General features: G+C 64.9%; 51 protein-coding genes, 1 tRNA gene and 2 pseudogenes (2 of these 54 only partly in view). 35 read left to right on the forward strand and 19 right to left on the reverse strand.

The window, feature by feature from the left end; translation table 11 throughout:
* Positions 1-360 carry the start of an FtsK/SpoIIIE family DNA translocase gene (locus QGN17_RS16005; protein WP_281045595.1) on the reverse strand. The gene continues 1,992 nt to the left of window position 1, outside the view, so the window shows 360 of its 2,352 coding nt (coding positions 1-360); it begins with the start codon at positions 358-360; its stop codon lies off the left edge, out of view.
* Positions 361-485: 125 nt separating this feature from the next.
* Between QGN17_RS16005 and QGN17_RS16010 the strand changes: the two genes are divergently transcribed.
* A complete protein-coding gene (locus QGN17_RS16010; RefSeq protein ID WP_281045596.1) occupies positions 486-1,706 on the forward strand; it encodes a UbiH/UbiF/VisC/COQ6 family ubiquinone biosynthesis hydroxylase in 1,221 nt (406 codons plus the stop codon).
* A gap of 38 nt (positions 1,707-1,744) precedes the next feature.
* Entirely contained in the window at positions 1,745-2,170 is a 426-nt protein-coding gene (locus QGN17_RS16015; RefSeq protein WP_281045597.1) for an OmpA family protein, read from the forward strand.
* A 78-nt stretch (positions 2,171-2,248) separates the two neighbouring features.
* Here QGN17_RS16015 and QGN17_RS16020 read toward each other — a convergent pair whose 3' ends face one another.
* Genes QGN17_RS16020 through QGN17_RS16030 form a run of 3 tightly spaced genes read right to left on the reverse strand, consistent with a single transcriptional unit; the run spans position 2,249 to position 3,964 of the window.
* Positions 2,249-2,407, reverse strand: coding sequence for a Trm112 family protein (locus tag QGN17_RS16020; RefSeq protein ID WP_281045598.1), 159 nt, complete (start codon positions 2,405-2,407; stop codon positions 2,249-2,251).
* Positions 2,408-2,417: 10 nt separating this feature from the next.
* Positions 2,418-3,101, reverse strand: a complete 684-nt coding sequence (locus QGN17_RS16025) for an LON peptidase substrate-binding domain-containing protein (protein WP_390902706.1) — start codon at positions 3,099-3,101, stop codon at positions 2,418-2,420.
* Positions 3,053-3,964: a tetratricopeptide repeat protein gene (locus tag QGN17_RS16030; RefSeq protein WP_281045599.1), complete on the reverse strand. Its 912-nt coding sequence runs from the start codon at positions 3,962-3,964 to the stop codon at positions 3,053-3,055. The genes QGN17_RS16025 and QGN17_RS16030 overlap by 49 nt, the downstream gene beginning before the upstream one ends.
* A 161-nt stretch (positions 3,965-4,125) precedes the next feature.
* On the opposite strand from QGN17_RS16030, the gene QGN17_RS16035 reads away from it, so the two are divergent.
* The 7 genes from QGN17_RS16035 (at position 4,126) to QGN17_RS16065 (ending at position 13,737) form a co-directional block, all read left to right on the forward strand.
* Positions 4,126-4,200 (forward strand) — tRNA-Gly (locus QGN17_RS16035).
* Between the two features lie 311 nt (positions 4,201-4,511).
* Positions 4,512-5,165 (forward strand): hypothetical protein, encoded by a 654-nt coding sequence (locus QGN17_RS16040; protein ID WP_281045600.1) that lies wholly within the window; start codon positions 4,512-4,514, stop codon positions 5,163-5,165.
* A 1-nt stretch (position 5,166) separates the two neighbouring features.
* Positions 5,167-7,485: a DNA sulfur modification protein DndB gene (locus QGN17_RS16045; RefSeq protein ID WP_281045601.1), complete on the forward strand. Its 2,319-nt coding sequence runs from the start codon at positions 5,167-5,169 to the stop codon at positions 7,483-7,485.
* Entirely contained in the window at positions 7,486-8,661 is a 1,176-nt protein-coding gene (locus QGN17_RS16050) for a cysteine desulfurase family protein (RefSeq protein WP_281045602.1), read from the forward strand.
* A gap of 17 nt (positions 8,662-8,678) precedes the next feature.
* Positions 8,679-9,602 carry a DUF4007 family protein gene (locus QGN17_RS16055; RefSeq protein WP_281045603.1) on the forward strand — a complete coding sequence of 308 codons (924 nt, stop codon included), beginning with the start codon at positions 8,679-8,681 and terminating at the stop codon, positions 9,600-9,602.
* Positions 9,599-12,901 carry a hypothetical protein gene (locus QGN17_RS16060; protein ID WP_281045604.1) on the forward strand — a complete coding sequence of 1,101 codons (3,303 nt, stop codon included), beginning with the start codon at positions 9,599-9,601 and terminating at the stop codon, positions 12,899-12,901. The genes QGN17_RS16055 and QGN17_RS16060 overlap by 4 nt, the downstream gene beginning before the upstream one ends.
* Positions 12,898-13,737 carry a phosphoadenosine phosphosulfate reductase family protein gene (locus tag QGN17_RS16065; protein WP_281045605.1) on the forward strand — a complete coding sequence of 280 codons (840 nt, stop codon included), beginning with the start codon at positions 12,898-12,900 and terminating at the stop codon, positions 13,735-13,737. The genes QGN17_RS16060 and QGN17_RS16065 overlap by 4 nt, the downstream gene beginning before the upstream one ends.
* Here the strand turns inward: QGN17_RS16065 and QGN17_RS16070 are convergent.
* The 4 genes from QGN17_RS16070 to QGN17_RS16085 all read right to left on the reverse strand — a co-directional run bounded on the left by QGN17_RS16070 (position 13,728) and on the right by QGN17_RS16085 (position 20,319).
* Positions 13,728-14,741, reverse strand: a complete 1,014-nt coding sequence (locus tag QGN17_RS16070; RefSeq protein WP_281045606.1) for an HNH endonuclease — start codon at positions 14,739-14,741, stop codon at positions 13,728-13,730. The genes QGN17_RS16065 and QGN17_RS16070 overlap by 10 nt on opposite strands.
* 70 nt (positions 14,742-14,811) lie before the next feature.
* Positions 14,812-18,117, reverse strand: coding sequence for an error-prone DNA polymerase (locus tag QGN17_RS16075; protein WP_281045607.1), 3,306 nt, complete (start codon positions 18,115-18,117; stop codon positions 14,812-14,814).
* The gene (locus QGN17_RS16080) at positions 18,114-19,667 is read right to left on the reverse strand and encodes a Y-family DNA polymerase (protein WP_281045608.1); all 1,554 of its coding nucleotides are present in this window, start codon (positions 19,665-19,667) and stop codon (positions 18,114-18,116) included. The genes QGN17_RS16075 and QGN17_RS16080 overlap by 4 nt, the downstream gene beginning before the upstream one ends.
* The gene (locus tag QGN17_RS16085) at positions 19,588-20,319 is read right to left on the reverse strand and encodes an ImuA family protein (protein WP_281045609.1); all 732 of its coding nucleotides are present in this window, start codon (positions 20,317-20,319) and stop codon (positions 19,588-19,590) included. The genes QGN17_RS16080 and QGN17_RS16085 overlap by 80 nt, the downstream gene beginning before the upstream one ends.
* Positions 20,320-20,466: 147 nt before the next feature.
* Here QGN17_RS16085 and QGN17_RS16090 point away from each other — a divergent pair, with 147 nt between their 5' ends.
* On the forward strand, positions 20,467-21,126 hold the full coding sequence (locus QGN17_RS16090) for an SOS response-associated peptidase family protein (RefSeq protein WP_281045610.1): 660 nt from the start codon (positions 20,467-20,469) through the stop codon (positions 21,124-21,126).
* Here QGN17_RS16090 and QGN17_RS16095 read toward each other — a convergent pair.
* Positions 21,123-21,998: a hypothetical protein gene (locus tag QGN17_RS16095; RefSeq protein WP_281045611.1), complete on the reverse strand. Its 876-nt coding sequence runs from the start codon at positions 21,996-21,998 to the stop codon at positions 21,123-21,125. The genes QGN17_RS16090 and QGN17_RS16095 overlap by 4 nt on opposite strands.
* A gap of 121 nt (positions 21,999-22,119) precedes the next feature.
* Here QGN17_RS16095 and QGN17_RS16100 point away from each other — a divergent pair, with 121 nt between their 5' ends.
* From QGN17_RS16100 to QGN17_RS16115, 4 genes are all read left to right on the forward strand, one after another.
* Positions 22,120-22,770 carry an SOS response-associated peptidase gene (locus QGN17_RS16100; protein ID WP_281045612.1) on the forward strand — a complete coding sequence of 217 codons (651 nt, stop codon included), beginning with the start codon at positions 22,120-22,122 and terminating at the stop codon, positions 22,768-22,770.
* Positions 22,771-22,837: 67 nt separating this feature from the next.
* Positions 22,838-23,545 (forward strand): hypothetical protein, encoded by a 708-nt coding sequence (locus QGN17_RS16105; protein ID WP_281045613.1) that lies wholly within the window; start codon positions 22,838-22,840, stop codon positions 23,543-23,545.
* Positions 23,542-23,733: a DUF6961 family protein gene (locus QGN17_RS16110; protein WP_281045614.1), complete on the forward strand. Its 192-nt coding sequence runs from the start codon at positions 23,542-23,544 to the stop codon at positions 23,731-23,733. The genes QGN17_RS16105 and QGN17_RS16110 overlap by 4 nt, the downstream gene beginning before the upstream one ends.
* A 60-nt stretch (positions 23,734-23,793) precedes the next feature.
* Positions 23,794-23,994, forward strand: coding sequence for a hypothetical protein (locus QGN17_RS16115; RefSeq protein ID WP_281045615.1), 201 nt, complete (start codon positions 23,794-23,796; stop codon positions 23,992-23,994).
* Between the two features lie 30 nt (positions 23,995-24,024).
* Here QGN17_RS16115 and QGN17_RS16120 read toward each other — a convergent pair whose 3' ends face one another.
* Both QGN17_RS16120 and QGN17_RS16125 read right to left on the reverse strand, forming a co-directional pair.
* Positions 24,025-24,330, reverse strand: a complete 306-nt coding sequence (locus tag QGN17_RS16120; protein WP_281045616.1) for a TFIIB-type zinc ribbon-containing protein — start codon at positions 24,328-24,330, stop codon at positions 24,025-24,027.
* Between the two features lie 45 nt (positions 24,331-24,375).
* Entirely contained in the window at positions 24,376-24,891 is a 516-nt protein-coding gene (locus tag QGN17_RS16125; RefSeq protein WP_281045617.1) for a hypothetical protein, read from the reverse strand.
* 66 nt (positions 24,892-24,957) lie between these two features.
* On the opposite strand from QGN17_RS16125, the gene QGN17_RS16130 reads away from it, so the two are divergent.
* The 14 genes and pseudogenes from QGN17_RS16130 to QGN17_RS16195 all read left to right on the forward strand — a co-directional run.
* Positions 24,958-25,362 (forward strand): MerR family transcriptional regulator, encoded by a 405-nt coding sequence (locus QGN17_RS16130; RefSeq protein WP_281045618.1) that lies wholly within the window; start codon positions 24,958-24,960, stop codon positions 25,360-25,362.
* Between the two features lie 67 nt (positions 25,363-25,429).
* The gene (locus QGN17_RS16135) at positions 25,430-26,074 is read left to right on the forward strand and encodes a cation diffusion facilitator family transporter (RefSeq protein WP_281045619.1); all 645 of its coding nucleotides are present in this window, start codon (positions 25,430-25,432) and stop codon (positions 26,072-26,074) included.
* Positions 26,071-26,460: a hypothetical protein gene (locus QGN17_RS16140; RefSeq protein ID WP_281045620.1), complete on the forward strand. Its 390-nt coding sequence runs from the start codon at positions 26,071-26,073 to the stop codon at positions 26,458-26,460. Before QGN17_RS16135 ends, QGN17_RS16140 begins: the two co-directional genes overlap by 4 nt.
* A 62-nt stretch (positions 26,461-26,522) precedes the next feature.
* Positions 26,523-27,794 (forward strand): TolC family protein, encoded by a 1,272-nt coding sequence (locus tag QGN17_RS16145; protein ID WP_281045621.1) that lies wholly within the window; start codon positions 26,523-26,525, stop codon positions 27,792-27,794.
* A 70-nt stretch (positions 27,795-27,864) separates the two neighbouring features.
* A complete protein-coding gene (locus QGN17_RS16150) occupies positions 27,865-29,031 on the forward strand; it encodes an efflux RND transporter periplasmic adaptor subunit (protein ID WP_281045622.1) in 1,167 nt (388 codons plus the stop codon).
* 3 nt (positions 29,032-29,034) lie between these two features.
* Complete coding sequence (locus tag QGN17_RS16155; protein ID WP_281045623.1) at positions 29,035-32,277, forward strand: efflux RND transporter permease subunit; 3,243 nt, start codon at positions 29,035-29,037, stop codon at positions 32,275-32,277.
* A 12-nt stretch (positions 32,278-32,289) separates the two neighbouring features.
* Positions 32,290-32,634, forward strand: coding sequence for a DUF190 domain-containing protein (locus tag QGN17_RS16160; protein WP_281045624.1), 345 nt, complete (start codon positions 32,290-32,292; stop codon positions 32,632-32,634).
* Between the two features lie 69 nt (positions 32,635-32,703).
* Positions 32,704-33,171, forward strand: coding sequence for an SRPBCC family protein (locus QGN17_RS16165; RefSeq protein ID WP_281045625.1), 468 nt, complete (start codon positions 32,704-32,706; stop codon positions 33,169-33,171).
* 159 nt (positions 33,172-33,330) lie between these two features.
* Positions 33,331-34,314: a cation diffusion facilitator family transporter gene (locus QGN17_RS16170; protein WP_281045626.1), complete on the forward strand. Its 984-nt coding sequence runs from the start codon at positions 33,331-33,333 to the stop codon at positions 34,312-34,314.
* A gap of 230 nt (positions 34,315-34,544) precedes the next feature.
* The gene (locus QGN17_RS16175) at positions 34,545-35,231 is read left to right on the forward strand and encodes a ZIP family metal transporter (RefSeq protein WP_281045627.1); all 687 of its coding nucleotides are present in this window, start codon (positions 34,545-34,547) and stop codon (positions 35,229-35,231) included.
* Positions 35,232-35,254: 23 nt separating this feature from the next.
* A complete protein-coding gene (locus QGN17_RS16180; protein WP_281045628.1) occupies positions 35,255-35,632 on the forward strand; it encodes a hypothetical protein in 378 nt (125 codons plus the stop codon).
* Positions 35,629-36,408 (forward strand): hypothetical protein, encoded by a 780-nt coding sequence (locus QGN17_RS16185; RefSeq protein ID WP_281045629.1) that lies wholly within the window; start codon positions 35,629-35,631, stop codon positions 36,406-36,408. Before QGN17_RS16180 ends, QGN17_RS16185 begins: the two co-directional genes overlap by 4 nt.
* 58 nt (positions 36,409-36,466) lie before the next feature.
* Positions 36,467-37,378 carry a cation diffusion facilitator family transporter gene (locus QGN17_RS16190; RefSeq protein WP_281045630.1) on the forward strand — a complete coding sequence of 304 codons (912 nt, stop codon included), beginning with the start codon at positions 36,467-36,469 and terminating at the stop codon, positions 37,376-37,378.
* 489 nt (positions 37,379-37,867) lie between these two features.
* Positions 37,868-38,425: pseudogene (locus QGN17_RS16195) on the forward strand (ArdC family protein); the annotation flags it as partial.
* Here QGN17_RS16195 and QGN17_RS16200 read toward each other — a convergent pair.
* The 3 genes and pseudogenes from QGN17_RS16200 to QGN17_RS16210 form a co-directional block, all read right to left on the reverse strand.
* Positions 38,350-39,090 (reverse strand): annotated as a pseudogene (locus tag QGN17_RS16200) (ATPase, T2SS/T4P/T4SS family); the annotation flags it as partial. The pseudogenes QGN17_RS16195 and QGN17_RS16200 sit on opposite strands and share 76 nt — an antisense overlap.
* Before the next feature lie 211 nt (positions 39,091-39,301).
* Positions 39,302-40,621, reverse strand: coding sequence for a tyrosine-type recombinase/integrase (locus QGN17_RS16205; protein ID WP_281045631.1), 1,320 nt, complete (start codon positions 40,619-40,621; stop codon positions 39,302-39,304).
* 254 nt (positions 40,622-40,875) lie between these two features.
* Positions 40,876-41,706 (reverse strand): helix-turn-helix transcriptional regulator, encoded by an 831-nt coding sequence (locus QGN17_RS16210; RefSeq protein ID WP_281045632.1) that lies wholly within the window; start codon positions 41,704-41,706, stop codon positions 40,876-40,878.
* A 100-nt stretch (positions 41,707-41,806) separates the two neighbouring features.
* On the opposite strand from QGN17_RS16210, the gene QGN17_RS16215 reads away from it, so the two are divergent.
* Entirely contained in the window at positions 41,807-42,697 is an 891-nt protein-coding gene (locus QGN17_RS16215) for an SDR family oxidoreductase (protein ID WP_281045633.1), read from the forward strand.
* A 15-nt stretch (positions 42,698-42,712) separates the two neighbouring features.
* Here the strand turns inward: QGN17_RS16215 and QGN17_RS16220 are convergent, their stop codons facing one another.
* Both QGN17_RS16220 and QGN17_RS16225 read right to left on the reverse strand, forming a co-directional pair.
* Positions 42,713-43,210: a methylated-DNA--[protein]-cysteine S-methyltransferase gene (locus QGN17_RS16220; protein ID WP_281045634.1), complete on the reverse strand. Its 498-nt coding sequence runs from the start codon at positions 43,208-43,210 to the stop codon at positions 42,713-42,715.
* A gap of 69 nt (positions 43,211-43,279) precedes the next feature.
* Complete coding sequence (locus QGN17_RS16225) at positions 43,280-45,064, reverse strand: autotransporter domain-containing protein (RefSeq protein WP_281045635.1); 1,785 nt, start codon at positions 45,062-45,064, stop codon at positions 43,280-43,282.
* Between the two features lie 205 nt (positions 45,065-45,269).
* Here QGN17_RS16225 and QGN17_RS16230 point away from each other — a divergent pair, with 205 nt between their 5' ends.
* From QGN17_RS16230 to nadB, 4 genes are all read left to right on the forward strand, one after another.
* Complete coding sequence (locus QGN17_RS16230) at positions 45,270-46,784, forward strand: S10 family peptidase (RefSeq protein WP_281045636.1); 1,515 nt, start codon at positions 45,270-45,272, stop codon at positions 46,782-46,784.
* On the forward strand, positions 46,666-48,438 hold the full coding sequence (locus tag QGN17_RS16235) for a M28 family metallopeptidase (RefSeq protein ID WP_390902708.1): 1,773 nt from the start codon (positions 46,666-46,668) through the stop codon (positions 48,436-48,438). The genes QGN17_RS16230 and QGN17_RS16235 overlap by 119 nt, the downstream gene beginning before the upstream one ends.
* A gap of 79 nt (positions 48,439-48,517) precedes the next feature.
* The gene (locus QGN17_RS16240) at positions 48,518-49,444 is read left to right on the forward strand and encodes an ABC transporter ATP-binding protein (protein ID WP_281045638.1); all 927 of its coding nucleotides are present in this window, start codon (positions 48,518-48,520) and stop codon (positions 49,442-49,444) included.
* Between the two features lies 1 nt (position 49,445).
* Positions 49,446-51,041 (forward strand): L-aspartate oxidase, encoded by a 1,596-nt coding sequence (gene nadB / locus QGN17_RS16245; RefSeq protein ID WP_281045639.1) that lies wholly within the window; start codon positions 49,446-49,448, stop codon positions 51,039-51,041.
* Positions 51,042-51,075: 34 nt separating this feature from the next.
* Here the strand turns inward: nadB and QGN17_RS16250 are convergent, their stop codons facing one another.
* Both QGN17_RS16250 and sodC read right to left on the reverse strand, forming a co-directional pair.
* Positions 51,076-51,750, reverse strand: coding sequence for a hypothetical protein (locus QGN17_RS16250; protein ID WP_281045640.1), 675 nt, complete (start codon positions 51,748-51,750; stop codon positions 51,076-51,078).
* 13 nt (positions 51,751-51,763) lie between these two features.
* The gene (gene sodC / locus QGN17_RS16255; RefSeq protein ID WP_281045641.1) at positions 51,764-52,294 is read right to left on the reverse strand and encodes a superoxide dismutase[Cu-Zn]; all 531 of its coding nucleotides are present in this window, start codon (positions 52,292-52,294) and stop codon (positions 51,764-51,766) included.
* A gap of 106 nt (positions 52,295-52,400) precedes the next feature.
* On the opposite strand from sodC, the gene polA reads away from it, so the two are divergent.
* Together polA and QGN17_RS16265 are read left to right on the forward strand one after the other, a co-directional pair.
* The gene (polA, locus tag QGN17_RS16260) at positions 52,401-55,217 is read left to right on the forward strand and encodes a DNA polymerase I (protein ID WP_281045642.1); all 2,817 of its coding nucleotides are present in this window, start codon (positions 52,401-52,403) and stop codon (positions 55,215-55,217) included.
* Entirely contained in the window at positions 55,214-56,761 is a 1,548-nt protein-coding gene (locus tag QGN17_RS16265; protein WP_281045643.1) for a lipopolysaccharide biosynthesis protein, read from the forward strand. The genes polA and QGN17_RS16265 overlap by 4 nt, the downstream gene beginning before the upstream one ends.
* A 131-nt stretch (positions 56,762-56,892) precedes the next feature.
* On the opposite strand, the gene purH is transcribed toward QGN17_RS16265, so the two are convergent.
* A protein-coding gene (gene purH / locus QGN17_RS16270) for a bifunctional phosphoribosylaminoimidazolecarboxamide formyltransferase/IMP cyclohydrolase (RefSeq protein ID WP_281045644.1) crosses the window boundary here: on the reverse strand, positions 56,893-57,324 show its 3' end. The gene runs 1,158 nt beyond the window's last position; the window shows 432 of its 1,590 coding nt (coding positions 1,159-1,590); its start codon lies off the right edge, out of view; it ends in the stop codon at positions 56,893-56,895.

Raw genomic sequence — 57,324 nt, forward strand, 5'->3', positions numbered from 1 at the left:
GCAGAACAGCGCGATCAGCGTGACCAAAGCGGCGCGGCCCCAGCGGCCCGTGCCGCGCCCGCGCACCAGCCGAACGCCGGGCACCAGCACGATCGGCACCCACGCGACGGCGAGCGGGCCGAACAGCATCAGCAGCGCGTCGGCCGCCCAGGCGCCGATCGGCCCGATCCAGTTGAGCGTCTGCCCGCCCGACACCGTGTTGATCGCCGAATCGGCGCGGTGATAGGTCGCCAGCGCCACCGCGATCAGCAACGCGGCCGCGATCAGCGCCGCGCCGATCGCGACGCCGCTCGACCGCGCCACCACCTGCGCCACCTTCTCGCGCCAGGGCGCTGCCCGCACCGCCACGCTGCCCGCCATGTCCTTAAGCTCCCCGCTTGGGGCAGACCGTGCCCCAAATGTTCCGCTTAACCCTGTTCTCCCAAATCCTACTAGTCAAGCGCGCCGCCTTCCGCCCCCGATCGATCGTCGCTAGAGCGAGTCCGATGAGCGACACCCTGCACAGCGACGTGATCATCCTCGGCGCCGGCCTCGTCGGCTGCGCATTGGCGACGGCGCTGGCGAAGGGCGGAGTGACCGTCACCATCGTCGACCCCGCCCCCGCCACCCAGATCCGCGAGACCCATTTCGACGGCCGCGCCTCGGCGGTCTCCTCGACGAGCTGGCGGATGATGGAGGCGATCGGCGCCACCGAACGCTTCGCCCAATATGCCAACCCGATCGAGCGGATCGAGGTGGGCGAGCAGGGCGCGCGCGGCCTGCTCAACTTCCAGCCCGATCTGGAGAATGACGGCCCCCTCGGCATGATGGTGGAGAATCGCTACCTCCGCATCGGCCTGCGCGAAGCTGCCGAGGCGTCGGAGGGCGTCACCGTGCTGATGTCGCGGAGTGCGGTTTCGGTGGAGCGCGATGCCGCCGGCGTTCGGGTTGCGCTGGACGACGGGCGCCTGCTCAAGGCGGCGTTGCTGGTCGGCGCCGAGGGCCGCCGCTCGCCGACGCGCGACGCCGCCGGCATCGCGGTGGCGCGCTGGGAATATCACCACGTCGCGATGGTTGGCATGCTCGAGCATGAGGCGGATCACCGCAACGTCGCGCACGAACTGTTCTACCCCGCCGGCCCCTTCGCGCTGCTGCCGATGCAAGGCGGTCATCGCTCGGCTTTGGTGTGGACGGTGTCGGAGGCCGACGCGCCCGCCATGCTCTCGCTGTCCGAGCGCGCCTTCACCGCCGAGGCGCAGAAGCGGATGGGCGGGATGCTCGGCGCGATCAAGCTGGCCGCCCCGCTCGCCAGCTTCCCGCTCGGCTTCCATCATACCGCGCGGATCACCGCCGAGCGGCTGGCTTTGGTGGGAGACGCCGGCCACGGCATCCACCCGATCGCCGGGCAGGGCGTCAATCTCGGCTTCCGCGATGCCGCAGCGCTCGCCGAGGTGCTGATCGAGGGCGTGCGCCTCGGCCTCGATCCGGGCGACCACCAGCTGTTGCAGCGCTACGAGCGCTGGCGCGGGCTCGACACCTTCCTGGTGGCCTCGGCGACCGACGGCCTCACCCGCCTGTTTGGCATCCCCGGCAGGCCCGCAAGCCGCATCCGCCGCTTCGGCATCGGCATGGTGGAGCGCATCGCACCGCTGAAGGATGTCTTCATGGCCGAAGCGCGCGGCGAGAGCGGCACGCTGCCGAAGCTGCTGACGGGGCAGATGGTGTAACGAAGAGGGCAAGCGCCATGCCGGTTGCTCCATTGCTGATGCTCATCGCGACGGGGACGATTCCGCCTCTTCCGGCCGAAATAGCGCAACAGAACTGCTCGATGGTCACGCGGGAATCCGGGCCACCGATTGCCGTCGATCGCATCGCCCGAGTGTTCTTTGCTACTGATAGCCGGGCTATCGATAGGGAAGGAGCCGCCATGCTCGATGCGTTCGCCCAAGCCTATGATGCTCCCGCGAAATGCACGGTGGTTGTCGAAGGCTATTCAGACCGATCCGGCTCTGAACGCCATAATCTTGTCATCGCGAAGCAGCGCGCCGAAGCGGTAGCCCGATATCTCAAGCGCAAAGGTCTCGTCGCGAGACTGTACGTCCGTGGGCTCGGAGAACGCGATCTCTTAGTCCAGACACCAGATAGGACGGCTCAAGCCGAAAATCGCAATGTGGTCGTCTACGTACCCTGATACGAAAGGGTGGCACCGTTTGGCGAACCGCCTCAAAAGAAGCTGGACCCCGGCTCAAGGCCGGGGTGACGATGCGGGCTAAAGCCGCCGCGCCTCTTCCACCAGCAGTACCGGCACGCCCTCGCGGATCGGGTAGGCCAGGCCGGCCTCGTCGGAGATCAGCTCCTCGCCCTCTTGCCGGAGCGGGGTGCGCGTCAGCGGGCAGACCAGCAGGGCCAGCAGTTCCGGGTCGATCACTGCCCAATCCTCACTGCAACGTCGCTCCGCTGTCGTCGCCGTCGCTGTCGTCGAGGCGGAAGAAGCGGAGGAACTGCACCACCAGATCGGCGCGCTCCGCGATGGTCGGCGCTTCCAGCAGCGCCTGCTTGGTGGCGACGTCGAACGGCGTCACCTGCGCCACCCCGTTGACCAGCCCCTCGTCGTCGAGCCGCTCCACCGCCGCCCAGTCGATCGCATAACCCTTGGCGTCGGCATAGCGGCGCGCCTCGCGCTCCAGATCGGCGCGCAGCGCGATGCCAAGCGGATCAGGATCGGTGCCGTCGGCCGCGAACGCCTCGGTATCCGCTTCCACCTGGCGGAAGGGCGTGGTGACGTCGAGCTCGCTGACCAGCCGGAAACGGGTGAGGCCTTCGAGGATCAGGTTGAAGCGGCCGTCGTCCAGCGCCTCCACCTCGGCGATGCGGCCGATGCAGCCGATGTCGAACAAAGCCGGCTTCTGCGCGGTTTCGTCGCGCGGCTGGATCATGCCGATGCGCCGGTCGCGCGCCATGGCGTCGGACACCATCGCTCGATAGCGCGGCTCGAAGATGTGGAGCGGCAGCAGCGCGCGGGGAAAGAGCAACGCGCCCGCCAGCGGAAAGATGGAGAGGCGCGCCACTTGGATCAGCCGAACAGCACGGTGGAAAGCCGCCGCCGCTGCGCCGAGACCCACGGATCTTCCAGCCCGATCGAGGCGAACAGCTTGAGCAGCCGCTCCTTGGCGGCGCCGTCGTTATGCGCGCGATCCTGCGCGATCGAGGCGAGGAGCTGGTCCGCCGCCCCGTCGCGATCGCCCGCCGCCATCAGCCCGCCGGCCAGTTCGTAGCGGGCATCGAGATCCTCGGGGTTGGTCTCCACCGCCTGACGGAGCGGGGTGAGATCGTCGACCGGCGCGGTTTCCTTCGCCAGCGCCACCGCCGCCTTCACCTGCGCGAGCGCCGGATCCTTGGCCTTGTCCTCGGGCAATGCGGCGAGCAGCGCCTCGGCCTCGTCGGCGCGGCCGAGCTTCAGCAGCGCCTGCGCCCGGCCTGCCACGACCGCGGCGTTATCGGGCGCCATCTCGGCGACCTGCTCGAAGATGCCGAGCGCGCGCTCCGCATCGCCATCGGCCAGCACCGCGTCCGCCATCGCGACATATTGCTCGATGTCGGCCGCCTGCGGATCGCCCGGCGCCTCGATCGGCAACTGGGCGAGCAACTGGTCGAGCATCCGCGACAGCTGCGATTCGCTGCGCGCCTGCGTCAGGTCGGCGACCGGCTGGCCCTGGAAGATCGCATAGACGGTCGGGATCGAGCGGATCTGGAACTGGGCGGCGATGAACTTGTCCTTGTCGACGTCGATCTTCACCAGCGTCACGCCCTTGGGCGCATAATCGGCGCAGACCTTCTCGATCACCGGGCCGAGCTGCTTGCAGGGGCCGCACCATTCCGCCCAGAAATCGACGATGACGAGGCCCGTCATCGACGGCTCGACCACGTCGCGCCGGAAGGCCTCGACCGCTTCGCGGTCCGCCGCGCTCATTCCCAGGGTCGCCACGTCGTCACTCCTGCATCACTATTTTCCGGCGCCTTATGTGGCCCCGGAGGGCCGCCTGCCAAGCCCCGCGAAAAAACGCGACGAATCGGCTTGCCGACCCCGGAAGCCTTTGCTAGTGGGCCGGCCTCCCGCGGCGGTCCACACCGTCGCTAAGCGCCAGAGCGGGCGTAGCTCAGGGGTAGAGCACAACCTTGCCAAGGTTGGGGTCGAGGGTTCGAATCCCTTCGCCCGCTCCAGTTTCTCCATATTTATCAAAGCCTTCGGGCGAGGCTCCCGGGCGTACTTCGCGACCGCGAATTTTTGATGTCCACTTGGTGTCCACCGATCAGTCGCACGATCGGGAACGCTCATTCCGCCAACGCAGGTCGGGTGTCCCAACGTCGGATTCTGCGAACAATCGCATCTCGGTGACTGGTTCTATTTTCGTTCCACTAATCCGCTTGGCCGAGACGCAAGGCCCGGATATGGAGCACGGGGCCCTGTCGATCTTGGTTAGAACCAACCTGTCGCACGGCCCCTTTGTGGACCGGGTGGCGCGCAGGTTTGGATGGCAGGCGAAATTCAAAAGCACCTCTGGGCCGATCTCGCGAACGCCCCAGCCGCGCCCGGCATCTATGCTTGGTACTACAGCCCGCAGATCACCGACTTCGATCTCGATCGCGCGATCGAGAACATCGAATCTATCCGTGGGACGGATCGTGGTGAAGCTGAGCGAGCGGCAAGGACGTTGCTCGACGATCGCATATTCCGACAGTTCCGTGAGGAGCCCTACCAGGCGGTGGTCGAGGGGCCGCTCAAGCCGGCCTATCGGGGCGCTCTGGACCACGCCTTTGAAATCTCGTCAGGGTTGGTTTCGCGGGTCGTGGATCATCCCGAGCGGCTCCGATCCTTACGGAACATTCTCAACCGTTCGGCGCCGATGTTCGCGAGCCCGCTTTACATAGGCATGTCCGTCGATCTGCGGAGCCGCTTGGCAACTCATAAGTCTCTAATTGAAAGGTATCGCGTCGCGCGGCTCAAGGAGCGGCCGTCGGCTCGCAATAGCGATGCAGGGTTTGCCTGGCAGATCGCGAAGCGCCAGATATCACCCGACAGACTGATGGTGTTCACATGCGTCACCGGTGACGACGATGAGAGTACCGCAGTTGACATCGAAAACGTGCTCAATCGCCTCTATTATCCGATCTTAGGAAGAAACTGATATGGCCCTCAGCCTCAGCGTCACATCCGCTTTGAACCTCACGCTCGAGGGTTCGACCGGCAGCTTCAGCGTGGGCCGCGAAACGGCGTCGCAACAGACTGTCGAGGTGAAATATTTTCTCACCCATGTCGGTCTCAATCTGCTTTCCGGCGCGAACGAGGAGTTGCTTCGGCACCTCGCGCCGGTTCGGGAAGTGTTTCCTCCTCGCGACCTGGGCTTCGACGAAATCATGCAGCGCGATATCGACGACGCGCGTGTTTCGTCTGAGCTAGTCCCCTATCTGCTGGATCGGAAGTCCCGCGACCTCGTGAAGCTTTTCCCGCCGATCGTGGTCGTCGTGATGCCGGTCGAAACCGACGCCAATCGACCCGCCAATCATTATCCCGCTGTCACATCTGAAGATGGGACTGAGAACGGTCACCCGTGCAAGATCGTGCGAAGCGGCGAAAAAGGGCAGGAAGTCTTTGAGTTCGTGCAACCGTTTGAGGGCGGGAAGTTGTATCAGCACGATCTCGTCCGGCTGAAACTAAATACTAACCGTTGCCGCCTCGTGATTGTCGATGGTCAGCACCGCGCAATGGCGCTGTTGGCACTTTACCGAAACTTGAAGCAGGATTGGGAAGATAAAAACAAAGCGCCATATAAGGACTACTATGAGGAATGGACGCCGAACTACATCAAGTCGTTCGAGCTTGCGAACATAAGCCTGCCAATTATGTTTTGCACCTTTCCGGCGCTCGATGAAAACTTCTCCGGCGAATATAATGTAAAGATGGCCGCAAGGTCGATCTTCCTCACCCTTAACAAAACGGCGCGTCAGGTATCGGCGTCGCGAAATCGCTTGCTCGACGATAACGATATTGTCGCGCTACTTCTTCGCGACACTCTCTCATCGATCAAGGCGTTCGATGACATCCATGCTCCTTCATCGTTGCGCATCCACAATATCGAACTCGACCAGGCTCACGATCGCGTGAAAATTGAGAGCCCGATCGCGATCTCTGGCGTGAACCATTTTTACTACATGATCGAACACATCTTGTTGAATAGGCTTGAAGATGTGAGCGGCGCCAAGCCGCGGGCCGGGAACTACTATCTGCGAAGCGACCTCACGAATTTTGGTGCCATGAGGCGGCTCAATGGTTGGAACCTGCTAGGTGAAGACCTTGCCAACGCAACCAATCGTTTCTTCTACACGACGGGAGCGGGAGAGACCCTCGGAAAGGAATTTCGCGACCGCTTTGGCAAATTCATCGTTGCGACTTTTGAGCGCTTCGTTCCCTACGAAGCCCACACCAGTGCCGTTCTTTGGCTCGATGAGCAGCTGCGGCTCCAGGCCAACACGAAGATCAGGCCGATCCTGTTCGAGGGACAAGGGATCGGCAGAACTTTCGAGAATCACCGGAAGCATCTCGACGAGAAGATTCGCGAGAAGGAGTTTGGTGCGGAGGCCCCGAAGCTTCAGGAGATACTTGGCCGACTAGACGCCACGCGGAAGATGGTTGCGGATTATGAGGTCAAGCTGAAGGCAGAGCGCGCTAATCGTTTTCTCGCCAAAGCTGACAAGAAAGGCTTGCGAGGCGACGACGGTCAGCTTTATCCGAAAGTAGTCGAGTTTATCACTTGGCTTTACGATAATGTTTTAACCACCGTTGCTTTCCAGACAGCGATAATCGGTGGATTCTTCGGAGAGCTTGAGCGTGCAAACATCGCTCGCGAAAAGCTCGGTCAGGAACCGCTTGAGACCCAAGCATCGTTCGACAAGTTCATTGATGACCTAAACGAGTTTTTTGAGGTCGTCCGTCCCAACGATTTCCGTCGTTTGGTCGAAGTTTTCCAAGGAACCTTGGGAGATGAGATCGGCGAGTGGAAGATCACGCCGTCTGCATCGACGTTCAAGCGGGTCGTCTATCGCGGCGAAATGCAGCCTGCGCAGTGGCCAAAATATAAGTATCTTCTTCTCGAGTTGTGGCGCGCGACCGGGACCGACCTTGAGGCATCGATCGCGGGCGAAAGGGACGTCGCCCGTTTCCAGATCTTCAACTCGCTTGAAAAGGAATATCAGAAGGATTTCCTGGAGCGGAATCTCCGTCGCGAGGAGAGCCTCACCACGGCCGAGCGGAACGCGATCCGAACTGAGGCCTACGACGCGTTCTGCAAATTCCTCCGCAATCTCGGTTGGAAGGCGTCGGATGTCCCCACTAAAAAGTCGCTCGTCGAAGCGCCGCAGACCGAGGACGCCAACGCAGCGCCAGAGGTTGCGACGGACGATTGGGACGACGGCGACGCTTCCAGCGTCGTCGAGGAGGGTGAAGCCTAATTGCAGACCGACGCCGCGATCTATCTCGATGGTTTTGCGACGACGCCGCTAGCGCCCGAGGCGCTGGCGGCGATGCAGGCGGCTTGGGCTGACCCAGTCAATGCCGGTTCACCCCATCGAGGCGGTGCGCGCGCCACCGCTCTTTTAGACGCTGCGCGCAAACAAATCGGTGATTTGGTCGGCGCGGACGCACGCGAAATCATTTTCACGTCCGGCGCAACGGAGGCGAATAACCTAGCCATCCGGGGTTTGGCAGGATGGGCGGTTCAGGGAGGCTCACCACGCCGGCGGATCATTGTCTCTGCGGTTGAGCACAAAGCCGTCAGCGAGGCAGCAATTTCGCTCAAGGGTGATGGCTTTGAGGTCGTGGTTGCACCTGTGACACGGGATGGCGTTGTTGATCTCGACAAGCTTCGCTCGCTGATTGATGCCCACACGCTGTTGGTGTCGGTGATGATGGTCAACAACGAGACCGGCGTGATCCAGCCGGTCCAGGAGGTCGCGTCACTGGCGCACCGGGCCGGGGCATTGATGCACTGCGATGCTGCTCAAGCCGTCGGAAAAATCGCGGTCGACGTCAGCGCGCTCGACATAGACTATCTAAGCGTTTCCTCGCACAAGATGTATGGCCCAGTTGGTGTCGGGGCCCTATATGTTGCGTCCGATGTGCCCGAACCTAAGCCCCTGTTTTTTGGAGGCGGCCAGGAACGGGGTATCAGGTCCGGAACAGTTCCAGTGCCGCTCGTCGCCGGTTTCGCATGTGCGGCCCGCCTCGCAGCGTCTTGCACCCGCGCTGACTACGCGAGAATTGCTAAGCTGGAGCGCGAAATGCTCACGGGCCTCGAACGAAAAGGTGTGGCCTTCGAAATTGTGTCGTCAGACGCTGATAGAGTGGCAGGTGCCTTCAATGTTCTTCTAAAAGATGCAGTTGCTGACGATATTGTCGATCGAGTAAGTGCGCAAATTAGTATTTCAACAGGGTCTGCTTGCACGACGGGTCAAGTATTGCCATCTCACGTCTTGATGGCGATGGGGTTAGATGTAGAAACAGCGCGTTCTGCAATTCGGATTGCAATCGGAAGATACAACAGTAGCGAAGACATAACTTTGGCTGTTAGCGTCCTAGCTGATAAGTTGACCTCCGCGCAGCAACCTACTGGACGAGCCCGCCAGTAAGAAGCTATAGGCGAGGCATGAAGCACGCGCTCCACGATCCCGAGGTACGAGGCCAATTTGCGGGCCACGAAACCTTTCCGCTGCGTCTTCTGTGGCTGAAAAAAGCGCACGACGCATGCCTTGGTGGCGCCCCCATAGGAACATTCCACGAACAATCGGCTATCGCACGCTTTGGAGTCGGCCGCAACATGGCTGTTTCCATGCGGTTCTGGGCAATAGCGACGGGCTTTCTTACGGAAGTGGAGCGCGAGCTTGTCCCGACGACGGTGGCAGAGGCGGTCCTGTCTGACGACGGGTTCGACCCCTTCATTGAACGGGCAGCGACGATCTGGTTGGCGCATTGGGCGGTGGCAAGCACGCCAGACCTCACGAGTACGGCCTATTACGCCTTCAATGGCGTGGCGAACCTAGAGTTCGACGCCAGCAGCTTGACCCAAGAGCTGGCTGAAATCGTGAAGGCGCGGGGATGGCGCGCAACGGCAAACACGCTCAAGCGGGATGTCGAGGTATTTCTACGTAGCTACGTTCGCCGCGAGGGTATGGCGAGCGATGATGCGGCCGAGCCCCTTCTCGCCGAACTTGGTCTGATCCGAGAGGCCCGCATTGGCGGCTGGTATGAATTTGTCCGGGGGCCGAAGCCGGCGCTTCCGGATGGCGTATTTGGCTACGCGCTGGAGGATTTCTGGAGGCGCACAGGCGCGGCAACGGCGATCACAGCGGAGCAAGTCTGCTACGCTCCGGGCTCGCCGGGCCGTGTTTTCAAGCTCGACGAGGATAGTGTGATTACGAGGCTAATGCGCCTCGATGCCCTTACAGACGGTGCATGGCGTTGGACCGATACTGCTGGGCTGCGTCAAATTCAGCGGACAGGTTCCGTCGAACCGATGGACCTTATCTCTCAAGCTTATCAGCCAACCGCGGACAAGAGGAAGGCAGCATGACCCGTAGCTTGAGCAACGTGGTCATCAACCGACGGTTCGCGCGTTCCGCCCGTTTGGACGCCGACCTAAAGGGCACACCGCCCTTGGTCGGCTACGTCCTCCAGGCGAGCGTAGAGAAGGCGATCGTGACGATGGCGGCGAGCCATCGTGAATCGGGGCAAGGAGCCTTCACGTGGACCGGCCCTTACGGAGGTGGCAAGTCATCGGCGGCTTTGCTCGTCGCCAATTTGATCGCTGGCGAGCCACAGAACAGAGCGATTGCGAAGGATATCGCAGGCCGTCAGGTGTCGAAGCTTTTTGAGCAGGCATTCCCTAGTAACCGACATGGTTGGGCCATTGTAGCGGTAACCGGAAGCCGGACCGAGCTACGCAAGGCAATTGCCGATGCTGCTGCTGTGAGCCTCAAATGGAGCAAACCCGCATACGCCAAGGCTATCGAGAACGACGCGGCGCTGATCGATTCGCTGGCTCTAGCGGCGGCACGCAGCCGTGACGGTGTGATCGTAATTCTCGACGAGCTGGGTAAACTCCTTGAGCATGAAGCGTCGATCGGGGGCGATATTCACCTCCTCCAGGATTTGGCGGAGCGCAGCGCGCGTAGCGATGGCCGCTTAGTCATCGTAGGAATCTTGCATCAGGCGTTTGAGCAATACGCCGCCAGGGTATCTAGGGAAGCCCGGCAGGAATGGGCGAAAGTCCAAGGACGCTTTCAAGATATCCCATTTCTGGCCGGCGCGGACGAGACGGTTGCGTTGCTGGCCCAGGCGATCACCGTACCGGGCTATCCTGCATCCGCCGAAATTGAGGCGCGTCGGGTGGCAGAGGCCATCGCAAAGCGAAAGCCGACTGACGCCGAGATCTTGACCTCAGCACTTGGGAAAACATGGCCGCTGAACCCGGTCACCGCGCTTCTACTTGGACCAGTTTCGCGACAGCGTTTCGCCCAAAATGAACGAAGCGTCTTCGGTTTCCTTAGCTCTGCTGAACCGCACGGATTTCAGGATTTCGTCAACTCCGCAGATGATGGCTCGACATATGGGCCGGAGCGGCTTTGGGATTACCTAGCATCCAACTTCGGCATGGCGCTCGCCGCAGGCGGTGATGGCAGCCGCTTCAGTCTTGCGTTTGAGGCGATTGAGCGGGCGGGCGCGAAGGGAACTGCACTGCATGTCCGTCTTACTAAGGCGGCAGCCATCATCGAGTTTTTCCGGAATGGCTCTGGATTAGCTCTCGCGGATGATTTCCTTGAGGCCGCCATCCCCGACGTTGACTCCACGGCCGTCAAAGCGGCGTTAGGTGATCTGATCGATTGGGCGGTGCTCATTCGGCAGCCACGACTTGGCGGCTACGCCCTCTTTGCCGGCAGCGATTTCGATCTTGAAGATGCGATCAGCCGGGCTTTGGTACCGCTGTCAGCTGACCAACTCGAAATCATTCCGCAGCGAGCGGGGATCGGCTTTGCCGCAGCGAAGCGTCACTATTTCCGAACAGGCGCATTGCGAACCTTCCAAGTCCTACTCCTGTCGATTGGGGACGAGGATCAAGTCGAGGGTATTGCCACAGCTCTTGCTACGAAAGGCAGGGTCGGGGCTGGAAGTCTCGTGCTTGCTATCAGCGACGGCTCAATATCGGCGAGCGACGTCGATAGCCGCTGCAAAGCTGCTGCAAAGCGGCTGCAGAAGGCGGGGAATGTGGTCGCCCTCGCGGCTGCCGTTGACAGCTTTGCCCTCCGCTCAAGCGCGGCGGAGATGTTCGCAATCGAGCGTGTTATGCGTGACCATCCGCAACTCGAAGGCGACCGGATTGCGCGCCGCGAACTCGCCGCCCGCCAGGCCGGCGCGGCCGATACGCTGAATCGCGAGCTAGAGTTGGCACTCAACAGCGCGCGCTGGTGGCTCGCGCACGCGCCGGCCAAAAGCGTTAAAGGCCCACTTTCTGTCATCGCGAGCGCTGTTGCCGACGTCGCCTATGAGCAAGCGCCAATCTTGCAGAGTGAGCTCCTTCAGCGCGATCGACCGTCATCGAACGCCATGGCTGCGGTCCGAGAGCTTTGCCACGCAATGGTCCGTAGGGGCGCAGAGGAAAATCTCGGTATAGAAGGCTATCCGGCCGAGATGGGTTTGTATCTCACGGTGCTTGCTCCGTTCGGCTTACACCGAGCCGATTCAAAGGGGCGGTTCGGTTTTCATAACCCGAGCGATTTGGGAGTTGGGCCCAGTCTCCAATCCGCCTGGAACCTACTCAGCGACACGTCGGAAGCGAAGCTTTCCGAGATTTACGCAGTTTGGGCACAGCCGCCGTTTGGAATGAAGGCCGGCGTCATGCCGGTCCTTGCCTTAGCGGCGTTGCTTGCCAATCGCGAACGGCTCGCCGTCTACCTTGACGGGGTTTTCCAAACTGATCTCGACGATGTCTTCGTCGACAAGCTTCTTCAGCGGCCGGCTGAAATTAGATTGCGTCGGATCGATCGAGATGTTCGCGAGGCGGCTTTCTTGAGCGAGTTGGCTCAGAGGCTCGGGGTGAGCGAAGCGGGTGCGTCTCTGCCGGTTGCCCAAGCGCTCTACCGGCGCCTTGAGGAATTGACGCCTTATGCGCAGCGCACAGAAACTATCTCGGCGCGTGCTCGATCGATCCGAGGCACGGTGCTGAAAGCTCGAGATCCCGAAGCACTTCTATTTGAGGATCTGCCTGGCGCGCTGGGCGATGAATTGAGCGGATTGGCGGTCGTTGAAGCGGTCGAGGAGGCTGAAACGGCCTACTCTGCCCTGCTTTCTCAGCTACGCGACGCCTTGGCACGGTCTCTCGCCGTCGACCCTCAAACCTTTGCAGGCTTGGGCAGCCGGGCAAGCGTGGTGAAAGGCTTGACGAACGACTATGCGTTCGAGGGATTCGCGATGCGTGCCGCAGCCTTTGAAGCTGGAAACGGCGATATCGAAGGCGTTGCGAGCGTGCTGCTGCATAAGCCTGCACACAATTGGTCAGATCGAGATCGCGAGCAGGCGCTTTCGCAGATGGCTCGTTTCGGTCGGCAGTTTCGAGAACTAGAGGCCCTCGCAGCGGTGCGTGACCGCAGCTCCAACACTGAGGCGCTCGCTCTGGTCGTAGGGGTTGATCCGAATACCCCGCCTTTGTTGAGATCGTTCGTACTGACCGAAGAAGAGCGAGTAAGGGCATCACGCCTTGCGGACAATTTGGTCGCTACGCTGCGTAAGGACAAAAGCATCGATCGCGTTCAACTCGCGGCATTGGCCCGAGCTGTAGCGGCACTAGCCTCCGAACAAGAGTTGGAAGTGGCATGAATGCCGAGCGACACATTCTAGGCTTATCTGGCGGGCGTGATAGCGCGGCGCTAGCCGTTTATATGCGTCTGCACCGGCCAGAGTTGCCCTTGGAGTATTTCTTTACCGACACCGGGAAAGAGTTGCCTGAGGTATATACTTTCCTCGATCGGCTCGAAGGCTTTCTCGGTAAACCGATAAGGCGGCTCAATCCTGATCGTGATTTTGATTTCTGGCTTGCGGAATATGGTAACTTCCTCCCGTCGCCGCGGACACGTTGGTGTACCCGCCAGCTCAAGTTGAGACCGTTGGAGCATTGGACCCGACCCGATCTAGCCGCTGGAACGATCATCAATTCTTATGTCGCGATTCGTGCAGATGAACCGACGCGAGAGGGCTACCAGGCAACCCATGAGAACATGCGCGTGCATTTGCCGTTGCGGGATGCAGGCATCGACAAAGCCGGAGTGATCGACATTCTCCAGCAGGCGGATGTCGGAGAGCCTGCTTATTATGAATGGCGCTCGCGATCGGGCTGCACTTTTTGCTTCTTTCAGCAGAAAATCGAGTGGGTGCGACTTTCCGAACGTCATCCCGACCAGTTTGCGGAAGCGATAGAATACGAAAAGACGGCCCTCAAAGACGGTAGTCCGTTCACTTGGAGCCAAGGTGAAAGTCTGACCGAACTCGCGCGCCCGGAACGGGTGAAGGCGATTCGCGATGACTATGAAAAGCGCCTGGCCCGTCTTCGAGCGCGCCTACCGCGTAACCCTTTGTCTGGCCGGCAAAGCAATAGCGTGGATGACGTTTACGGTGTTGATGAGGCGGAGGGCGGTTGCCTCATCTGTCACAAGTAACCTGCTCCTCCGGTCGACCGCCGAAGGTGGTCGCTGAAATTCACGAAGCTGGTCCATGTCGTGCGTCGACTCTGATGATCGACGGTAGCCAGAGCGCGATTGTGCTCTGCAACGCCTGCCTCAATCAGGTCTGAATCGATTGGGAGCCGCACGCCGGCACTCAGCGGGGCGTGACTGAAGAGTGAAACGATTATCCGGGTGTCCGCGACCATAGGCAGGAGCGCGACGAAATGATCGTCAGGCCCGGCTTGGCCCATAGGAAGTGCCGTCCGAATCTCCGGATCGACCGGAGTGATGATGGCATCGAGGTCTGCTCTAGAACCGGCCCCCCTGGCGATGGCCCGCAATTTTCGGGAGTAAGCGCTGGCGGTCCAGCGCCAGCCCAAAGTGAGATGAGCAAAGCCGAAGGCAATCTTCACGATTTCGCGATGGAGGGAAGTCAGATCGATGCTGAAGTCGACGTTGTACTCGTTATGAAACTCGCGTGGTGATGCGGCCACCGAAGCAGGGATGTCGAGTTCCAGGCCGGTGTCTCGATCGATAACGCGACCGCCTCGCTTCTTCGCTTTCGCCGCCATGCCACTGACAATTTTCGTGACCTGTCCATCATTGCCGACGACCAGCACCTGTTCCCCAAAAGTCTCCTGTTGGCGGATGACGATCGGTTCGTGCTTGAACGTGGCGGCCTTCCCGTGCGGGATCGTCATTGTAGCTGGCTCATTTCCGTTCGCGCTCACCGCTGAAAGCACGAGATCGGGCACGTTTCCGCTCCGGCCGGGTATGCCGAACTTCTGGCGTAGGATCACAATGTAGGGCTGGTTGATGCAATCAGAATCGACGGTTTCGCCGAGTGAACTGTTGCAGCCGACATGGGCATCGGGTGTCGCGAAGTCGTCGCTACCGCCGAGCGAATACGGGATGATGTGCTCCAGTGAGGGGTTCAAAAGGCCGACCGCTACGTCGCGCGGGACTATATCTTTGAGGCAGTAGATGCAGCGACTCATCGTGAGAATGTCGCGTCGCGATCCCGATCGTTCAAGGACCGCCCAGCCAACGGCTCGCGGTCTGCGATCGTTACCGGAAGTCCCTCGGCTTGAGCTTGATACCCTCCGTAGGTTGGCCGGGAATGATGCCCGACCCGATACGGAGATCAGGAATGTAGATGTCGCGCGGGTTTCGGCCGAGCGGCCGTTGGCCCGGATCGCGCGGGTCAGACGCCATCGGGCTTTTCACGACATCGGCGCGCGAGACCGGGTAGAGATTGCGCGTATCGCCCCGCTGGGCAATCGTGCCGAGCAGGGGCGACAGATCGTCGAGCCGCTGCGCGATCACATGGATGACGTCGCCCTCGCGCTGCACCCGACCCCGCACGCCCATCATCATGGCACCGAGCACCACCCGGCGATGCTTCTCGAACAGGTCGGGCCAAACGACGAGATTGGCGACCCCGCTTTCATCCTCCAGCGTGATGAACATGACACCCTTGGCGCTACCGGGCTTCTGGCGGACCAACACCAGGCCGGCGATGTCGATGCCGCGCCCATCCTTCAACTCCCTGATCGCCGAACAGGGGCGAACCTTTCGCCGTGCCAGCTCTTCTCGCAGGAAGGAGACGGGATGCGCGCGCAGCGAGAGGCCGAGGCTGCGATAGTCCTCGACCACTTCGGCCCCCTCGCTCATCGGGGTCAGCGTCACGGTCGGCTCGATCGCCTCGTCACGGAATTGCTGTTCGCGGGCATCGGCCGCAGCGAAGAGCGGCAATGCCGCGTTGGCCAGGCCCTTCACCGACCACAGGCCGGAGCGCCGGCTGTGATCGAGTGATCCGAGTCCATCGGCCTCGCCGATCCTGTTGAGCGCGCCGGCCCCGACGCCGGCACGGCGCTGGACCTCCTCGACGCTGCGATAAGGGATGATCCCTCGCGCCGCGACGATGCGCTCCGCTTCCTCCGTCTCGAGGCCGGTCACTCTGTTCAGCCCGAGACGCACGGCCTGATAGCGCCCGTCCGACCCCTCCAGCGAACATTCCCAATGGCTATGGTTCACATCGACCGACCGGACTTCGACGCCATGCTCGCGCGCATCGCGGACGATCTGGGCGGGCGCGTAGAACCCCATCGGCAGCGAGTTCAGGAGGGCCGCGCAGAACACGTCGGGATGATGGCACTTCATCCAGCTTGACGCATAGGCGATCAGCGCAAATGAGGCGGCGTGGCTTTCCGGAAATCCGTAACTGCCGAAACCCTCAATCTGCTTGAAGGTCTGCTCGGCGAAAGCCTGCTCGTAGCCCCGCGCCACCATGCCGTCGATCAGCTTGTCGCGGAAATGCGAGACTCCGCCCGTCAGCTTGAACGTCGCCATAGCGCGCCGCAACAGGTCGGCCTCCGATGGCGTGAAGCCGGCGCACTCGATTGCGACGCGCATCGCCTGCTCTTGAAAAAGCGGGACGCCGAGCGTCTTCTTGAGCACCCGCTCCAGCTCGGGGCGTGGATAGGAAACAGGCTCCAGCCCGTCACGACGGCGCAAATAGGGATGGACCATGTCGCCCTGGATCGGACCCGGCCGAACGATCGCGACCTGCACCACGAGATCGTAGAAGGTCTTGGGCTTCGTCCTTGGCAGCATCGCCATCTGTGCGCGGGATTCGATCTGGAAAACGCCGAGGGTGTCGGCTTTGCGGATCATCCGATAGGTCGCGGGATCTTCGTCGGGGATGGTGGCGAGATCGAGCGCAATCCCCTTGGCCTCCGCCAGCAGCTCGAACGACCGGCGCATACAGGACAGCATCCCCAGCGCCAGCACATCGACCTTCATGAAGCCGAGCAGGTCGATATCGTCCTTGTCCCACTCAATCACCTGACGGTCTTCCATCGCCGCCGGTTCGATCGGCACCATTTCGTCCAGCCGATCCCGCGTCAGCACGAAGCCGCCCGGATGCTGCGAGAGGTGGCGAGGCGTGTTGAGCAGCAGGCGTGCCAGCTCCAGCGTCAGCGCCAGCCGACGATCGCCCAGATCGAGGTTCAACTCCTCGGCGTGCTTCTCCTCGACACCCTCGCGCGACCATCCCCACACCTGCGAGGCAAGCCCGGCGGTCATGTCCTCGCTCAGTCCGAGCGCCTTGCCGACATCGCGGATCGCGCCACGCGCCCGGAAACGCTGCACGGTCGAGACGATGGCGGCATTGCGTCGGCCATACGTCTCATAAATCCACTGAATCACTTCCTCGCGGCGCTGATGCTCGAAATCCACATCGATATCGGGTGGTTCGCGTCGTTCGGCAGAGACGAACCGCTCGAACAGCAATTCCGATTTGACCGGATCGATCGAGGTGATGCCGAGGCAGTAGCAGACCGCGCTATTCGCCGCCGATCCACGCCCTTGGCACAGGATGCCCCTCGACCGCGCGAACCGCACGATCGAATGGACCGTCAGGAAATAGGGCGCATAGTCCAGCTCAGCGATGAGCTTCAGTTCATGCGTGAGCTGCGCGCGCACCCGGCCTTCGATGCCGTCGGGATAGCGCTCCGGCGCCTTTTCCCACGTCAGCCGTTCCAGCTCCTCTTGTGGCGTGCGGCCGGGCGTCTGGATTTCGTCGGGATACTGATATCGAAGCTCGCCTATGCCGAAGGTGCAGCGGTCCAGAATCTCGACGCTCCGCGCAACCGGGCGCGTGTCGCCCAGGAGGCGGCCAAACAGCCGCTCCATCTCCGCCGCGTCCTTCAGATGGCGATCGGCGAAACGCTCGCGTCGATCGCCCAGCTCGTCGATCGTGCACCCTTCCCGGATGCAGGTCACGACGTCCTGCAAGAGGCGGCGGTCGGGCGCGTGATAGAGGACATCGCCCGTCGCGACCGTCGCCACCCGCGCTCGTGCTGCCATTGCGCTCAGATCGCGCAAGCGCACCGCATCGCCCGGACGCCTACGAATGGTCAGGGCGCAATAGGAGCGATCGCCGAAGATGCGAGCGGCGTGGGAAAGCGCGGTCTGCGTTACGACATCGGGCCGATCCGGCAGAAGGATGCCGATCAGCCCCTCATGCCATTCCTCCACATCGGTCCAATCGAGGTGGCAGGCTGCCTTTCCTGCCCTCTCCTTGCCGACCGTCAGCAGGCGGCAGAGGCGGCCATAAGCCGCTCGATCGGCCGGATAGACGAGGAGGCCAGTGCCGTCGGCCAGATCGAGGCGGCATCCTGGGATCGCCCGAACCCCTGTCGTCTTCTCCGCGTCCCACGCCCGCACGACGCCGGCGACCGAATTGCGGTCGGCGATGCCGAGAGCCGGCAGCTCCAGCATCGCGGCGGCGGCAAACAGCTCTTCGCAAGACGACGCTCCACGCAGGAAGCTGAAGTGCGTCGTGACCTGAAGCTCGGCATAGCCCGTCATGCGAAGGCGCCGTGGATGAACCAGCGCATCGGGCCGGTGGCCGCGCGCTCACCATCACCGAGACGAAACAGCCAGTAGCGACCGCCGCCCTCGACCTCGACCTGGAAATAGTCCCGCGTGCTGTAGGGAAGCCGCGCTTCCACGCCGCTATCGAGCCACCATTCGCCATGCAGGCGCTCAGGCCCCTCCCCTTGGACGACAGCATGACGTTGGCGCCGCCAGACGAACATGCGGGGTGGATTATCGGGCAGCATCGCGATCACGTCGATCGGCTCCGGCGGTTCGATCAAGCGGCCGGGACGCGGCAAATCGTCCGCCCAGCGCCGACCCTGCGCGGCTGCCAGCGCCGGCACCAGCTCGATCGTCCGCTCAGGCGCCGCCGCCGCACGCGGGGAGACACGATAGAGGCTGTGATGGCCGAAGCGGTTTGCCAGCGCGTCGACCACGGCGCCGAGATCGGGCTCGCGGCGCCCGTCGCGGGCTAGATCACGCTGGCTCGCACCGAGCCGATCGGTGAGCGAGGCGACGAGCATCATCGCTTCGACGCCCAGGCCTGGATCGATCGTCTCGATCTTCGGGGCTAGGAGCTTGACGATGTGACCAGCGTCGCGGGTTGGGCGTGCGGTCCCGACGCGGCGTGCTTCGACCTGCCCGTCGACACGGTGAAAGTAGAGATCGAGCCGGCGCGCGCCATGTCCGATGCGGGTCAGCTCGCGCGCGAGATCGTCAGCGAGATCCCCGATCACCTGCGCGAACGCATCGGCGGTGCCGATCGGTTCGAGAAGGCTGCGCCGCGCTCGCGGCACCTCGTTAGGGAAGATCGGTTCGATCGGCTCGCGCGCCATGCCCAGCGCCTGATCGAGACGGGCATAGAGCGAGCGGCCGAACCGCTTGGCGAGCGGACCACGGGGTTGGTCGAGCAACTGCTCAACCCTCTCGAAACCGAGCTTTCGCAAGCCCTCGACGATCCCAGCGTCGAGCCTCAGCGATGCGATCGGCAGCAGCGCCATCGCCCGGCGCTGGTCGCCGGGATCGATCACGATGGGCCGGCCGGCGGGAACGTGGCGCGCGACCGCGTGCGCGCAGCCTGGCGTATCGGCAACGGCAAGCTGGACCGTCAGGCCGGCCGCAGCGACACGGCGATGAAGCCGCTTCAGGAGCGGCACCTCGCCATCGAACAGGCTTTGACAGCCCGTGATGTCGAGCCAGATGCCATCGGGCGGATCGGGCGCAACGAACGGCGAGAAATGCCGCCCAGCCCAGAGAGCCAGCCGCTTGAGGCCGTCGAGATCGTCCTGGCGATCGGCATCGACGACCGCAAGATCGGGAACGAGCGAGCGGGCCTTGGTGACGGTCATCCCTGGCCGAAGGCCAAGCGCACGCGCGGCCGCATCGACCGCGGCCAGCACCTTGCGGCCATGATCGGGATGCGCCGTGACGAGCGGCAGGGTGCGGTCGGGGAGCGCCGCCTCAGACGGCGATGCGCCGCTCTTCCTGCGCAGCCGGTCGGTCGACCAGGCGGGCAGGTAGAGCGAGACGACCCTGCGCATCGCAGGCCTCCAGCAACCAAGTTCGCGGCTCACGCCCACGCGCGCGTTCGAGAGCCACCCTCCACCGCGCCCGCGCCAGCGCCGGGATGTCGAGCCGTTCGCTCGGCGCCGCCTGCACGCGCCAGCGGGTGAAGGCGGCCGATCCTTGCCCCTGCACGGCGGGGTCCGATGCACGGCGAAGCACAAACGCAGTCACCCCGGACGACTCCGCCGCAAGCTGGAGACGCTTGGAGGCTGTCGTGCCGATCTTGCCGATCTCGCCGACGACGCCCGCCAGCCCCGGCTGGCGCAAGCACTCCTCCATCGCGATGAGCACATTGGTATCGCTGCCCGCCTCGACCCAGATCACACGGTCGGGATGAAGTCCGACGAGATCGAGCGCCGGAGCGAACAGGTCGCGCCAGCGCAGGCACCAGAAGACCGGGCCGTCCAGCCGGGCAAGGACGCCGGCAAGGAAGATCGTAGCGGCCGCTTCGTCGCACAGCGCGCGGCTGCCGGCGATCTCATGCAAAGCGCCCGTCGCCAATCCCGCGCCCGGCAGATAATCGTCGATATCCGCGATACCGAAGGGCAGCGCATCGTGACGCGGTCCGACATGCTCGATGCCGGCGACGCGCGCGCGCAGTTCCTCGATGACGGCCTCATGCCTCATTCGTCCCAAGACTCGGATCAGTGTGAATCGTTCCTCCTTTGTTCTCCTCGATGGGGGCGGGAGTCAAGCCGGCCGCGCGTCTATTTGTTCTAATTTTGTTCTATGTTAGATTGGGCGCCGGTCGAGTCTCAGCGAGAGGTTTGCACGATGTCGAGGCTGCACACGGTTCGCGCGAGCGTTGCCGACATCGCGCGGCATTTCGACGCCGAAGCCCCGTCCGACCTGATCGTGCCTGATGAGACCAAGGAAGGGCTCCCCGGACTCGTCATCATCGAAAGGGAGGGCCGTCGCTTCTTGCGGTCGATGGATTGGGGCTTTCCGCGTTCCACTGAGGAAAGCAGGGCGCGCGATGAGCCGCCCGGTCGCGTCGGCATGGTCGCCGATCTGACCAACCCGATGTGGAGCAAGCTCGTCGTCGACCCACGCTATCGCTGCCTGATCGTCCTTACCCACTTCGCCAACCCGCTCGGGGTGCCGCGCATGAAGACCCGCGCATGGTTCTCGGTGCGTGGCGAGCCCATCCTGGCATGGGCAGGGTTCTGCCGGACGCTTCCGGACTTCGGACCCGTCTATGCCGGCATGACGATGGATGCGAACACCGCGATCCCGCCGACCAACGACCGGATGCCCGCGCTGCTCGATCGGCACGAATATGATCGCTGGCTGACCTGCTCGATCAAGGACGTCATCTGGTTTCAGAGACGCCTCCCCTTCGACGCCGAGCGCATGAAGGTGGACTATACCGAAGACCTCTGGAACAGCGGCGCCGCCCCGCCCGCGACGGAGTGGCAATTCGCGCTGCTCTAGTCGAGCTTGAGCGCCGGACGACCGAAATGATCGCGGATCACCTCGCGCAAAGCATCGAGCGCGAGACCCTCCCCCTTGATGAGATGGAACACCTGTTTCGCTTCGGCGAACCGTCCCTCGCCGGCGAACAGGGCGGCGGATCGAGCGACGATCTTGGCCTCGGTCATCGCCGCCATCGTGCCCTTGCAGTTCTTGCCGCCCAGACTGAACCACAAATCGGAAAAGCTCTGGTTGAGACCTCCGATCGGATCGTTGCCCGACGCGAGAGCGTGGTCGGCGCCATGCAGTCCGGCGCCGATGATGTATCCGAGGATACGGGCCGGCGTGCGCGGCGTGGTTGATGCCTCGACGCAGTTCGATCGATTGAGGCTGCAAAAGGAAGGGTGATGCTTGACGAACCCCAGCTCCAGGCAGCCGCTCAGCGGAATGTCGCCGTCGATCATGACCTCGACCACGATGTCTCGGCGTCGATACCAATCGCCGGCGACGGTCTGGAGCGGGCCGTCATCGACCGCCGGATCATATGGGACCAAGCCGAGAGCCGACCAGTCTGCGGGCTTGTCCGTCAACAGGAAGCGCGCGGTCTGAAGTCCGTACTTGATCGGTTCGACCCACATCAACGAACGAGTGCCTATCAGCGGCAGCCAATCGAAGGCGAACTCGACGCTTCCATAGCGTGCGCCGTCCCCCCAAGTGTTCGGACTAACCCAGACCACCCTGCGCCGGGTCGTGGCGAGGCAGCCCTCTCCGACAAGGCCGGGAGCGATTGTAACATCCTCGATGATCCGGCGGGCCAGTGTGACGTGCGTGACGTGCTGGACGCGATCGAGGGGCGACCAACGCGGATCGAACGGCTTGGGCGGGGCGGCCAATTTGCCACCGAACGGAGACCAGACAGGCATGGCGCCGTTGTGATGGCTTGCCGCCCCCCGTCAACCAGAGCGGCCGCATCGGGGACTCGGCGAGGTGATGCCGCCATGTTAGCTTTCGCCCATGTGTAATCTCTACACCGAGCGCAAAAGCACCGCCGAAGTCGCCGCCCATTTCGGCGTCGACGATCCGATGGACACCAATGCCGGCGAGGAGGTCTATCCCGGCGCACCTGGCCTGGTGGTGCGCGAGGAGGAGGGTCGGCGCGTTCTCCAATCGATGTCATGGGGCTGGCCTGTGCGGCTGAAGTTCATGAAGCCCGATTCGAAACCGAAGGCGATCAACAACTGCGCGGACATCCGCAAATCAATGTGGATCGGCTTCGCGCGCAAGACGCAATGGCGCTGCCTCATCCCTCTCACCGCCTTTGCCGAGGCCGAAGGTCCCAAGGGCGCGATGACCCGGACGTGGTTCACGCTCAAGGATCAGCCCATCTTTGCGTGGGCAGGCCTCTGGCGGCCGAGCGATGAATGGGGCCCGGTCTATTCCGGCGTCATGACCAACGCCAACGCAGCGATCGCCCCGGTCCATGACCGGATGCCGGTGCTGCTCATGCCGCACGAATACGAGCAGTGGCTCCACGGCAGCTTCGACGAGGCTCTGGCCTTTCAGGAGCGGGTATTCCCTGACGAGCTGATCGAGATCACCCGGACGACGGAGCTGTGGTCGCGGACAAGCAAGGCTGCCGAGGCCCAAGCGACCCTGGCACTCTGACGCCTTGACCAACCTTCACATCACCGTCGCGACCGCCGCCGAGCAGGCCAATATCTGGAAGGACTACGTGCTTCCGGTCGGCACCACGCTCTTGGCGGTCGCCTGCGGCTACATACCGGCGAGCCATCTCGCCCGGCGCGGAACCAAGGAATTACTCGCGCGGGACGAGAAGGCGCGACGCGATTCAGAGGCGAGAGCCGCGCGGCTCGGCTTCGTCAAACTCACCATCCTCGTGAATACGATCCTGACCTATCATCAGCAGGTCGAGCAGATGATCGCCAAGGCCGACACAGACGGCAACGGTGACATGGGAATTGCCGACCGCCTGTCGATCTTCCCAGGACTGGATCGCGACCCCGCCATCACCTTCGCAGCCGACGAGCTGGAAGTGTTCATCGCCGCGAAGCGTGCCGACTATGTCGATGACCTCGTGCTGCTATCTCGGCGTTACAGCGCCGTCCTGACCAATCTGGACCAGTTCGGCCGGCTCAAGACCGAGCTGCACTATGAGGCGGCAAAACGAGGCGTGACGAGCCGCGACATCAACCTCGTCAGCACCACCCGCCTCCATCTGACGCCGAGCGACGCCAACTACTTCCGCGTCAAGATCGACGAGCTGGAGCAGTTCGCCCGTCCAATGCGCAAGCTTCTTACCGAGACGGCGGACTTCGCCACGAAGGTCGCCGAACAGTATGAGCCGATCACCAAGGCCTATCTCGGCGCGGATGCCACGATCGGCTTCTCGCTTCCCGATCGCGAAGCTGCGAATCCATGAATCCCGAACATCAGCGCTGGGCCGAGGCGCTGCAGATCGAACGGCAGCACGGCGATGCAGCGCCGGACATCATCGCGTCGCGCGTGCAAGAGCTGGCCCTCGCCGGCGACGAAGCTGGCGTGCAACGCTGGATTGGCATCGCAACCCGATATGACTTGCTTCATCAGGATGACGGCGAGAGGCACTGACGCCTTGGCCGCGCGCCCCTCGCTCTAGAAACAGCCGCCCGCCCGCTGTAGGGCGTCGCCATGCAAAGACCGAAGTCCAAATGGCGGGCCGATCGCGGCGCGCGTGCGCTTAAAACCGTCAGCAGCATCGAGGCCTCGATCGCCCGGCTCGGCGCTGAGGATTTGCTCGATCTGCATGACATCTTCGCAGGCGATCCGGGGTCGCCCCTCGACACGATGGCCGTGGCCGAGATGCGAAAGCGCGAGCTGGCGATACCCTGATTGTCGCTGCCGAAACCCGGCCGCGCGTCCTCAATCGAACAGGCTGTGGAGGAAGCCCCGGCGCTTGCCGCGATGGCCGCCACCATGACCACCGCCATGTTCTTCCCGGCTACCATGACCGCCGAAGAAGTCGCCGCCGAAGCCCTGCGACGTGGGAGCGGATGCGGGCTGATCGGCCATGCTGCGCTCGATGATCTTGTCGAGTTCACCCCGATCAAGCCAAACGCCCCGGCATTGCGGGCAATAGTCGATTTCGATCCCCTGCCGTTCGCTCATCACGAGGTCGACCTGACAGTGCGGGCACAACATGCCGCCTTTCCTGGTTTCGTCGGTCATCATCCTTCTCCTTCCATTCTGGTCTAGTTCAGTTCCGCTCGACGATCAGTCGAGGCCGTGGGGAAGCCGCTGCGACTTCGGGAGCTTCTGAAGATCGGCGCGGGTCGCCAAGGCGCAGCTCGTCGTCGACCCGCACCGCGCGTCTTTGGCGATCGCGCGCTGGAGCCGCTTCGCAGCATCGCAGTTCATGCCTGGCGATCGCAGAAGCACCACCGATGCGCGAGGCTTGCCCTGTCCGAGATCGGCCAGGGTATGTTCGGTGTCGGCCCAGCTCCGATGCACGCCGCTCCATTTGGCGCCGTCGGCTTCGGGTTCGACGAAATAGATCGGATGGGTCGCAGGCAGCCCCTGCACGCCGGACTGCCAGCCCGGACCGCTCGGTAGCCGGCATTGAGGCGCTGCGCTTGCCGATGTCGCCCAGGCGGGCGCGACCAGCGCAAGCCCGATGCACGCGATACGCTTCATCATATCCTGTCCTTCCACGCTTCTGCGCGGCCGTGGATTGCGCGAATTGCCAGATCCCGCGCTTAAGGTGGCGTCGATGCTGGATTTCAGGACCATCCAAGCCGTCCTCTCATTGACTGCATGGCATGGACTATGAACCCTGAAGCTACTATAGGGTCAAGCATGAAGATCGGCGATCTTTCGAGGCTGACCAGCACACGGGTCGAGACCATCCGCTTCTATGAGAAGGAAGGTCTCATCCCGCCTCCCGGTCGCACGCACAGCAATTACCGCGTTTACGAGACATCGCATCTCAACCGACTGTCCTTCATCCGGCGCTCCCGCGATCTCGGCTTCACGCTCGACGAAGTGCGGAAGCTGCTTGCCCTTGCCGACGATCGCGAGGCGCCGTGCGCGGACGTCGACGCCCTTGCTGCCGAGCACATCAAGGAGATCGACAAGAAGGTGCGAGATCTGATGGCGCTCCGTGACCAGCTCGCGCGCAAGCTCAGCGATTGCGACGGTGCCTCGATCGCCGAATGCCGCATCATCGAAGCACTGGCGCCGGCGCCTGATCTTGCGGCTTGACGACGCTTGACCCTGAAGTGGCTTCAGGGTCCATAGAGCTTGCAACGTCGAGTCGGGAGAGACCGCTATGGACGATTGCTGTTCACGGAAAAGCGAGGCGCTGAATACGCTCGCCCAGAGTGAGCAGCGTCGCGTCCTCATCGTCGTCATGATCTTGAACCTCGCCATGTTCGTGGCGGAGTTCGGTGCAGGACTGGTGGCTCAATCGACAGCATTGATGGCCGACTCGGTCGATATGCTCGGTGACGCCATCGTCTATGCCCTGAGTCTCTATGCGATTGCTCGCGGCTCCCGCTGGGAGGCGGGCGCAGCTCTCGCCAAGGGCGGCCTGATCCTCGCCTTCGGGATTGTCATCATCGCGCAGAGCCTGCTGAAGATCAGCACCGGCGGCGCTCCGTCGAGCACGATCATGCTCGCCTTCAGCGGCATCGCGCTCGCCGTCAATCTTGCGTGCCTCGCTCTGCTCTGGCGCTTCCGCAACACCAACGTGAACATGTCGAGCACCTTTGAATGCTCGCGCAACGACGTTGTTGCCAATCTGGGCGTCTTCGTGGCGGGCGGTCTGATCGCGTTCACCAACTCGCCCTGGCCCGATATTGTGGTCGGGCTCGCGATCGCAGCCCTTTTCGTGCGCTCGGCGGTGCGTGTCCTTCGATCGGCTTGGCCCGTCTGGCGGCACGAGAGCCGCTCGACTAAAGTCGTGCTTCGATGAGCGCAGCACTTTCCTTCTTCGGTAACCAAAGCCGTGCTAAGCAGCGTACCGTGAAGCGCCTGCTCGCCATCTTTCTATCCCTGTTCCTCGCTGTGAACCTTGCTTACGGCACGGTGGCGCACGCGATGGAGCCGGCGGTGAGCATGGACAACAGCGTCGCCTTTGCGATGGGTCATACGCCAGGCGACGCCGATCAGGTGCCTGCCGATAGCGACAAGGGCTATCCCCATCATCATGCTGGATGCCACGGCCATCAGATCGGTGAGCCTGCGCGCGATTATGCGTCTCCTGTGGCCTGCGTCGTGAAGGTTACCCTCATGCCGGCGGCGAACGACAAGGTCGCTCCGGTGAGATCCACGCCCGAGAACCGGCCTCCCATCGCCTGACGATCCCCTGAATCCGTCGCCAGCCTGCGACGGACTTCCCTGGATTTCGTCAGGAGTCTTCCATGCATCGTGTCCTCGCGGCCCTTATGGCCGTGGCGTCATGCGCTTCGATAGCGCAGGCGCAGTCGTTGGCGTCTCAGCCAGCGGCGACTACCGAGAATGTCGTTACCCTCAATCAGGCGCTCGCCCTTGCGGGCACCGTCTCGCCGTCCCTCGATAGTGCGGCGGCTGGCGTGCGCGCCGCGCAGGAGGCCCGAACCGTCGCGGGTTTGCGGCCGAATCCGTCGATCGTCGTCGAGAGCGAGAATCTCGTTGGCACCGGCCAGTATCGCGGCGCACGCAGCGCCGAGACGACCGCCGGGGTGGCGCTTCCGATCGAGCTGGGCGGCAAGCGCTCGGCCCGCATCGGGGTCGCCAACTCGCAGCGGAACCGCGCCGACATCAACTCGGCGATCGCGATGGCGGACCTTCGCCTTCGCGTCACCCAAGCCTATGTCGAAGCCGCTGCAGCAGAGCAGCGCCTCGTCATAGCTCGCGACCAGACCGCTATTGCCGAGAACGCTCTCAAGGCGGCCCGAACGCGGGTGACGGCCGGTGCTGGGGCGCCGATCGACGAGCAGCGCGCCGATGTGCTGCGCGTCAATGCCGGCGTTGCCGAACAGAAGGCCCGCCTTGCGCTCGATGTCGCGCGGGGCAATCTAGTCCGGTTGATCGGCAAGCCGATCGACGGCGCTCTCGACCTCGGCTGGTTTCGCAGTGTGCGCGAGGGCGCCTACGGGCCACAGATGCCGGTGAGAGCGGACGGCACGCTCGCGCTCGCGGCAGCTCGGGCCGACGTGGATACGGCATCGGCCCAGGTCCGGCTTGCCCGGTCCCAGCGGGTGCCGGACGTGACGATCAGCGCCAGCGCGCGGCGCCTCGCCGCCACCAACGACACGGCGGCGGTCGTCGGTCTCTCCATCCCCTTCCCGCTGTTCAACAACGGCGCGGCGGCGGAGCGTCAGGCGCAAGCTCAGCGCGACCAGGCCGACGCGGAACGGCGTCTCGCCAATCTCAACGTCGAGCAGGACATTGCCGGCGCCCAGGCCGACCTCCAGAGCGCGGCTGCCTCGGCACGGGCGGCAGGGGGACCGGCTCTGACCGCGGCGGCCGAGGCGGCCCGCATCGCCCGGATCGGTTATGCCCAGGGCAAGTTCAGCCAGCTCGACCTGCTACAGGCCGAACAGTCGCTCGCCGAGACCCGCGCCGGGTACACCGACGCGCTCTCGGCCTATCACGACGCTGAGGCTCGGCTCGCGCGGCTGACCTCCACCCCTTCGGACGTCGCACCATGACGCCCGCCCTTCTCGCCGATGCGCCGCGCCTTCGCGCGATGCCGCTCGTCCCTCATATCCGGAGCTTCTCATGATCGAAGACAAGCGTCTGCTCGGCGGCGTTGCCGCTGCCGTGCTGGTCGCAGCGCTTGGCGGCTTCAGCGTCGCCCGTTGCACCTCAACTCCAGCCACTACCACCCAGGCGACCGAAGCGAAGGGCGGAGACGAAAAGCCTACTGCGCCGGCCGACACGGTCTTGATGACTGCACAGGCTATCAAGGAGGCCGGGATTTCGACCGAGACGATCGCGCAAGGGGGTCTCGGCTCGGAGATCGTTGCCCAGGCTTCAGTCACCGCCTCGCCAACCGGACAGGCCATCGTCACCGCACGCGCGGGCGGGGCGGTGACGCGCGTGTTCAAGCGCCTCGGCGATCCCGTCCGCGCGGGCGAGCCGCTGGCGATCGTCGTCAGTCGAGATGCCGCGCAGATCGCGGCCGATCGCTCGGCCGCAGCCGCCAAGGCGGTGCTCGCCAACAAGAACCTCGCGCGCGAGCGTTACCTCTACGATCAGAAGGTGTCTGCGCGGGTCGACTATGATTCCGCGCAGGCCGAGGCTGCCGCAGCCGCAGCGGAGGCGCGCCGCGCTCGTGTCGCCGCTGGTGCCGCGAATGTCACCGCCGATGGCAGTGGCGTGGTGGTCGCCAGCCCGATCAGTGGGCGCGTGACGGCGCAGACGGCCAATCTCGGCTCTTTCGTTCAGCCGGAGACCGAGCTGTTCCGCGTCGCCGACCCCAAGCAAATCCAGATCGAGGCCGCGATCCTGCCGGGCGATGCCCAGCGCATCGTTTCGGGCGATCGCGCCGTCATCGAGCTGCCGGAAGGCGGCACCGTCGAGGCGAAGGTTCGATCGGTCACGCCGGCGCTCAACTCCGAGACCAGGCAGGCGACCGCCGTACTCGATGTGACGGGTGGAACGCTGCAGCCGGGCCTCGGCGTGCGCGTGCGGATCAGCCCCAGCAAAGGCGAGGCGACCAACGCCATCGTCGTGCCCGAGGACGCGCTCCAGACCGTCGAGGGCAAGGACGCCGTGTTCGTGCGGACCGCACAGGGCTTCAAGGCTGCCTTCGTGACCATCGGCCAGCGCAGCGCCGGCCGCGTCGAGATCGTGAAGGGCCTGCAGCCCGGCCAGACCGTCGCGACGGCCCAGGCATTCCTGCTCAAGGCCGAACTCGGCAAGGGCGCGGGCGAGGAGGAATAAGCCATGATCGCGAAGCTCATGGCCCTCTCCGTGCGCGCGAGATGGGCAATCCTCTTCATCTTCCTTGCCGTCGGCGGTCTCGGCGTCTGGCAGCTCACCAAGCTGCCGATCGATGCCGTTCCCGACATCACCAACAAGCAGGTCCAGATCAACACGGTCAGCAAAGGCCTCTCGCCCGTCGAGATGGAGAAGCTGGTCACCTATCCAGTCGAGACGGCGCTCGCCGGCATCCCCGGCCTGCAAACCACGAGGTCGCTGTCGCGCAACGGCTTCAGCCAGGTGACCGCGATCTTCTCAGACAAGACCGATCTCTACTTCGCCCGCCAGCAGGTCGGCGAGCGGCTCACCGCCGCGCAGGAGACGCTGCCGAGCGGGGTTCAGCCGCAGATCGGGCCGGTGACGACGGGTCTCGGCGAGATCCTGATGTATACGGTCAACTACGTGAACCCGGAGGGCAAGGGCGCGAAGAAGGTCGACGGCCAACCCGGCTGGCAGACCGACGGCAGCTTCCTGACGCCCGAAGGTGACCGGCTGGTCGGGGAGGTCGCCCAATCGGGCTATCTGCGCACCGTGCAGGACTGGATCATTCGGCCACAGCTCCGCAACGTCCCCGGCGTCGCCGGCGTCGATTCGATCGGCGGCTATGCCAAGACGTTCGTGGTCGAGCCCGATCCGGCGAAGCTCACCAACTACGGCATCTCCTATTCCGAGCTTGGACAGGCGCTGGAGGCGGCGAACCTTTCGGTCGGCGCCAACTACTTCAACCGGGGCGGCGACGCCTATCTGGTCCGTGGCGATGCCCGCATCCGGTCCGTCGAGCAGATCACCAATGCCGTCGTAGCGACGCGCGGCGGTGTGCCGATCACGGTCGGCGCCGTCGCCAACGTCAAGATTGGTGGTGACCTGCGCACCGGCGCCGGCAGCATGAACGGCAGCGAGGCCGTCATCGGCACCACGCTGATGCTCATCGGCGAGAATAGCCGCGTCGTTGCCAAGGCGGCCGGCGACAAGCTCCAGCAGATCGCCAAGACCCTGCCGCCCGGCGTCGAGGTCGAGGTGGTGCTCGATCGCGCCAAGCTCGTGTCGGCGACCGTCGGCACGGTGGAACGGAACCTGACCGAGGGCGCCATCCTGGTGGCGATCTCGCTCTTCGTCCTGCTCGGCAACTGGCGCGCGGCGATCATCGCCGTGCTCGTGATCCCCTTCTCCTTCCTGATGATGGCGACCGGAATGAACGTCTTCGGCGTTCCCGGAAATCTGATGAGCCTGGGCGCGCTCGACTTTGGCCTGATCGTCGATGGTGCCGTTATCATCATCGAGAACTGCCTCGCACGGCTTGCGCATCGGCAGGAACGCGAAGGCCGCTTGCTGTCGCTCCGTGAGCGGCTGGAGGAGACGATGAAGGCGTCTCAGGAGATGATCCGCCCGACCGTGTTCGGGCAAGCCATCATCCTGCTCGCCTTTGCGCCTTTGCTCACCTTCACCGGCGTCGAAGGCAAAACCTTCTCGCCGATGGCGATCACCATCATGCTCGCCCTGGTCGCAGCGTTCATCCTCGCGATCACGCTGGTTCCGGCGCTCGTCGCGATCCTGATCCGGGGCAAGGTGTCGGAAAAGGAAGTCTGGCTCATCGCCAAGACCAAGGATCGCTATTTGCCGCTGCTCGGCAAGGCGGTCGCAAAGCCCTGGCCCTTCATCATCGCGGGCGTCGCCTTCTTCCTCGCCTGCGTGCCGGCGTTCGGCCTGCTGGGACAGGAGTTCATCCCCCAGCTCGACGAGAAGAACATCGCGCTGGCCTCGACCCGCGTGCCCTCCACCTCGCTCGAACAATCGCTGCTGATGCAGCGCAAGGTCGAGGCGGCGGTGAAGACGCTACCCGAGGTGGAGACGGCCTTCTCGAAGACCGGCACCGCCGAGGTGGCGACTGACCCGATGCCGCCAAACATCTCGGATGGCTTCGTGATCCTGAAGCCGCAGGACGAATGGCCGAAGGGTGAGACCAAGGCACAGTTCCTGGAGAAGCTCGACAAGGTGACCAGCGGCCAGCTCGGCAACCTCTACGAGGTCAGCCAGCCGATCCAGCTTCGCTTCAACGAGCTGATCGCGGGCGTTCGCGGTGATGTCGCGATCAAGCTCTATGGTGACGACCTCGACAAGATGTCGGCATCGGCGAACGAGATCGTGCGTGTGCTCCAGGGCATCCCCGGTGCGGCCAGCGTCAAGGCCGATCAGACCGGCGGTGCGCCGACGCTCGACGTGCGCTTCGATCGCGCCGCCATCGCCCGCTACGGGCTCACCGTGCAAGAGGTTGCGGACACGGTCTCGGCGGCGATGGGCGGTCGCGAGTCCGGCCTGCTGTTCGAGGGCGATCGCCGCTTCGACATCATGGTCCGCGTGCCCGACCAGACCCGTGTCGATCTCGACGCGGTGAAGGTGCTGCCGGTGATGCTACCGGCGGTCGAGGGCCAGAAGCGCCAGTCGGTGCCACTGGCGGCGGTCGCGCAGTTCCGATTCACCGACGGTCTCAACCAGATCAGCCGCGAAAACGGTAAGCGCCGCGTCGTCATCCAGGCGAACATCCGGGGTCGTGACGCCGGCTCGTTCGTCGCCGAAGCCATGACCAAGGTCGACAAGCTCAAGCTGCCGGCCGGATACTATCTGGAGTGGGGCGGCCAATTCCAGAACCTTCAGGCGGCCTCAAAGCGCCTGTCGGTCGTCGTGCCGCTTTGCTTCCTCGGCATCTTCGGCCTGCTGTTCATGGCGCTGGGCACCCTGGGGCGGGCCGCATCCGTCTTCCTCGCCGTGCCGCTCGGTCTCGCCGGTGGCGTGTTCACGCTCGCCATGACCGGGATCGCCTTCTCGGTTTCGGCCGCCGTCGGCTTCATCTGTCTCGCCGGCGTCGCTGTGCTCAACGGCCTCGTGGTGATGACCGCGATCCGCGAGCGACTGGATGCCGGGATCGAGCTGGGCGAAGCGATCATCGAGGGTTGCCGGGAGAAGATGCGGGCCGTCGTCATGACCGGCTTCGTGCCGGCGATCGGCTTCGTGCCGATGGCGCTCGCGCACGGCACCGGCGCCGAGGTGCAGAAGCCGCTGGCGGTCACCGTCATCGGCGGCCTGATCGCGGCGACGATCCTGACGCTGCTGGTGCTGCCCGCAATCGCGAAGGTCGTGCTGGGCATGGGTCAGCGTTTGGCGCGCCGGCCCGATGTCGGCGAGGCCGATGCCCAATCGGCCGAAGCATAAGGGAGAGGAACGATGACAACATCCAAATTGCTTCGCATCTACACCGACGAGGCTGCCTACTTCGGAGACCGCAAGGTTTTCGAGGTGGTCGCCTCCCGAGCGCGAGACGGGAAGCTCGCTGGTGTGACGGTCCTCGAGGCCCTGCTTGGCTTCGGGAGATCAGCGCACGTCCATCGGCGCCACGTCCTCGAGAGCGATCGCGCGGTCGTGATCGAGATCGTTGACGAGGAGACCAGGCTACGCGGGTTTGCCGACGGCCTCGGCGATGTTCCCGGACTCGGCCTCGTCACGCTCGAAGCGGTCGAGATCCTTCGTTCCGGCGGCGGCCGAACCGATCGGGGCGGAGACGCAGCATGACGCCGGGCTCCGCGCGCAATGAGCCGTTCCGCCTCGCGCGCGGAGCCCGAGCCAATCGGACATCGCACCATGTCTACCATCCTCGAAACAAGTATTCACCTCACCGTGCCGCTTGCGCGCGTATGGCGCGTGATTGCGGACCTCGAAGCCTACAAATCCTGGCATCCCTTCGTGGCGCTCAACGGCCACCCAGTTGCAGGCTCGCGGATCACACTTCACTTTCGATCAGCGGCGGACGGGAAAATTATGTCGTCGAACAAGGCGGTCGTCCTACACGTCGATCGCCTGCGTGCCTTCACATGGCGTTTCGTGGCCGGCCCCTTCCTCCGGTTGGAAGAAGGCTTCGCGATTCAGAAGGCGGGGCATGGCACGTTCCTGCTGCACCACATCCGTTTCACGGGGCCGTTCGCCTTCGTCTTCACGCTGCTTTTTCGACGTCGGCTGATGAAGGCGCTCGAAGTGACCAACCGGGCGATGGCTGCCTATCTCGTCAAACCGGGGACGGCATCGCGCTACTCGCCGCGAGGAACACGCTGACCAGCGGCGATCGGGTGGAACGCGAGGCACGCCGATCCTTCACCGCGCTCGCCGACCGTTTGATCAAGATGCCCCTCTCCATCCTGTCCAAGAAGCCGGAGTAAGCCGATGCCCCACAGTCATTCAGAACCGTCCGGAAGCGGAGCCGTACCCGGAAAGATGGGGCACGATCACGATCACGATCGCGATCATGGGCATGGACATGGCCACGATCATGGGCACGGGCATGGACATAGCCACGGTCATGGACATGGACATAGCCATGCTCCGGCAAGCTTCGGGACCGCGTTTGCGATCGGCACCACGCTTAATCTCGGCTTCGTGCTCGTCGAGGTGATCTACGGGATCGCGGCCGGATCAGTCGCGCTGCTCGCCGACGCAGGGCACAATTTGAGCGACGTGCTGGGCCTCCTGATCGCGTGGGTCGCGGCAGTGCTGGCGAAGCGGAGTCCCAAGGGCCGTTATACCTACGGGCTGCGAAGCAGCTCGATCCTCGCGGCCTTCCTCAACGCGATCATGCTTCTGGTCGCGACCACCATCATCGCCGTCGAGGCCATCGAGCGGATCGCCCGGCCCGAGCCGGTGCATGGCACCACCGTCATGATCGTCGCAGCCGTCGGCATCCTCATCAATGGCGCGACCGCCTTGCTCTTCATGAGCGGGCGCAAGGGCGACCTCAATGTCCGGGCCGCCTTCCTTCACATGGCGGCCGATGCCGGCCTCGCGGCCGGCGTCGTCGTCGCCGGTCTGCTCATCAATCTGACGGGCTGGACCTGGATCGATCCGGTAACGAGCCTCATTATCGTCCTCGTCATCGCCATCGGCACCTGGGGCCTGCTCCGGGACTCGGTCAACATGGCGCTCCAGGCCGCCCCTCCGGGCATGGACCCCGAAGTGATCGGGGGTTTCCTGCGCGAGCACGAGAAGGTCGAGGCGATCCACGACCTCCATATCTGGCCGATGAGCACCACCGAAACGGCGCTCACCGTCCATTTGGTCGTGCCGTCGGGCTATCCAGGCGACGACTTCGCCGCCGGCATTGCAACCGAGCTGCTGGAGCGATTCAGCATCCACCACTCGACGATCCAGATCGAGACCAACCCCGATTTGCATTGCACGCTCGCGTCGGACGCAACCGTGTGACCGAAGCGCCCGTCAGCCAGCGCCGACGCCCCTGGTCGGAGGAGCATATTGCGCGCCTGCGCGAGCTAGCGGCCGAAGGGCGACCGGCCGAGGACATCGCACGCCTGCTGGATCGGACTCGCGAGGGCGTGAGGGGTCGTGCGCAGGCTCTCGGGATTCGCATCGCATCGTCAAGGCGGCGTTTGAAGCCTTGGTATGCCCCGACCCGCGCCACCACGGAGGAATAGGCGATGCAGGCTCTCACCTACACGATCATCCCGCTCGTCGCGATCATAGTCGGCGCCGCCATCGCCGTCGCTCGTACTCCGAAGCCGGGCTTCGTCAGCGCCATGCAGCATCTCGCTGCCGGCGTCGTCTTCGCGGCTGCGGCTGCCGAGATCCTGCCCCAGGTGATGCACCAGAACTCACCGAGCGCCACGCTGATTGGTGGGGCCGCGGGCGTTGCCCTGATGCTCACGCTGAAGGCGTTGGAAGGCCGCGCAAAAGGGCCGGTCGTCCTGCTCGGTGCCATCGCGATCGACATTCTGGTCGATGGCCTGGTTCTCGGTCTGGGTTTCATCGCCGGCGCCAAGGCCGGGCTCCTGCTCACCGTGGCGCTGACGCTGGAGGTGTTGTTCTTCGGCCTCACGGTCACGACCGAGCTGGGCGAGACGATCACATCGAAGTGGAAGATCGTCGGTGTGACTGCCTTGATCGGTTTGCTCCTTCCGATCGGCGCCGTCATTGCGACCCCCGTCGCCACCCTCTCGGGCGTCTGGATCGCGGGCTTCCTGAGCTTCGGCCTCATGGCGCTGCTCTACCTCGTCACCGAGGAGCTTTTGACCGAGGCGCACGAGCATCCGGACAATCCTCTGATCAGCGCCATGTTCTTCGTCGGCTTTCTCGGCCTGCTCCTGCTGGAGGAGCTGACGGGATGATGCGTGCGTGGTTGCCCCGATGGATGGCTATTGCGTTCGGCGGCCTCGCGCTGCCCGGCTGCATCGCCGGGCCTGCCCTGCCCATCGCCGCGCATGTCGCCCCCGATACCCGGCTGCGCATCTCGTCGGTGCATGCCTACCGTTCGGCCAAAGGCGTCACCGTCGTCGGCCTGGTAGGGCGCCGACCTCTCATCATCACCCCGATCTGGGGGCATCTTCATATGACGGCCTACCGAACAGGGTCGGCTATCCCGACGGTGCGCGACGCCGGACTTGGCGCGCTTGCCAAGTCCGGGGCGCCGACCGTGTTCAGCGCCTCGATCCCGCTGGCGACCGGCGAGGCGCTGGAGCGTCTCGACGTCGAGTATCGCGCGCGCCCCGACGACAAGGAGCCGACATGATCGGCCGGACGCGCTCGGCGGCGATCGCGATAATGTTGGCGGCCCCCACGATGCTGCTGATGTCGGGCTGCGCGAGCAGTCGTCGCCCGGCTGACACGGCGCTTTGCCGGATAGAGACCAGGCCGACGGGGCTGCCCGGCCATGACGGCAAGGGCGAACCCGGCCGGCACGCGATGCGTCAATGGGATGTCCCTCTCGATGCCGGTTGGGATACGGCGGTCGAGCCCAAGACCGACGGCTACGCGCGCTTTCGGAAATCTATCCAAAATGGACCTAATGCGGAGGTGCAGGGTCATCTGCTCAGCGCACGCGGCGACTATAATGCCAGCCTCGTGTCGATGGCGGGCAAGGAATATGTGAAGCCTGCCTCATGCTTCGAGCGTGCCATCTACGGTGATTTCATGACCGAGGCGGTGCGCGACACGAAGGTCAACGGTTTCGACGGCTACGTGCTGGAGAACCCGACGACGCGAATGGTCCGGGCGCTTTACGAGCTGACGCCGACCGAGGATGCCAACGGGCCGGACCCGATTGACGTGGTGGTGGCCGAGCAACGGCGCGCCGGCTGGTCGCTCCTCTTCGAGATTCACGCCCATCCCGTCTCACGCGATGCGGCCACCAATCGCAGCGGCGCCGTCGCGCCGACCGTGAAGGACGCCGCCTATGAGGCCCGCCTCAAATCGGAAATGGGCCTCCGCGAAGCCCGGATCACCAACGGCGTCGTCACCGCCCGCATCCCGGCGGACGCCTTCCATTATTTCCAGTCGGACGAGTGACCATGACCCGGCGCCGACTGAACACCACACCTGGTTGATCACAAGGAGGGAGTTGAGGATGCACGACCATGCCGAGGGCGGGCACGCCCACGACCACACTGCCGGCGCCAACGCGACCATGCTCAAATGGGCGCTGGCGCTGACCTCGACCTACCTCGTCGCCGAGGTGATCGGCGGCTTCTACTTCAACAGCCTCGCGCTGCTGTCCGACGCGGCCCACATGCTCACCGATGTCGCCGCGCTCATCATCGCGCTCATGGCGATCCGCTTCGGCCGTCAAAAGCCGGATGCGAAGCGGACCTTCGGCTACAAGCGTGCCGAGATCCTCGCCGCGGCCTTCAATGCGGTCTTGCTCTTCGCGATCGCGATCTACGTGCTGGTTGAAGCGATCAAGCGTTTTTCGAGCCCCGAGCCGATCCAGTCGATGGGAATGCTGATCGTCGCCGCGATCGGCCTCATCGTGAACATCGCCTCGATGAGGCTCTTGATGGCGGGCAAGGACGCGAGCTTCAACGTCAAGGGCGCCTATCTGGAGGTGTGGGCCGACATGATCGGATCGGTTGGCGTCATTCTCGGCGCCCTCGCGATCAAATTCACGGGCTGGACCTGGGTCGATCCTCTGGTGGCTGTAGGCATTGGCCTGTGGGTGCTGCCCCGAACGTGGGTGCTGCTTCGGGACACGACCAACGTGCTGCTCGAAGGCGTGCCCAACAATCTCAATCTGGATGACATCCGGTCCGCGATCGCGTCGATCGATCACGTCACTAACGTCCATGACCTCCACATCTGGTCGATGAGCAACGATGACGTGTCCTGTACGGTCCATATCGTCGTCGCGGACAGCGAAGCGCTTTTCGTTGCCAGGCGCGGCGTCGCCCGGCTGCTCGCCGATCGCTTTCATATCGAACACGTCACGATCCAAGTGGACCAGCCTGGCGATCGCTGTGCCGCCGATCCGATCCATCCCTGACCTATCTGAATCGACCCCCGCAAGCTGCACTCCCGGCTTGTGAGAAGGGTCGCGCCGTGGGCGCCGCCCCCTAGACCCCGAAAGGCGCCCACGGCGACAAATCCGTGAGCCAGGTATCGAACCGCATGATGGCGCCTCCCGGCGAAGCCGGGATCGCGCTCTATGGCTCGCCCGCTCGCCACCGAGCCCTGCGGTCTCGGCCTGACGGTTACGATCGCTGGCGCTTGGCCGGCCTTTAGGCCGGCATGGTGACGCTGCTGGCGCGGCGGTGTTGATAGGGCCTCTCCCGTGGTCAGCGGGGTTTGGCCGGCGCTCCCTGCTAGGCCCGCCACGGCGGGCGGCAAGCCTTGGCTTCGCCCGGCTGCTCCACTTCGTTGCGCCCCTTGCGGGTGCCGCCCGCCGCTCGAAGCGGGCCTCTTCGGTCGCCTCGCCGCCCACCCCCCGCTTCCGGGGGAGGCCCGTGTGCTTGGGTTGGCGAGGAGGATACGCATGGGTTCCGTCAGCAAGCGTCGCGCGCGGGGAGAGGTGGCAGAGGCTTCCGCCGAGCCGCGCACCAACATCTATGATGATGTCACCGCCAAGATCATCGCCGAGCTGGAGGCAGGCCGCTTCCCGTGGGTGCAGCCTTGGGGGAAGGCGGGCACCGCCACCACCGGCCTACCCCGCAACGCGCTCACCGGCCGCAGCTATTCGGGGGTCAATGTCCTGATCCTGTGGGGCGCCGTCATCGGCAACGCCTTCCCCTCTCAATGCTGGCTTACCTTCCGCCAAGCGCAGGACGCAGGCGGATGCGTCCGCAAGGGTGAGAAGGGAACCACCGTTGTCTATGCCGATCGCTTCGTTCCCAAGGGCGAAGCCGAGCGCGCCCAGCGGGCCGACGAGGAAGCCCGCGCCGTTCCCTTCCTCAAACGCTTTACGGTGTTCAACGTCTCGCAGTGCGAAGGACTGCGCGCCGGTCTGGCGCCCGATCCGGTTCCCCTGCCCGAACGCGAGATCGTGCCGATTGCCGAGGCGCTCATCAAAGCCTCAAATGCGGATTTCCGTATGCGATCGGGCCGGAGGCGGAGCGACGAGCGGACGAGATCGGAAAGCGTTGCGACACCGTCCTTGGTGCGGAGTGCGACGAGGTTGGAAGTTGCGCATTGCAGCTCGCGCGTGTCCTCGATCAGAACCACGCGATCCGACGTCTTCGCGACCTCGGCCAGCAGCGCGTTGGTGAGCGTCGTCTTGCCGGTCGAGGTGCCTCCGGCGACGAGAATGTTGGCCCTGTCCGCGACGCCACGGCGAAGTGCTGCCGCCTGCATCCGGGACATGATTCCCCGATCGACGTAATCATCGAGGGTGAAGATCGCGACGGCGGGCTTTCGGATTGCGAAGGCCGGGCCAGTGACCACGGGGGGAAGCAGGCCCTCGAATCGCTCGCCGGTTTCGGGCAGTTCGGCGGAGATACGCGGCGCGCGAGCATGAACTTCGGCACCAACATGGTGGGCGACTAACCGAATGATGCGTTCGCCATCGGCGGCCGACATCGTCTTTCCGGTATCGACAAGACCTTCGCCAAGCCGATCGACCCACAAGCGGCCGTCGGGATTGAGCATGACTTCAACGATCGAGGCTTCACTGAGGAAGGCGATGATCGCCGGACCGAGCGCCGTGCGGAGCATCCGAGCACCGCGCTGGACAGCTTCGGAACGGATGGGTTCGACTGACACGATAGGCGCCCTCGCATCGGGCGGCCGAACATCGACCGCGACCGAGGGCACCTAAAGAAGGCGATCGGAGCCGCGCTTCAACAAGCGATTCGCGGCGGAGTGCCGTAGCGTAGAAAGACAGGGGATCGGCGGGCCATCGCACTACGACGTGCGCGACCACCGCAATAAATTGGTGCGGCGAAGACAGGCCGATCGCCGACCGAGCACCCTATTAAGTGCTGGCCGAGTTCGCTTTGACGGCGACGTTGTTGTTAGCCACCTTCCCTTTCGCTACTTTCGCCTTGGAGTCCGTCCCAGCCAGGGCGGCGGCAATCTTTCTCGCCACGCGGTTGGCGGCCTTGCGGGCAGGATCGTTCTCGACGTGCGCGTAGATCATTGTCGAGCGCATGTTCGCGTGGCCGAGGATCGCCCCGGTAAGAGCCAGCGCCTCGCCGGTCGATGTCGCGGTCGCGCCCATCGTGTGACGGAGCGTGTGGGGCGTGACGCCAGGCAGCTTCGCTTTCTTGATGATATCCGGCCAGACTTTCTTGGTGCCCTGGAAGTGGGCATCTTCGGTCCGGTCCGATGGGAACACATAGTCACTCGATTTGGAGCGCTCGAGCCCGCGCAGCAGAGCGACCGCCGCCAGCGCCAGCGGCCGAAGCGATTTTCCGGTTTTGGTGTCGTCGAGGATCAGAAGGCCGCGTTCGAGATCGACCTCGGTCCACTTAAGGGCAGCAATCTCATCCCGGCGACATCCGGTAAGCGCCCAAAGGCGGGTGATATTCAGCGCCTTCGCGTTGACGCCCTCCGCTTCCAGATCGTCACACGCCCTCCCGAGTTGGGTGACCTCCGCAAGAGTAAGGAAGCGATCCCGGCGGTTATCCGTTTTCTGGACGACCGCTTTCTCGCAAGGGTTCGATTCCACAATTTCCCTCCGGCAAGCGAAGCTGAACACCGCCGATAGGTCGCGGAACACCTTGCGGGCCGCACCGTCTCCGCCGCGAACGACAATGCGCTTCCGTGGTCCAATCTTCTCGTCGCATGCCGTCTTGCCCGCCGATACGTCACGGAAGAACCGTTCGATCTCGCCGGTGCCTACCTCGCTAACGCGCTTATGACCGAGCAGCGGGACGACGTGATGCTTGAGGCGTGCAACCGTGTATTGCTTCGTCAGGGGCTTCATCGGCATCCCCTGTCGCTTCCCGCGCTGTATGAAACAGCCTTCCTCTTCGTACAGCTCGATCAGCGCATCCATTCGCATCTCGCGCCGCTTCGTCTGGCGATCGCCGGCAGGATCGTCGCCGACCGTTGCAGCCGCTAGGAGCTGGCGAGCCTTCTTCCGGGCGTCATCGACGGTCAGGGTGCCGAAGCGCCCAACCGTCATGAACCGGCGCGGCGCGTTCCGCCCACCGCCTTCAGCCCGGTATCGAATGATAAAGGTCTTGCGGCCACTCTTCTCCACACGCAGCCCGAAGCCCGCCAAGCGGCCATCCCAAATGTCGTAGCGATCGTCGCGCGGCTGAGCTTCATCGATGACCGTCTTGGTCAAGATGGTGGTCGACGCCTTGCCCATAGTCTGCCTCGCTCGGACCCTATATGGTGTCCACATGATGTCCACCACGACCGGAAATGGCCGGGTGTCCTTTGGCGGGTTCTAGCGTAAAATGGCGCAGAAAGCCACGGAAATCAGGGACTTTCTAGCGAAGCCTAGCGTAGGCACGGATAGTATGGGAAAGAGCCTTGCCAACTTTGCCAAGGTTGGGGTCGAGGGTTCGAATCCCTTCGCCCGCTCCAGCGATCTTCCTACATTTTGCCTTCGGGTTCCACCAGGGAGCGGATCGCATCGCGATCGGCATCGGTGGCGGGCGTGTAGACGACCATGCCCAGATCCGGCCGTCCGTCGATCGCGAAGGACGAATATTCGAGCGCGATCGTGCCCAGCACCGGGTGGCGCATCCGTTTGACCCCGTCACCGTGCAGCTGGACGTCGTTCTCGCGCCACATCCGCGCGAAATCCGGGCTGCGCGCGCACAATTCCTCGACCAGCGGCGCCACCTCGCGATCGGCCCCGGCGCGCGCCGCATCGACGCGGAAGGCGGCGACCACGCCGCGCGCCACGCTCTCCCAGTCGAACTGGATCTCGCGGACGCGCGGGTTGAGGAAGATCATGCGCAGGATGTTGCGCTGCCCCGGCGGCAGCGTTTCGTAGTCGGTGAGCACCGCCGCCGCCGCGCGATTCCATGCCACGACCTCCCATGTCGCGGTGCGGACGATGGCGGGGCTGTAGGGGATCGCGTCGAGCAGCCGCTGCAGGCGCGGGGTGAAGCCGTCGCCGCCGCGATAATGGACCTCCGGCGGTCGCCCCAACCCGATCAGGAAGAGATGTTCGCGCTCCACCTCGGTCAGCATCAGCGCGCGGGCGATGCGATCGAGCACGTCGGCCGAGGCATTGCCGCCCCTGCCCTGCTCCAGCCAGGTATACCAGGTCGGGCTGATATTGGCGCGCTGGGCGACCTCCTCGCGCCGCAGCCCCGGCGTGCGACGCCGCTGCGTGGGGAAGCCCAGGGAGGCGGGGTCGAGCTTCGTCCGCCGCGTCCTCAGATAATCGCCGAGCCGGTTCGCTTCCGTTGCCATGCTGTCAGCCTGTTAGATCTTATACCAGGATAAAGTCACTACTGTAACAGGATGATGCCAGCCCCTACCTCGCCGCGCAACACGATCGAGGAGAAAGATCATGCGTGTATTCGTGACGGGCGCCACCGGCTGGGTCGGTTCGGCGGTGGTGCGGGATCTGATCGCCCACGGGCATCGGGTGATCGGCCTCAGCCGGTCCGAAGAGAAGGCCGCGGCACTTGCGGCGGACGGTGCCGAGGTGCTGCGCGGCGAGATCGGCGACCTCGATCTGCTGCGGAAGGGGGCGAGCGAGGCCGATGCGGTGATCCACACCGCCTTCAACCACGATTTCTCGCGCTTCGCCGCCAATGCGGCGGAGGATCGCGCCGCGATCGAGGCGATGGGAGCGATGCTGAAGGGCAGCGACCGGCCGATCATCGCCACATCCGGCTTCGCCTGGCTCACCGACGGCCGTCCGGCCACCGAGGAGGACAAGGCGCCGCCGGTTTCGGCCAGCTATCCGCGCGGATCGGAAGCGGCGATCGACGCGCTTGCCGAGAGCGGCGTGCGCGCGGCGGTGGTCCGGCTGGCGCCGTCGGTGCACGGGGATGGCGATCATGGCTTCGTCCCTATCCTCATCGGCATCGCGCGCGAGAAGGGCGCCGCCGCTTATATCGGCGACGGGGCCAACCGCTGGCCGGGCGTGCATCGCATCGATGCGGCGCGGGTCTATCGCCGCGCGCTCGAAACCGGCGTGACGCAGCGGCGCTATCATGCCGCCGACGAGGAGGGCGTGCCCTTCCGCGAGATCGCGGGCGTAATCGGCAATCGGCTCGGCCTGCCGGTCGTGTCGAAGGCACCCGAGGACGCGGCCGATCATTTCGGCTGGTTCACGATGTTCGCCGGCGCCAACATTCCGGCATCGAGCGCGCGGACCCGTGACGCGCTCGATTGGGCGCCGACCGGCCCCGGCTTCCTCAAGGATATCGGTGGAGACTATTACTACCGTTGACCGAGCGGAGCGCCGTCAGGCGACGAGACGTCCCTGGCGGCTCTCCAGCCCGAGCAGATATTCCTTCGCCTTCAGCCCGCCTGCGAAGCCGGTGAGCGTGCCGTTGCTGCCGATCACCCGATGGCACGGCGCGATGATCGAGATGGGATTGCGGCCGTTGGCGGCGCCCACCGCGCGCGTCGCGGTCGGGCGGCCGATCTGTCGGGCGATCTCGGCATAGCTGCGCGTCTCGCCGAATGGGATGGTGAGCAGCGCCTGCCACACCGATCGCTGGAAATCGGTGCCGCGCATGTCGAGCGGCACGGAGAAGGTCGTGCGGCGCCGGGCGAAGTAATCACCGAGTTCGCGCTCCGCCTGCACCAGATGCCGATGATCGGGCGTGTCGGTGAGCGTGCCGAGCCGCACCCGGTCCGGCGCGTCGTCCTCCCACAGCACGGCGACCAGTCCGTCGTCCGAGGCGACCAAAGTCAGCTCGCCAACGGGCGAGGCGATCGTCTTGCGGTGCAGGGTCATCGTATCATCTCCGACTGTCCGCACCCTATGTAGGCGATCGCCCGCGCCGTCACGCCCCGCGGTTTGCTCTCAAAGCGAGAGCTTCACGCCGGCGAAGCCACCGTAGTCGTTGCCCTCCGGCCGCGAGAAGCTGGTGTGGGCGGTCGCCTCGATCGCGAGGTGGCTGCCGATCCGCGCCGAGACGCCGCCGGAGACGTCGCCATAGGCGCGGTCCGACGCGCTCAGGATCTGGAAGCGGTTTATCACGCCGGGCGCGGCCGCCTGCGCGTAGAGCACGTCGCGGGTGTCGCCATGGACGCTCTTCTCGGCGGTGGCGCGCAGCCAGGGCGAGATGGCGTCGCCCAGTTCGGGCCGCCATTCGAGGCCGGCCGAGGCGATCACCGTATCGAACTTCTGGCTGCTGACGTTCAGCTCGGCGGCCGGATCGCCTGCCTCGTTGTAGCTGTCGAGCTTGGCATGGGCGTAGGCGATGCCGGCGATCGGCCCGATCCGGCCCATGGCGGTCGGCACCAGCCAGCCGGCGCGCGCGCCCGCCGAGATGCTGTTGGCGTGCGGCGAGGCGGTCAGCGGATCGGCGACGCCGGTGCGGCGGATATCGACATGGTGCCAGCCATAGCCGCCATAGACTTGCGCGAAGAGGCTGCCGGTGTCGTAGGCCGCATAGCCGCCGACCTGGTAGCTCTTGGCATGGGCGCTGTCGTCGGCGACGCTGCTGCTGTCGGCATGCGACTTGGACCAGCTGAACAGCGCGCCGGCGGCGAGGCCGGCCTGCCTCCACTCGACTCCGCCGGTCGCGCCCCATGACGTCGTGCGATAGCCATCGGAGGTTTCGTCCATGCCGTAACGGTCATGGCTGCCCTGACCCTGCAGATAGAAGGAGAAGCCGTCCGGCCCCTTGCCGCCACGCGCCAGATCGGCGCGGCCGTTGAGCGTCCGCCCGAAATCCTGCGCTGCGCGGTTCACCAGGTCGCCATTGGCGCGGAAGCTGTAGGGCGCCTCGATCTGGTTGATGGCATATTGGCCGACCAGCGCGAAGGCGGCCGACGTCAGGTGGATGCCGTCGACATAGAAGAAATACTGGCTCTGCAGCGCGCTGTTGCCGATGCAGGTTAGCGGGCAGGCGGAAGTCACGTTGGTGAAGCCGAACCGCGTCGGGTCGGCGCGCACGACATTGCCGATCGTGGTGATGTCGACATAGGCGATCTGTACGCCGTTATTGGCGATCGGTGCGAGCAGCGCCTGCATCTTGGCATTGTAGGCGTTGCTGAACGCGGTGCCGATCGCAGCACTCGGTTGGCCCACGGCCTCGGGAAGCTGGCCCGCGTCACCCGCGATCCACACGATATGCTTGGCGCCCTTGCCGACCAGCTGGCGCACGCCGCTGATCGCGTCGGTCGCGGTCTGGGTGGTCGCGGCGTCGACGCCCGCCAGCGTACCGCCGCCGATGCGATAGGCGCGCGCGTCGTTGCCGCCCACCGACATGGCGAGCAGATCGTTGGAGGCGAAGGTGCCCGGCGCCGTCGTCTCGAACAGCTGCACTTCCTGCGCGAAGCCCGGCAGCAGCGGCGAGGCGATGTTCGCCGATCCCGCCTGCGCACCGCCGAACGCGAAGTTCGCCTCCGGCACGTTGTAATAGTTGGCGAGCGTATCGACGAAGTTGGTGCCGCCGGAGAAGCGCCCGGTCGGATACACCGTGAAGTTGAACAGGCCGGGCGCGAGCGCCGCGACGTTACCGATATCGGCGTAGGAATCGCCAAAGGCGACGACGCGATCGAAATCGCGGGCCTCGGCCGGCGCGATCACCGCGCATGAAGCGAGCATGGCGGCCGCAGCCGTCTTCCAGATCCTCTGCAATGCAACCTCCCTGTGGGTCGGGCGCTGTTGTCGCGCTTGCCCTATTGGTAAACCTTCTCACGCATGGGTGACAAGCCGGAACGGCGACGACGTGAAAGTGACGAAAACGCCGTCGCTTCGTCTTGCGGTGTCGCTGTGTGCATGGTCTAAGACACCCCCTTCGCAAGGCGCTCAACGCGCCGGTCTGCCAAGGGGTTTCTCGTCCATGCGTATCCTTTCGCTCGTCTCCTGCCTGTCCCTGCTCGTGGCGCTCGGAGCGCCGGCGCACGCCGCCGACAAGGAGAAGGGGGGCGATGCGAAGGAAGCGACCAAGGATGCCGCCAAGCCGGACAGTGACCTGCCGCTCTTCCCTGCGCCCAAATCGGTCAAGCAGACCGCGATCATCGGCGGCAAGCGGGTCGATTACGTTGCCACCGTCGGCGCGATCCAGATCAAGGATGACAAGGGCAAGGTGACGGGCGAGGTGGTCTACACCGCCTATACCGTTCCGGGCCGTGGGGCCTCGCGCCCCGTCACCTTCGCCTTCAACGGCGGCCCCGGTGCGGCCTCGGTCTACCTCAATCTCGGCGCGATCGGGCCGAAGAAGGTGGCGTTCGGCGCGCAGGGCGATGCGCCGTCCGATCCCGCCGTGCTGCGCGACAACCCCAACAGCTGGCTCGATTTCACCGACCTCGTCTTCATCGATCCGATCGGCACCGGTTTCTCGCGCAGCCGGGTGGACGACGATCAGACCAAGAAGCTCTTCTTCAAGTCGGACGAGGACATCCACTACCTCAGCCGCGTCGTCTACGACTGGCTGCTCCAGAACGACCGGCTGACCAGCCGCAAATATCTCGTCGGCGAAAGCTATGGCGGCTATCGCGTGCCGCGCCTGGCCTATTACCTCCAGACCCAGCTCGGCGTCGGCATTTCGGGCATGACGATGGTGTCGCCCTATCTCGATCCGCCGGCGATCGGCGAGGACGACGCGCTCTCCCCGCTGCCGTGGATGATCAACCTGACGGCGATGGCCGCCGGCAATTTCGAGCGGCAGGGCAAGACCCTGAACGCGGAGACGATGGCGCCGGTCGAGCAATATGACCGCACCCAGTTCGTGCAGGATTTCCTCGCCGGCACCCGCGACAAGGAAGCGACCGATCGCCTCTCCGCCAAGGTCGCCGAACTGACCGGTCTCGACCCGACGCTGGTCCGCCGCATGGACGGCCGCGTCGACATCGGCACCTATCTGCGCGAGATCCGGCGGTCGCAGGGGATGATCGGATCGGTCTACGATTCGAACTTCACCGCCTACGATCCCTTCCCGGCCAGCGCGGACGCCAAGTATGAGGACCCGCTGCTCACCACGTTGATCGCGCCGACCACCTCGGCGATGGTCGATTTCGTGACCAATCAGGTCGGCTGGAAGGTCGACGGCCGCTTCTACGCGCTGTCGTTCGACGTGAACCGCAAGTGGGATCGCGACGACAGCGACAGCCCGGTCACCGATCTGCGCAAGGCGATCGCGATCGATCCCAAGATGGCGGTGAACATCGTCCATGGTTGGGACGATCTCTCCTGCCCCTATTTCGGATCGAAGCTGATCATCGCGCAAATGCCGACCTATGGTGTTCCGAACCGCGTGCAGCTGCACATGTATCCGGGCGGCCACATGTTCTACGCGCGGCCGGACAGCGGTGCGGCGCTGCGCCGCGACATCATGGCCTCCTACGGGGCGATGTGAGGTGAGGGCCTTTCTTCTTGCCGCTGCCGCCCTCCCCCTCTTCGTCGCGGCGGCGCCCGCGCCGGTTACCCCGGCCGAGCTTTCCGCGACGGTCAAGGAAATCGCTTCGGACGCCTATCAGGGGCGCGCGCCGGGCACGCCGGGCGAGACCAAGACGATCGATTATCTGGTCGGCCGACTGAAGGCGCTCGGCCTGCAGCCGGCGGGTCCAGGCGGGCAGTGGACGCAACTGGTCCCGATGATCCATGACGTCGCCGGTGCCCCGACCAAGCTCGCCGTGAGCGTCGGCGGCAGCGATCTGGTGCCGGTGGTCGGCACCGACATCGCGCCGGGCACCACGCGGGCGACCGACCGGGTGGAGATCGCCGGCGCGCCTTTGGTGTTCGTCGGCTACGGCGTCTCGGCGCCGGAACGCGGCTGGGACGACTTCAAGGGCGTCGACCTGCACGGCAAGGTCGCCGTCTTCCTCGTCAACGATCCCGATTTCGAGGCCCAGCCCGGCGACGCCGCGTTCGGGAAGTTCGGCGGCAAGGCGATGACCTATTATGGCCGCTGGACCTACAAATATGAGGAAGCGGCCCGGCGCGGCGCGATCGCGGCGTTGATCGTCCATGAGGACGGGCCGGCGGGTTACGGCTGGAACGTCGCGGGCAATACGGTGGGCGGCACCTATGCGCTGCCGGTGGCGGCAGGCCAGCCCCAGCCGGTCGCGCTCCAGAGCTGGATCGCGCGGCCCTTCGCGGAGAAGCTGTTCAAGGCGGCCGGACTCGATCTGGAGACACTGAAGAAGCAGGCGCGGCAGGCGGATTTCCACCCCGTCGAGTTGAAGGGCGCGTCGCTCACCGTCGACATGCCGGTGAAGTCCGATCGGATCGAGAGCCACAACGTCCTCGCCAAGATCGCCGGCAAGACCCACCCGGACGAGACCGTGATGTTCGGCGCTCACTGGGATGCCTATGGAGTCGGCTCCCCCGATGCGCAGGGCCGGACCATCCGGCCGGGCGCCAACGACGACGGCCTCGGCGTCGCCGGCCTGCTCGCGCTCGCCAAGGCGTTCAAGGCCGGGCCGGCTCCGCAACGTACGATCGCGTTCGGTTTCTGGACGGCGGAGGAGCGCGGGCTGCTCGGTTCCGAATATTATGCGCAGAACCCGGTCTTCCCGGTGGCCAAGACGGTCGGCGTGATGACCATCGACATCCTCCAGACCGCCGGCGCCGCCAAGGACGTGGTGCTGATCGGTGCGGGCCAGGACAGCCTGGAGAAGGATCTCGCCACCGTCGCCGCGACTCAGGGGCGCACGATCACGCCGGACAGCAAGCCCGAGCGCGGCCTGTTCTACCGCGCCGATCACTTCTCGCTCGCCAAGCGCGGCGTGCCGACCCTTTTGCTGATGGGCGCGGGCGGCGGTGCGGATCTGGTGAAGGGCGGCCGAGCGGCGGGAGACCAGTGGGTCACCGATTACACCGCGCATTGCTACCACCAGACCTGCGACACCTGGTCGGCGGACTGGGATCTCACCGGCGCGGCGGCGGACGTGAACCTGTTCTACGATCTCGGCAAGCGCCTCGCCTGGTCGCGCGAGTGGCCGACATGGAATGCGGGGTCCGAATTCCGGGCCTTGCGCGAAAAGACGGCGGCGGAGCGCCGGCCATGACCCGATCCTCCCCCTCGCGGGGGAGGATTTCCACCGTCCGGCCTAGCGGCACGGCCCCGTACCGACTATCTGCGCGGACATGACCGACGCCGCTATCTCCATCCAGAACCTCCAGAAGACCTATGCCGGCGGCAAGACCGCGCTGCATGGCGTCAGCTTCGACGTGCCGAGGGGCCAGATCTTCGGCCTGCTGGGGCCGAACGGCGCGGGCAAGTCGACGCTGATCAACATCCTCGCGGGGCTGGTCAACAAGACGGGCGGCAACGCGTCGATCTGGGGCTTCGACATCGACGAGCATCCGCGCAACGCCAAGCGCGCGATCGGCATCGTGCCGCAGGAAATCCTGTTCGATCCCTTCTTCACCCCGTCCGAGGCGCTGGAGATCCAGGCGGGCCTCTACGGCATCCCCAAGGCCGAACGGAAGACGATGGAGCTGCTTCGCGCGGTCCATCTGGAAGACAAGGCCAACGCTTACTCCCGTACGCTGTCGGGCGGCATGAAGCGGCGGTTGCTGGTGGCGAAGGCGATGGTCCACACGCCGCCGGTGCTGGTACTCGACGAGCCGACCGCCGGCGTCGATATCGAGCTTCGCCAGCAGCTCTGGGCCTATGTGCGCGAACTGAACGAGCGCGGCGTCACGGTGGTGCTGACCACGCACTATCTCGAGGAAGCGCAGGAGCTGTGCGATCGCATCGCGATCATCAATCACGGCCGCCTGATCGCCAACGAGCCGACCTCCGAGCTGCTGTCCAAGGCGCAGGAGAAGGTGGTCGAGGTGACGCTGGATCGCGACATCGCGACCGCACCCGACTCGCCGATCTTCGAGAAGGCCGAGTTGAAGGGGGATCGCGTGATCGCCATCACCTACCACAAGGACAAGGTGAATGCCGGCGAGGTGCTGACCGCGCTCAACACGGCCGGCTACAGCGTCGTCGACGTCTCCACCCGCGAGGCCGATCTGGAGGACGTGTTCCTCAGCCTCACCTCGGACAAGGCGGCCGCCTGAGATGGCGACGCGGCCGTTCGACGTCGTCATCGTCGGATCGGGCGCGGCGGGGCTGACCGCCGCGCTGTCGCTGGCCGAGCGCTTCAAGGTGGCGGTGCTCGCCAAGGGCGGGCTTTCCGAAGGATCGACCAACTGGGCGCAGGGCGGCATCGCCGCCGTGCTCGACGAGGGCGACAGCTTCGAGAACCATATCGAGGACACGATGGTCGCGGGCGCGGGCCTCAACAACCGCGCCACCGTCGAGCTGGTGATCGAAGGTGCGCCCAAGGCGATCCAGCGGCTCGTCGATCTCGGCGTGCCATTCAACCAGGAGGGCAATGCGCTCCACCTCACCCGCGAAGGCGGGCACAGCCATCGCCGGGTCGCCCATGTCGACGATGCGACCGGCCATGCCGTACAGGTCGCGCTGGAGACGGCGGCGGTCGCGCATCCCAACATCACGCTGATCCCCGACATGGCGGCGATCGACCTCGCCACATCGCGCCATGGCGAGCGCTATCTGGGCGACGGCCATGTCTGGGGCGTCTACGCGCTCAACCGGCGCACCGGTGAGGTCGAACTCTACACCGGCAAGGCGACGATCCTGGCGACCGGCGGCGCGGGCCGCACCTATCTCTATTCCACCGCCCCGCGCGGCGCGACCGGCGACGGCATCGCCATGGCGTGGCGTGCGGGCGCGCGCGTCTCCAACATGGAGATGATGCAGTTCCACCCGACGTGCCTGTGGAACCTCGAGGTCAAGAATTTCCTGATCACCGAGGCGATGCGCGGCGAGGGCGGACATCTCAAGTTGCCGCCGGGCGTGCCGGGTGCGGGCCACCGCTTCATGCCCGATTTCGATCCCCGCGAGGAACTGGCGCCGCGCGACATCGTGGCGCGCGCGATCGACCATGAGATCAAGCGGCTCGGCCTCGATTACGTCCACCTCGACATCAGCCACCAGCCGCCCGAGTTCGTGAAGCACCACTTCCCGACCATCTACGCGAAGCTGCTGACGCTAGGCATCGACATCACCACCCAGCCGATCCCGGTCGTTCCCGCGCAGCATTATACCTGCGGCGGCATCATCGTGGACCTGAAGGGGCGGACCGACCTGCCCGGCCTCTACGCGGCGGGCGAGTGCACCCAGTCGGGCCTGCACGGCGCCAACCGTCTGGCGTCCAATTCGCTGCTCGAATGCTTCGTGTTCGGCGAGGCGGCGGCGGGGCACATCACCCGCCATTTCGACGAGATGCCCTCCCCGCCCCCGATCCGGCCGTGGGACGAAAGCCGCGTCACCGATTCGGATGAGGAGGTCATCGTCCAGCACAATTGGCGCGAGATCCGCCGCTTCATGTGGGACTATGTCGGCATCGTGCGCACCACCAAGCGGCTGGAGCGTGCGCAGCATCGCATCAAGCTGCTCCGCCGCGAGGTTGAGGATTATTACGGCAATTTCCGCGTCACGCCCGATCTGATCGAGCTGCGCAACCTGGTGGAAGTCGCCGACCTGATCATCCGCTGCGCGCTCGCCCGCAAGGAGAGCCGGGGTCTGCACTACACGCTGGATTATCCCGAGACGATGACCGAGGCGCGGGACACGATCCTCGTCCCCTAAAGATCCTCCCCACGCTACGCGTAGGGAGGATGGGTCAGCGCCGGTGCCGGCGGTGCTGCACCGGCCCGGCGGTCAGCACCGTACCCAGCATCCGGCGGTAGCGCGCCTCGACCTGCTTCTGGCTGAGCTCCATCAGCACGTCGCCGCTGTCGACATCGACGATATACGCCGCGAAGCTGCCGCGATCGACGCAGCTCGACCGGCGCGGCACCTGGGCCGCGACGATCAGCCGCTGGCCGCTGGTGAAGCCGATCGCGCCGATGTTCGGCTCCTCGTCCTCCTCGCAATCCATGTGCGGCTTGAACAGTTTTGCGACGCGATCGGTGATGTCGGTCTCGCGCCAGTGGCGGCCCTTCTCCGGCTTGACCATGATCGAGGTCTCGTACTGGCCATCGATCGCGCCATTGTCGGAAGTGACGGCGATCGCGGTCGAATCGGGCGCCCATAGCAGTTCGCCATTGGGGCCGCCGGAGAAATCATGATCGTCGCCGCCGATGAACACCGAAAGGTGCCCGTCTTCCGAATCGCTGCCGGTGAAATCGGAGAAGCGCGCGATCGCCCGCGTCCGTCCGTTGGGCGCCGTCACCGTCATCGGGCGGGGCGAGCCGTGGATGTCGGCCACGCTCACCGCCTGCTTGCCGAACAGGCCGGCAGACACCGGCTGCGCGGAAAGCAGGGCGGCGCCCAGCAACGCGATCGATCGAACCATGCGCGCCAGGCCCTTACTTCACCACCGCGCAGGCGACGCGGGCGCCCGCTCCACCGATCGGCTGGGTGGAATAATCGTCGGGTGAGGCGTGGATCACCACCGCCGAACCATCCGCATCGAGCAGGTTCGCGCGGCCTTTCACGGCCTTGAGCGCGGCGTAGGGCGAATACAGGTCGGCCATCGCCTTGCCGTCGGCACCGGCATAGATGTTGGGCAGGTCGCCCTGGTCGTTGGCCTTGGGGTTGAGCAGGCCGTGCACCACCGGCGTCATGGTGTGGACATGGCCGCCCGACATCTTGAACGCGGCGTCCGAGCAATCGCCCTTCTCGTGGAAATGGATGCCGTGCCAGCCCGGCGTCAGCCCGCTCGCCTCGACGCGCACCAGCACGCCCTTGGGTGCGTCGGTGATCGTCACCGTTCCGATGTCGGCGCCCTTGCCGTCCTTCAGCGTCGCGGTCCTGGTGAGCGGCGGCGTATCCGCCGTGGTCTGGGCCATCGCGGCACTGGCGAGGAGGAGGGCGGCAAGGCCGGTCATGATGCGCATCGAAACACTCCCTTCATTTCCCCGCAATGACAGTTTCGCCACAGCTTGCCCATCAAGTGCAAGCCCTGTCGCCATCGTCTCCGGCGCTTGCTAAGCGGGAGCGGTCATGGCGTCCAATCATCTCTATCTCGTCGACGGCTCGGGCTACATCTTCCGCGCCTATCACCAGCTGCCGCCGCTCACCAACCGCCATGGGCTGAATGTCGGCGCGGTCTACGGCTACACCGCGATGCTGTGGAAGCTGGCCGACGCGCTCCACAAGGCCGACGGGCCGAGCCACCTGGCGGTCGTGCTGGACAAAGGCAGCCACACCTTCCGCAACGACATGTACGATCAGTACAAGGCGCACCGGCCCCCGCCGCCGGAGGATCTGGTCCCGCAATTCCCGCTGATCCGCACCGCGACCAAGGCCTTCTCGCTGCCCTGCATCGAAGAAGAGGGGTTCGAGGCGGACGACATCATCGCCACCTACACCTGCCGCGCGGTGGAGGCGGGGTGGAACGTCACCATCGTCAGTTCCGACAAGGATCTGGCGCAGCTGATCATCCCCGGCCAGGTCGACATGCTCGACACGATGAAGAACGAGCGGCGCTCCTCGCAGTACGTGATCGACAAGTTCGGCGTCGGGCCGGAGCGGCTGGGCGACGTGCTGGCGCTGATGGGCGACAGCGTCGACAACGTGCCGGGCGTGCCGGGCATCGGCCCCAAGACCGCCTCCAAGCTGATCAACGAGCATGGCGATCTGGAAGGCGTACTGGCGGCGATCCCGTCGATGAAGCCCTCCAAGATGCGCGAGAATCTCGAAAACAATGTCGAGATGGCGCGGCTTTCGCGCAAGCTGGTGGCGCTCCATTGCGACATGCCGCTGCGGCAGGATCTCGATTCGCTGAAGCTGGACGGCATCCCGCCGGAGCCGCTGCGCGAGTTCCTCGAGGATCAGGGCTTCAAGACCCTGCTCTCGCGGCTGACCGGCGAGCGGCCGATGCCGCGTGTCGATCTCCACGCGACCCCTGTGACCGATGCGACCGCTCCGGCGGCCGAGGTGGAGGCGCGCACGGGGATGCCGGCGCTGCCCGAGCTGCCGCCGATCGACTGCACCGCCTATACGACGATCACCGACGAGGCCGCGCTCGATGCGATCATCGCCGAGGCCTATGCCGGCGGCCTGCTGGCCATCGACACCGAGACCGATGCGCTCGACAGCGTCGCCTCCGGCCTCGTCGGCATCAGCCTCGCGACGGCACCGGGCCGCGCCGCATACGTGCCGGTCGGCCACGTCTCCAGCGACGACATGTTCGGGGAGAAGCCGCCGCAGCTACCCTTGAGCGTCGTGGTGGACAAATTGCTGCCGGTGCTGAGCGATCCGGCGGTGCTCAAGATCGGGCACAACATCAAATATGACATCAACGTGCTGGCCCGGCATGGCCTCGTCATCGCGCCATACGACGACACGATGGTGATCTCCTTCGATCTCGACAGCGGCAAGATGCTGGGCGGGCACGGCATGGACGTCGCGGCGTCCACCCACCTCGCCCACACCTGCACCAGCTTCAAGGATGTGACCGGCACCGGCAAGAAGCAGATCAGCTTCGCCCATGTGACGCTCGATCGCGCCACCGCTTATGCCGCAGAAGATGCCGACGTCACCTTCCGCCTGTGGACCCGCCTCAAGCCCCGCCTCGCGCACGAAGCGGCGACGCGCGTCTACGAGCGGGTCGATCGCCCGCTGATCCCGGTGGTGGCGGGGATGGAGCGCGCCGGCATCAAGGTCGATCGCCACAAGCTCGCGCAGCTTTCCAGCCAGTTCACGCAGGAGATGGCGCGGCTGGAGGAGGAGATCTACGCCGAGGCCGGCCATCCCTTCACCATCGGATCGCCGCAGCAGCTGGGCGTCGTGCTGTTCGACGAAAAGGGCCTCAAGGGCGGCAAGAAGGGTAAGTCCGGCGCCTACTCCACCGACGTGACGGTGCTGGAGAAGCTGGCGGCCGAGGGCAATGCCATCTGCCGGCTGGTGCTCGATTGGCGGCAGGTCGCCAAGCTGAAATCCACCTATACCGAGGCGCTGCAGGCGCAGATCAACCCGGTGACGGGCCGCGTCCATACCAGCTACTCGCTGACCGGCGCGCAGACCGGGCGCCTCTCCTCGACCGATCCCAATCTCCAGAACATCCCGATCCGCACCGAGACCGGCCGCCAGATCCGCGACGCCTTCGTCGCCGAGCCGGGCCACGTCATCCTCGCCGCCGACTACAGCCAGATCGAGCTGCGCCTCGCCGCCCACATGGCGGACGTGCCGGCGCTCAAGGAGGCGTTCGCGGCCGGGGAGGACGTCCACGCCCGCACCGCGATGGAGCTGTTCGGCGAGGTCAACCGGGATACCAGAGGCCGCGCCAAGACGATCAACTTCGCGATCCTCTACGGCATCTCGCGCTGGGGCCTCGCCGGCCGGCTGGAGATCAGCGCGGACGAGGCGCAGGCGATGATCGCCCGCTATTTCGAGCGCTTCCCCGGCATCAGCGCCTATATCAACGAGACGACCGAACACGCGAGAGCCAAGGGCTTCACCGAGACGCTGTTCGGCCGCAAGACGTGGTTCCCGCAGATCACCAACTCGATCCAGCATAGCCGCCAGGGCGCCGAGCGCGCCGCGATCAACGCCCCGATCCAGGGCACCAGCGCCGACATCATCAAGCGCGCGATGGTCCGCATGGGGCCGGCGCTCGCCGAGGCCGGGTTGCCGAACGTGAAGATGCTCCTGCAGGTCCACGACGAACTGGTGTTCGAGCTGCCCGAGGGCGATGTCGAGGCCGCGAAGCCCGTGATCGAACGCGTGATGGCCCACGCCGCCGAGCCGATCGTCCACCTTTCGGTGCCGCTCGGCATCGAGATCGGCACCGGCCCGAGCTGGGGCGCGGCGCATTGAGCGATTCCAAGGATAAGGACGGCCCCGGAGACATCGCCGCGCTCGCCAAGGGAGGCCGGACCAACTTCCTCGGCTTCCTGCTCCGGCTGGCCGCGCGGCTGCCGTTCCTGTTCATTGCCGGGCGCTGGTATGGCGCGGCGGTGCTGGGGCGGTTCGCCTATGCCACGATCATCGTCGAGTTCGCCGCGCAGCTCGCCACTCTGGGCCTCAAGCGCGGCCTCGCGCAGCAGCTTTCCACCACCAAGCGGCCGCACGTCCATGTGATCTGGGACGGCATCCTCGTCGGCTTCATCGTCTCGATCGTCGCGTCGGGCGTGCTGATGATGTGGCCGGTGCTGCTCTTCCCCAATTCCGAGGTGAACGGGTTCGACTGGCTGCTGCCCTTGACCGTCTTCGCCTGGACGGGATCGGACATCGCGCTCGCCGGCCTCGCCTATCGCGGCAATATCGGCGCGACCGTCACCGCGCGCTCGCTGATCGAGCCGTGGGCGATCAGCATCGCCGCCTTCGGTTTCGCTTTCTATTCGCTGCGCGACGGCCTGATCCTGTCCTATGCCATCTCGGCCATCGCCGCGCTCGCCGCCTCGATCTGGCCGCTGATGCGCGAATATGGCCCGCCGCGCGGTTGGGCGCCCGAGCCGTCGCAGATCCTGAAGATGATGAAGAAGAACCTGCCGCTGGCGGGGGCCGACGCGATCGAATGGGGCTCGCGGCGGCTCGACATCGCGCTGCTCGGCCTGTTCTTCTCGCCGGCGATCGTCGGCATCTATTATGTCGCGCAGCAGGTCGCGAGCCTGCCGCAGAAGCTCAAGACCAGCTTCGATCCGATCCTCGGCCCGGTGATCACCCAGAACCTCGCCGAGGACAACAAGGCGGCGGTGGCCAAGCAGGTGCGGCAGGTCGGCTTCTGGATCATCGCCGCGCAGGTCGGCATCGCGCTGGCGCTGGGCATACCGGGCGAGGCGGTGATGGGGCTGGTCGGGCCGAAGTTCGTCGGCGGCACCGGCGCGCTCGCGGTGCTGCTGGCGGCGGAAGCCATCGCGGCGACCGCCGTGGTGAGCGAGGCGGCGCTGATCTACATCGCGGCGAAGCGGAATCTCGCCATCTCGGTGGCGATGATCGTCGGACAGACGATCCTGTCGGTGATCCTCGTCCACCTGTTCCGCCACGCGCTGCCGCCGCTGGTCGATTGGGGTTGGCTGGCGCCGCGCCCCGATCTGAAAGACGACGCCATCGCTGCCGCCGGGCCTGCCATCGCGCTGATGGTGATGCTGGGGGTGGCATCGATCGCCAAGTCCAACCTGCTGGCGAAGCTGCTCGGCCATCGCGTGTCGGGCTGGCGATGGGCGCTCCTGCCTGCGGTGGCGGCGGGAACGGTGGTGGGCGTGGCCTTCACCTGGACGCCGGAGTGGGTGGAACTCGCGATCGGCGTCGCCGCGATCCTCGCCGCTTATGGCGCGGTGATTTGGTATCGCGGCTTCGGCCCGGAGGACCGGATGTTGTTCAGCCTGAAACCGGGCGAGGAAGCACCGGCGGCGGCCTGACTCTTCCCCTCCCTGGAAGGGAGGGGATCGAGGGGTGGGTGGAGGCCTGGCGATACAGACGCCAAGTCGCACGACCCAGCCGTATCGCGCGCCAAGACCCACCCCCTCCCTTTCAGGGAGGGGGAACGAGGTTAGTGCCGGAAGTGCCGCATCCCGGTGAACACCATCGCCAGCCCGGCCTCGTCGGCAGCCGCGATCACCTCTTCGTCGCGGATCGATCCACCCGGCTGGATCACCGCCGTGGCGCCCGCCTCCACCGCCGCCAGCAGGCCGTCGGCGAAGGGGAAGAAGGCGTCCGAGGCGACCGCCGAGCCGATCGTGCGCGGCTCCGCCCAGCCTGCCTTCTCGGCGGCGTCCTTGGCCTTCCACGCGGCGATGCGCGCGGATTCGAGGCGGTTCATCTGGCCCGCGCCGACGCCGGCGGTGGAACCGCCCTTGGCATAGACGATAGCGTTGGACTTGACGTGCTTGGCCACCGTCCAGGCGAAGAGGCAATCTTCCAGTTCCTGGGGCGTCGGCTCGCGCTTGGTCACCACCTTGAGGTCGTCGCGGCCGATGCGGCC

The sequence above is a fragment of the Sphingomonas oryzagri genome, assembly GCF_029906645.1.
Lineage (GTDB): Bacteria > Pseudomonadota > Alphaproteobacteria > Sphingomonadales > Sphingomonadaceae > Solisphingomonas > Solisphingomonas oryzagri.

Bases quoted from the DNA above. Each gene is read 5' to 3' on its own strand.
- QGN17_RS16010 (WP_281045596.1), top strand. From the start codon at position 486: ATGAGCGACACCCTGCACAGCGACGTGATCATCCTCGGCGCCGGCCTC.
- QGN17_RS16015 (WP_281045597.1), top strand. From the start codon at position 1,745: ATGCTCATCGCGACGGGGACGATTCCGCCTCTTCCGGCCGAAATAGCG.
- QGN17_RS16040 (WP_281045600.1), top strand. From the start codon at position 4,512: ATGGCAGGCGAAATTCAAAAGCACCTCTGGGCCGATCTCGCGAACGCC.
- QGN17_RS16045 (WP_281045601.1), top strand. From the start codon at position 5,167: ATGGCCCTCAGCCTCAGCGTCACATCCGCTTTGAACCTCACGCTCGAG.
- QGN17_RS16055 (WP_281045603.1), top strand. From the start codon at position 8,679: ATGAAGCACGCGCTCCACGATCCCGAGGTACGAGGCCAATTTGCGGGC.
- QGN17_RS16060 (WP_281045604.1), top strand. From the start codon at position 9,599: ATGACCCGTAGCTTGAGCAACGTGGTCATCAACCGACGGTTCGCGCGT.
- QGN17_RS16065 (WP_281045605.1), top strand. From the start codon at position 12,898: ATGAATGCCGAGCGACACATTCTAGGCTTATCTGGCGGGCGTGATAGC.
- QGN17_RS16070 (WP_281045606.1), bottom strand. From the start codon at position 14,741: ATGAGTCGCTGCATCTACTGCCTCAAAGATATAGTCCCGCGCGACGTA.
- QGN17_RS16075 (WP_281045607.1), bottom strand. From the start codon at position 18,117: ATGACGGGCTATGCCGAGCTTCAGGTCACGACGCACTTCAGCTTCCTG.
- QGN17_RS16080 (WP_281045608.1), bottom strand. From the start codon at position 19,667: ATGCGCAGGGTCGTCTCGCTCTACCTGCCCGCCTGGTCGACCGACCGG.
- QGN17_RS16085 (WP_281045609.1), bottom strand. From the start codon at position 20,319: ATGAGGCATGAGGCCGTCATCGAGGAACTGCGCGCGCGCGTCGCCGGC.
- QGN17_RS16090 (WP_281045610.1), top strand. From the start codon at position 20,467: ATGTCGAGGCTGCACACGGTTCGCGCGAGCGTTGCCGACATCGCGCGG.
- QGN17_RS16100 (WP_281045612.1), top strand. From the start codon at position 22,120: ATGTGTAATCTCTACACCGAGCGCAAAAGCACCGCCGAAGTCGCCGCC.
- QGN17_RS16110 (WP_281045614.1), top strand. From the start codon at position 23,542: ATGAATCCCGAACATCAGCGCTGGGCCGAGGCGCTGCAGATCGAACGG.
- QGN17_RS16115 (WP_281045615.1), top strand. From the start codon at position 23,794: ATGCAAAGACCGAAGTCCAAATGGCGGGCCGATCGCGGCGCGCGTGCG.
- QGN17_RS16120 (WP_281045616.1), bottom strand. From the start codon at position 24,330: ATGACCGACGAAACCAGGAAAGGCGGCATGTTGTGCCCGCACTGTCAG.
- QGN17_RS16125 (WP_281045617.1), bottom strand. From the start codon at position 24,891: ATGGTCCTGAAATCCAGCATCGACGCCACCTTAAGCGCGGGATCTGGC.
- QGN17_RS16130 (WP_281045618.1), top strand. From the start codon at position 24,958: ATGAAGATCGGCGATCTTTCGAGGCTGACCAGCACACGGGTCGAGACC.
- QGN17_RS16135 (WP_281045619.1), top strand. From the start codon at position 25,430: ATGGACGATTGCTGTTCACGGAAAAGCGAGGCGCTGAATACGCTCGCC.
- QGN17_RS16140 (WP_281045620.1), top strand. From the start codon at position 26,071: ATGAGCGCAGCACTTTCCTTCTTCGGTAACCAAAGCCGTGCTAAGCAG.
- QGN17_RS16145 (WP_281045621.1), top strand. From the start codon at position 26,523: ATGCATCGTGTCCTCGCGGCCCTTATGGCCGTGGCGTCATGCGCTTCG.
- QGN17_RS16150 (WP_281045622.1), top strand. From the start codon at position 27,865: ATGATCGAAGACAAGCGTCTGCTCGGCGGCGTTGCCGCTGCCGTGCTG.
- QGN17_RS16155 (WP_281045623.1), top strand. From the start codon at position 29,035: ATGATCGCGAAGCTCATGGCCCTCTCCGTGCGCGCGAGATGGGCAATC.
- QGN17_RS16160 (WP_281045624.1), top strand. From the start codon at position 32,290: ATGACAACATCCAAATTGCTTCGCATCTACACCGACGAGGCTGCCTAC.
- QGN17_RS16165 (WP_281045625.1), top strand. From the start codon at position 32,704: ATGTCTACCATCCTCGAAACAAGTATTCACCTCACCGTGCCGCTTGCG.
- QGN17_RS16170 (WP_281045626.1), top strand. From the start codon at position 33,331: ATGGGGCACGATCACGATCACGATCGCGATCATGGGCATGGACATGGC.
- QGN17_RS16175 (WP_281045627.1), top strand. From the start codon at position 34,545: ATGCAGGCTCTCACCTACACGATCATCCCGCTCGTCGCGATCATAGTC.
- QGN17_RS16180 (WP_281045628.1), top strand. From the start codon at position 35,255: ATGGCTATTGCGTTCGGCGGCCTCGCGCTGCCCGGCTGCATCGCCGGG.
- QGN17_RS16185 (WP_281045629.1), top strand. From the start codon at position 35,629: ATGATCGGCCGGACGCGCTCGGCGGCGATCGCGATAATGTTGGCGGCC.
- QGN17_RS16190 (WP_281045630.1), top strand. From the start codon at position 36,467: ATGCACGACCATGCCGAGGGCGGGCACGCCCACGACCACACTGCCGGC.
- QGN17_RS16210 (WP_281045632.1), bottom strand. From the start codon at position 41,706: ATGGCAACGGAAGCGAACCGGCTCGGCGATTATCTGAGGACGCGGCGG.
- QGN17_RS16215 (WP_281045633.1), top strand. From the start codon at position 41,807: ATGCGTGTATTCGTGACGGGCGCCACCGGCTGGGTCGGTTCGGCGGTG.
- QGN17_RS16220 (WP_281045634.1), bottom strand. From the start codon at position 43,210: ATGACCCTGCACCGCAAGACGATCGCCTCGCCCGTTGGCGAGCTGACT.
- QGN17_RS16230 (WP_281045636.1), top strand. From the start codon at position 45,270: ATGCGTATCCTTTCGCTCGTCTCCTGCCTGTCCCTGCTCGTGGCGCTC.
- QGN17_RS16235 (WP_390902708.1), top strand. From the start codon at position 46,666: ATGGTGTTCCGAACCGCGTGCAGCTGCACATGTATCCGGGCGGCCACA.
- QGN17_RS16240 (WP_281045638.1), top strand. From the start codon at position 48,518: ATGACCGACGCCGCTATCTCCATCCAGAACCTCCAGAAGACCTATGCC.
- nadB (WP_281045639.1), top strand. From the start codon at position 49,446: ATGGCGACGCGGCCGTTCGACGTCGTCATCGTCGGATCGGGCGCGGCG.
- QGN17_RS16250 (WP_281045640.1), bottom strand. From the start codon at position 51,750: ATGGTTCGATCGATCGCGTTGCTGGGCGCCGCCCTGCTTTCCGCGCAG.
- sodC (WP_281045641.1), bottom strand. From the start codon at position 52,294: ATGCGCATCATGACCGGCCTTGCCGCCCTCCTCCTCGCCAGTGCCGCG.
- polA (WP_281045642.1), top strand. From the start codon at position 52,401: ATGGCGTCCAATCATCTCTATCTCGTCGACGGCTCGGGCTACATCTTC.